The organism is Sphingomonas sp. PAMC 26605, assembly GCF_000241485.1.
Classification (GTDB): Bacteria; Pseudomonadota; Alphaproteobacteria; order Sphingomonadales; family Sphingomonadaceae; genus Sphingomonas.
Window position 1 is genome coordinate 168,746 of sequence record NZ_JH584241.1, and the last position, 49,899, is coordinate 218,644.

Consider the following 49,899-nt stretch of genomic DNA (forward strand, 5'->3'; position numbering starts at 1 on the left):
CCGCAAGCGGGAGGGGAGTAAGAAGGGGTGGGTCAGTCCGGCGTCCGCGCCGCCTTCTCGTCGATTCCCGACACGCCTTCGCGTTTTTGGATCTCCGCGCGGATGTCGTCGAGCGAGATATCGCACTCCGCCAGCAGCACGAGCAGATGGAACATCAGGTCGGTCGCCTCGCCGACGAGCGCGGCCTTGTCCTCGGTCAGCGCGGCGATGACGGTCTCGACCGCTTCCTCGCCGACCTTCTGCGCGATCTTGCTGCGCCCCTTCGCGAACAGCTTGGCAGTATAGGAGGTCGCGGGGTCGGCGCCGCGGCGTGCGCGGATCGTCGCCTCTAGCGTGTCGAGTGTATCTTCGGCCATGCGCCGGGGCTGGCCCAAGCGTGCGCTTGCGTCAATCCTTGGGCGTATCGCGCTTGGCAAAACGTGCCCGCATCGCGCGCCGGACGAGCCAGACGCCGAGCGCCGCGACGACGAACAGCACGATGTCGGACAGCTCGGGCCCGGTGCGGACCTTGACGACACCGCTATGCGGCGCGGCAAGCGCTGGAGTGGCGAGCAGGAAGGCGAGGAGGAAACGCATGACGGAAGGATACCCTCGGGCTCTTAAATTTCCGTCATGCCGGACGTGACAGGGATCACGCGACCGGCCGCCGCACCGGGATTCCCGCCGCACCCAGCGCGGCATGCGCTTCGGCAATGCTCACCTCGCCGAAATGGAAGATCGAGGCCGCCAGCACCGCGCTGGCATGTCCCTCGCTGATCCCGGCGACGAGATCGGCCAACCCGCCGACGCCGCCCGACGCCACCACCGGCACGCGCACCTGATCGGCGATCGTGCGGGTCAGCGCGAGGTCGAATCCGCTCTTGGTGCCGTCGCGGTCCATCGAAGTGACGAGCAACTCGCCCGCGCCGAGCTCGGCCAGCCGCAGCGCATGCGCGACCGCGTCGATCCCGGTCGCGCGCCGGCCGCCATGCGTAAACACTTCCCAGCCGTCGCCCACGCGGCGCGCATCGACCGAGGCGACGACGCATTGGCTGCCGAACTTGTCGGCGAGCTCGGCGACGAGCTCGGGCCGCGCGACCGCGGCGGAATTGACCGCGACCTTGTCGGCGCCTGCGAGCAGCAATGCGCGCGCATCCGCGACCGAGCGCACCCCGCCGCCGACGGTCAGCGGCATGAAACACACTTCGGCGGTGCGGCGCACGACGTCGAGGATCGTGCCGCGCGCCTCATGGCTCGCGCCGATGTCGAGGAAGCAGAGCTCGTCGGCGCCGGCGGCGTCATAGGCGCGCGCCTGCTCGACCGGATCGCCGGCATCCTTGAGATCGACGAAGTTGACGCCCTTGACGACGCGGCCGTTGGCAACGTCGAGACAGGGGATGACACGCGCGCGGACGGTCATAGAGAGAGGAGCACGAGAATTGCGTAGCCAACGATCATCCCGCAGATAAGCGCGATCCTTGCTGAAGTTGCTACCCAGAAAAGAACTGGCCGATCGACGCGTGTCGCTTCGATCCATTGCATACCCATAATGAAGCGCGTCTCACCACGATTCAAATCAGACCACACGCTGCCGACACCCACGAGACAGATTAGCACCGCTATGGCGGTGAAGACGGCAAGGTTCACGCCGCCGCCGCCACGGCGATCGCCGCCGCCAGATCGAGCCGGCCGTCATACAGCGCACGCCCGGTAATCACGCCTTCGATCCCGTCGCGCGCGTGCAGCGCCAGCACATGGATTTCCGCGATCCCCTTGACGCCACCGCTGGCGATCACCGGGATCTTCACCGCGCGCGCCAGGTCGACCGTCGCCTGGACGTTCGCGCCTTTCAGCATTCCATCGCGCCCGACGTCGGTGAACAACAGCGCCGCGACACCCGCATCCTCGAACTGCCGCGCCATGTCGGCGACCTCGACGGTCGAGACGTCGGCCCAGCCCTTGGTCGCGACGAAGCCATCCTTCGCATCGACCGCAACGACGATCCCGCCGGGGAAATCGCGCGCGGCCGCGCGCACCAGATCAGGGTTTTCCAGCGCCGCCGTGCCGATCACCACGCGCGACACGCCCATGTCGAACCAGCGTTCGATCCCCGCGCGGTCGCGGATACCGCCGCCCAGCTGGACATGGCCGGGGAAGCGCTTGACGATCTCCGCGACCGCCTCGCCATTGACCGAATGCCCCGCGAACGCGCCGTCGAGATCGACGACGTGCAGATATTCCGCCCCCTGCTCGGCGAACAGCATCGCTTGGCGCGCGGGATCGTCGCCATAGACGGTGGCGCGGTCCATATCGCCCTCGGCGAGGCGGACGACCTGGCCACCCTTGAGGTCGATCGCGGGGAAGATGATCAGCGTCATGAAATCCTCGTCGCCCAGGCGCAGGCCGGGGCCGTTAGATTGTGGTGTCCGTCGGATGCCCCAAACGCAGCGGCCCCGGCCTGCGCCGGCGCGACGATTACGGCTTCCACGTCAGGAACCTCTCGAGCAGTGCAAGACCGTAGCGCTGGCTCTTTTCGGGATGGAATTGCACGCCGAGCAGATTGTCGCGCCCGATCGCGGCGGTGACTGGGCCAGCATGCTCGGTCGTCGCGAGCGTGTCGGCGCCGTCGAAGGCGTAGCTGTGCAGGAAATAGGCCTCGCCCGGTACGATCAGCGCGTGCGGGGTGGTGGGCACGACGTCGTTCCAGCCCATGTGCGGGACCTTCGCGGTCGTATCGTCGGGCGTGAGGTGCCGCACCGTGCCGGCGATCCAGCCGAGCCCGGCATGGACGCCGTGCTCCTCGCCGGTATCGGCCATCAGCTGCATTCCGACGCAGATGCCGAGGAAGGGGACGCCATCGCGGCGGACGCGCTGCTCGAGCGCCTCGACCATGCCGGGGACGGCGCGGAGCGCCGCGGCGCAGGCGCCGAACGCACCGACGCCGGGGAGGACGATGCGATCGGCCTTGAGGACCGCGTCGGCATCGGCGGTGACGAGCACGTCGGCGCCGCCCGCGGCTTTCAGCGCGTTGGCGACCGAGTGGAGGTTGCCCGCGCCGTAATCGATGAGGGCGAGGGTCATGCCCCGCCCGTCACCCCAGCGAAAGCTGGGGTCTCCTTGTGGAGAGCGCGGCACTCGCCCCATGGAGATCCCAGCTTTCGCTGGGATGACGCGGTCCTGGGAAGGCTCACAACGTCCCCTTGGTGCTGGGGATCACCCCCGCTTTCCGCGGATCGAGCTCAACCGCTTCGCGCAAAGCGCGCGCGACGCCCTTGAATGCCGCCTCGGCGATGTGATGATTGTTCGACCCGTACAGCGTCTCGATGTGGAGCGTGATCCCCGCGGTCTGCGCGAACGAATGGAAGAAATGCTCGAACATCTCGGTATCCATCTCGCCCAGCCGCTTCTGTGAGAATTCGGTTTTCCACACGAGGTACGGCCGCCCGGAAATGTCGATCGCGACGCGGGTCAGCGTCTCGTCCATCGGCGAATGCGCATCGGCATAGCGGCGGATGCCGCGCTTTTCGCCCAATGCTTCGAGAATCGCCGCGCCGATCGCCAGCCCGGTGTCCTCGACGGTGTGATGCTGGTCGATATGGAGATCGCCGACGGTCTTGACGTCGAGGTCGATCAGCGAATGCCGGCTGAGCTGTTCGAGCATGTGATCGAAGAAGCCGATCCCCGTCGAAATGGTGAACGCTCCCGTTCCATCGAGGTTGACCGTTACGTCGATCGACGTTTCGCTGGTCCGGCGGCTGATCGTGGCGGTGCGCATTTGCTTCCCATAGCGCGCTGGGGGACGCATGCAATCTTGACCCGCGACCAAACCGCGCTACCCAAGGGGGCATGAGCGATGGCATGCCCGATAGCCTGATTCCCTACGATGACATCGTACAGGAAGCCCTGCGTGCCGTGGTCGGCCGCGTCCTCGGCTCGGTCGCGACCAATGGCGGTCTGCCCGGCGAGCATCATTTCTACATCACCTTCAAGACGCAGGCGCCCGGCGTCGACATCCCGCAGCGGCTGCTCGAGCGCTTCCCCGACGAGATGACGATCGTGATGCAGAACCGCTATTGGGATCTGGTCGTCGACGACGAGCGTTTCTCGGTGGGACTGAGCTTCAACCAGGTCGCCTCGAAACTGGTGATTCCCTATTCGGCGATCACCGGTTTCCATGATCCTGCGGTCAATTTCGAGCTGCGTTTCCAGGCGCAGGACGTCCCCGAAGGCCCCGAGCCGCATGATTCGGCCGAGAATGACGAGCCGGTCCACACGCCGGTCGAGGACGGTTCGAACGTCGTCGCGGTGGATTTTAAAAGAAAAAAGTAAGTCTCCCTCTCCCAGCGGGAGAGGGAAGGGGCCCGCTCGGCGCAGCCGAGTGGGAAGGGTGAGGGTAGTTCACGCCCCAACCCTGTCCTCACCCTTCCGCCGCTTTGCGGCTCCCTCCCTCTCCCAAAGGGAGAGGGAATGAGGAGGCTGAATGACCGACACCCGCACCGAAACCGATTCGCTTGGGGCGATCGAAGTCCCCGCCGCCGCCTATTGGGGCGCGCAGACGCAGCGCTCGATCGAGAATTTCCCCTTTCCCGCGACCGAGCGGATGCCGCTCGCGATCATCCACGCGCTCGCGCTCGTCAAACAGGCCGCCGCCCGCGTGAACCGCACGCACGGCCTCGCGCTCGAAATCGCCGACGCGATCGAATCGGCCGCTGGCGAGGTGGCCGCGGGCACGCTCGACGACCAGTTCCCGCTCGTCATCTGGCAGACCGGCAGCGGCACCCAGTCGAACATGAACGTCAACGAGGTGATCGCCGGCCGCGCCAACGAGGTGCTGACAGGCACGCGCGGCGGCAAGACGCCCGTCCACCCCAACGATCACGTCAACATGAGCCAGTCGTCGAACGACAGTTTCCCGACCGCGCTCCACGTCGCCGCCTCGCTCGCGGTGACCGAGCGCCTCTCGCCCGCGCATGGCCGGTTGAAGGGCGCGCTCGGCGCCAAGGCCGCAGCATGGGCGGACGTGGTCAAGATCGGCCGCACGCATCTCCAGGACGCGACCCCGCTGACGCTGGGCCAGGAATTTTCGGGTTATGAGCGGCAGCTCGCGATGGCCGGCTCGCGGATCTGGGCGGCGCAGGCCGAGCTGTTCGCGCTCGCGCAAGGCGGCACCGCGGTCGGAACCGGGCTCAACGCGCCCGACGGCTTCGGCGCGGCGTTCGCGCATGAGATCGCCGAGATCACCGGGCTGCCGTTCGTCACCGCCGAGAACAAGTTCGAGGCGCTCGCGTCGAACGATCCGATCGTCCAGCTGTCGGGTACGCTCAACACGCTGGCAGTTGCGCTGACCAAGATCGCCAACGACATCCGTTTGCTCGGCTCCGGGCCGCGCTCGGGTCTCGGCGAACTGCATCTGCCCGAGAACGAGCCCGGCAGCTCGATCATGCCGGGCAAGGTCAACCCGACCCAGTGTGAGATGCTGACGATGGTCGCCGCGCAGGTAATCGGCAATCATCAGGCGATCACGATCGGGGGTTTGCAGGGGCATCTCGAACTCAACGTGTTCAAGCCGATGCTCGGCGCGGCGCTGCTGCGCTCGATCGACCTGCTCAGCGTCGGGATGGCGAGCTTTGCCGAGCGCTGCGTCGAGGGAATCGAACCGAATCGCGACCGAATCACCGAGCTGGTCGATCGCTCGCTGATGCTCGTCACCGCGCTCGCACCCGAGATCGGCTACGACAATGCCGCCAGGATCGCCAAGCACGCGCACCACGAAGGGCTGACGCTGAAAGAGGCCGGTCTTGCGCTCGGGCTCGTCGATGCCGCGACGTTCGAACGATTGGTCCGCCCCGAAAGCATGGTCTAATCCATTCGGAACCATCGGCCGATTCGTGCGCTGAGCGTAACGAACGGGAGAAAGACGATGAGTTTCACGACGATGATCGGCGCCGCCATCGGCGCGGCAATCGATGGGTCGAGCGGCGACGACAGCAGTGTCGATGGCGCGATCGAAGGCGCGATCGTCGCCAATGTGGTGAAGGCGGTGATCCCGCTTGCTTTGACCTTCGCGACCGGCTGGCTCGTGCTGCGCGGTTTGGGCCAGCTCAAGGACCGCGCGTTCGGCGAAGACTCGGCGGCGCGCTGACCGCCATGCCTTGACGGGAGGGGCGAGCGCGCGCCACTAGCGCGCATGGTCGATCATCGCTCCTCCCAGCCCAAGAGTTTCAAGCGCCGCGGGCTGATGTTCGTTTTGTCCTCGCCATCGGGCGCGGGCAAGTCGACGATCGCCAACCGGCTGCTCAAGGAAGAACGCAACCGCATCAAGATGTCGGTGTCGTACACCACCCGCGCGCCGCGCAAGGGCGAGGTCGACGGCAAGGACTATCATTTCGTCGACAAGGAGACCTTCCGCGCGATGGCGGAGGACGACCAGTTCCTCGAATGGGCGCGCGTGTTCGACGAGCGCTACGGCACACCGCGCGACACCGTGTTCAAGGATCTTGAGCACGGGCAGGACATCCTGTTCGACATCGACTGGCAGGGCGCGCAGCAATTGTTCCAGCTCGCCGGCGGCGATGTCGTGCGCGTCTTCATCCTGCCGCCCGGTCTCAAGACGCTGCGCCAGCGACTCGAAAACCGCGCGACCGATACGCAGGAGGTCATCGACCGGCGCATGGACCGCGCCACCGCCGAGGTGAGCCATTGGGACGGCTATGACTATGTGCTGGTCAACGACGATCTCGACGATTGCTACGAGTGCGTCCAGACGATCCTCACCGCCGAACGGCTAAAGCGCTCGCGCCAGCGCGGGATGATCGGCTTTATCCGGCGGCTGCCCGAGAAATAAGCGCGCCTCAGTCGCGCAACAGCTCGAGCATCCGCACCCCGGCACCGTAATCGCGTCGGCGCGCGGCAATGCCCGCTTCGGCGAGCGGATCGCGGCCCCAGCGCTGGGCCTGATAGTCCTCGTCGAGCGTGACCGCGTCCCAAATCTGCTCGGGCGTCGCCGCCTGTTCGGTGAGCGCGAGCGCGGCGATCAGCGATCCGCCGATCGTCACCACCGGCGACAGCGCCGCGAGCTCATAGGCCCCGCGCGCGGCGATCGCGTCGCCGAGTCGCGCCAGCGTCAACGCCGGCTGCGCGCGGTGGAGGATGCCCGTCGCCACCTCGATATGCACGTCGTAACGCTGCCGCGCCCAGTCGAGTAGCGGATCCCACGCCAAGGCCTGGCGCGCTACCAGATCCTCGGGCGAGTCGGCGCGGTAGCAGAGCAGGTCGCTCTCGCCATACGCCGCCAGCCCTTGCGCGAAGAGCGCGGGGTCGGGCGAGATCCGGTCGATCGCGGCATTGGCGAGTCCGGTCAGCGGCATCGCACGCGGGTCGATCTCGCCCTCGACCGCGCGCCATTCGGCGGCGACCGCCTCGGCGAGCGCATCCGTCGGAAGGGCGAGCGGCGCGCGCCCGGGGGTGCGCACCGGCTTGCCGTCGAGAAAGACGGCGCGGGTTTCGTCGAGGGTGACGGTGGTCCAGAAACGCTTCATGGCTCCGGCTATAGCGCGACAGCCCCGCCCGTCACCCCCGTGATCGCGGCGCCTATTCCTCGGGCGGCGTCCGCCAGCGGCGCGCAAGCGCGCGCGGGACGATCGCGATCATCAGCAGCGCCGCCAGCACGAGCGCGGTGCCGATCGCCTTCGGGAGCGTCGCATGCGCCCGCGCGATCAGAACGAGCCCCAGGATCGCGCCCGCGGCGCCCGCCAGGCGCGTCGCCGCCAGCGCGAAATAGCGGTTGCGCGCGGTCGTGTCGGGATCGGTCATGCGCCGCGCTGCTCCATCAGGCGCGGCAGCGCCGCGACCGTATCGGCGATAGCGTGCGCGCCCGCCGCGCTGAGCTCGTCTACTGGGTGATAGCCCCACGCCACGCCGAGCGCATGTACGCCCGCGGCACGCGCCATCAGCATATCGAAGCTCGTATCGCCGATCATCACCGTGGTGCCAGGCACCGCGCGGGCATCGGCCATCGCGGTTTCGATCATCGAGGGATGCGGTTTCGACGGATGGCGGTCGGCGGTCTGCAGCGTGACGAAGCGCGCAGCGATGCCGTGATGCGCAAGGATATGCGCCAGGCCGCGGTCGGACTTGCCCGTCGCGACGCCGAGCACCCAGCCGTCGGCGGCCAGCGTATCGAGCACCTCGACGATGCCCTCGTACAGCGGCTCCTCGGTCATCGTGCCCGAGCTGCGCATGCGGAAGAAGGCGTCCTTGTAATCCTGCGCGAGGCTGCGATGCAGCGCATCTTCGGCGCCCGGCAGCAGCATCTGCATCGCTTCGACCAGGCTCAGCCCGACGATCCGGCGGATCGCGCTGCGCGGTGGCGCATCGATTCGTGCGATCGCAAAGGCTTGCTCGACCGAACGGCAAATATTGTCCTGGCTGTCGACCAGCGTGCCGTCGCAATCGAACAGCGCGAGGCGGGTGGGGAGGGGGGCTGGCATCGTCCTAGCCTTCCAGTCCGGCGTTGCGCATCCAATAGGCGATCCCGCGGCGGCCCGCAGTCTCGACGCCGTCCGCCGCCGACAGCCGGGCCGCCGCGGGCTTGTTCTGGCCGAGCTTGCGCGTGCCACGCCACGCCTGCACCTCGAGCGTGAAGCCAATGATCCCGCGCGTCATCTGCTCGAACAGCCCCGACGGCATATTCGCGCGGGTCCATTCCGGTTTGGGCGCGAGCCGCGCTTCCTGCTCGGCCGAAAGCTGGTCGAGCTGCGCGACGAGCCCGTCCTGGTCGAGCCGCCGCATCCGGCCCTCGAGCTCGACCGCGACGTAATTCCAGGTCGGCACCTGCGCGTCGCCCAGGCCGTACCAATCGGGGCTGACATAGCCGTCGGGCCCCTGTGCGACGAACAACGCGGTCGCGCCATCGAGATGCCGCGTGATGCCGTTGCCGCGCGCGACGTGCAGCGCGAGCGTCGTCTCGTCCCGCCACACCACCGGCAGATGGACGACGCGCGGCCCGTCGGGCGTGCCCGCGAACAGCGCGCCGAAGCCGAGCTCGCGCACCAGCGCACGCATCGCATCGCGATCTTCCCACCGGAAGGTCGAATCGGGATGCATCAGCCGCGCGCTCCTGCCATCACGTCGGCTCGCCGCGCCGCCGGCGTTCGCCCTTGCGGTCCTTGCGCACCGTCTTGGCGTGCTGGCGCGCCTGCTGTTTTTTGACGGCGCGGCTCGGGGGTGGGGGCTCCTCGAGCGGCATGGTGTTGCCGAGCATCTCGTCGAAGCCCAATTGCTTGAGGCTCTCGGCGAAATGCGTCGGCAGCTCGGCCTGGACGTCGATCTGCCCGCCATCGGGGTGATCGATCCGGATCCGCCGCGAATGCAGATGCATTTTACGGCTGATGTTGCCGGTGAGGAACGCGGCCTGCCCGCCATATTTCCCGTCGCCGACGATCGGATGGCCGATCGCGGCGAGATGGACGCGGAGCTGATGCGTGCGGCCGGTATAGGGGATCAGCTCGACCCAGGCGGTGGTCGTCCCCGCCATCTCGATCACGCGGTAGCGCGTGCGCGCCGGGCTGCCCTCCTTCTCGTCGACATGCATCTTCTCGCCGCCCGAGCCGGGCTGCTTGCCGATCGGCAGCTCGATCGTACCGTCCTCGATCGAGGGCACGCCGACGACGAGCGCCCAATAGGTTTTCCGCGCGGTGCGCGACGAGAAGGATTTCGACAGGAAGCCCGCCGCGCGCGCGGTGCGCGCGATGACGAGCGCGCCCGATGTGTCCTTGTCGAGCCGGTGGACGAGCTTGGGGCGCCCCTCGAGATCGTCCTGCAGCGCGTCGAGCAGGCCATCGACATGCTCGATCGTCTTGGTGCCGCCCTGCGTCGCGAGGCCGGGCGGCTTGTTGAGCACGATCACCTGCGCGTCGCGGTGGATGACCATTTCGCGCGCGAAGGCGATCTCGTCGTCGCTGAGCGGCGGGCGTTCGCGCTTGACGGGGGCATCGATGCGGACCGGCTCGGCCGGGGGGACGCGGATCGATTGCCCGGCGACGACATGGTCGCCCGGCTTGGCGCGCGCGCCGTCGATGCGCAGCTGCCCGGTTCGCGCCCATTTGGCGACGGTCGTGAAACTGGTGTCGGGCAGATGCCGCTTGAACCAGCGATCGAGCCGGATGCCGTCGTCATCGGCGCCGACGTTGAACTGGCGGACGTCTGAGGTCGCCTTGGTCGTGGCGGTGGTGGGGGGAGCCTTGCTCATGCCGCCACCCGCGTCAGCGAAAGGCCGAGGAACACCGCCAGGATCGCGCCGACCACCGAGAGCAGCGTATAGCCGAGCGCGGTCGCGAGATCGCCGCGTTCGACCAGCGTCACGACGTCGAGCGAGAAGGAGGAGAAGGTGGTGAAGCCGCCGAGGACGCCGACACCGAGCAGCACGCGCCAGGTCTCGCTGGCCGTGTGCCGGGCAAGGATCCCAACGAGCAGCCCCATCGCGAAACCGCCGACGAGATTCACCGTCAGCGTGCCATAGGGATAATCGGGACCGAAGCGGGCGAGCGTGGCGCGTCCGACGAGGAAACGCGCGGCGGAACCGAGCGCGCCGCCCGCCATGACTAAGATCAAGTGATACATGCTGCGTCCGTTAGCGTGAATCGCGCGCAATGAGAACCTCGCGTGCAAAAGCGCTGCGGAGAGCGCGCGCAATCCTCCCCCGCCTCGGCGGGGAGGGGGGCCGTGGGCATTCAGCGAACGGTGGAGGGGGCCGCTCCGCGAGCGCGGCGCGTGTGGCGGCCCCCTCCGTCAGCCTGCGGCTGCCACCTCCCCCGGTTCCCGGGGGAGGAATTTGCGCGGCTTCGAAACCGCGCCTAGCGTCCGCTGTTCGCCACCATGTCGACATCGGTCCCGCCGTCGCGGCGGCTCGTCAAAAACAGCACATACGCCCCGCCATCGCGCTGCCGCGTTCCGCCGAGCGTGTGCTCGGCGCCGTCCGACTGATGCTCGGCGGTGAAGCCGCTGTTGGTGACGCGCGTATAATACCAGTCGATCACCGTCTTGAGCGGTGCATTGGTGGCGAAGCTCACCGCGCGCAGGTTGCACGGCGGGCTCGCGACGCCCGCCGCCTCGACGACGCGTGCGCCGGGATAGAGCGGGACATCGACCGGCACGCGGTTGGCCCAGGCGGCGGAGTAGCGCAGCGCACCGGCGCATGCGCTGCTGCGCTTGTCGCCCTGGTTGGCCGCCAACGCGCCCAGCGTCAGCGAAGACCGCGCCGCCTCGCAATTCGGGCAATTCTTCGAGGTCGGGGCCGGCGCTTGCCGCGCGCGCTGGCTGGTCGCGGTGCCGGCGGTTCCATCCGCCCCCGGCGCAGCGCCCGCGCTCTGCGCGATCGTCACCGGCGGTACGCCGCCCGAATAGGGTTGCGCCGGCGGGCGGACGCTGTTCGCGTTCGAATGCTGCGCGAGCGCGGGATCGACCATGATCTGGTCGTGCAAAGCAGCGGTCATCGCCGGGTCGCTGCTGTTGGGCGCGCCCGCGCCCGCATCGACCAGTTCGTTGTCGAGCGTGTCGAGATCGCGCTCGCCGTCGCGCTTGCCGCACGCCAGCAAGGCCAGCGGAAGCACCACAACGCTCAGCAAGACACGCGCACGACCCATCGACTTGAAGCTCCAGACCCACGCCACGGCATGCACCAGCAGCGTTAAGATTCGATTGGGGATAGTATAGCCGCGCGGCGACCGCTTGCGCACGCGCGATATCTTGCGCATGGTCCGGATATGGGACTCATCGTCAATCTCATTTCGATCCTGGCCGGGCTCATCGCCTTGCCGGTGGCGCTGGTCGGGCTGATCCCGTTCTTCGGCCTCGCCAATTATCTGGCGATTCCGATCGCGGTGGTCGGCGCGGCGCTCGGAACGCTGTCCGGATACAAGTCCGGGCGCAACTTCAACCTGTTCGTGATCGTCGTCGCGGTCATCCGCCTGATCCTCGGCGGCGGCCTGCTCTGACGCCGAAAGGCCCGACGCTTTCGCGCCGGGCCCTGCGTTCAGACACGTGTCGCGCTTAGCGGCACTGCACCTGGCCACGGTCGATCGACTGACCGAGCAGCGCACCCGCACCACCGCCGATCAACGTCCCGAGCGTACGCGATCCGCCGCTGGCGAGCGAATTGCCAAGCAGGCCGCCCGCCAGACCGCCGATGATCAGCCCCGTCGTGCCGTCGCTGCGGCGGCAGTAATAGCGGTTGTCGCTGCCGCGATAGATGCGGTCGTTGCGACCCAGGCGGCGCGGCTGGTAATAGCTGCCGTCGCGATAGTAACGGTCGGCGAAATAGGTACGCTGGCCGGGCTCGTAGCGGTTGTAGTCATAGCTGCGATATTGCTGCCAGTTGCGCTGACGTGCGTCCTGCCGATAGTCGCGGCGATCGCCCGGGCCGCTGGGGCCGCGATGATCGCCGGGGCCTCCCGGACCGCCAGGGCCGCCCGGGCCGCGATTATGATCTCCGGGGCCGCGTTGCCCGTCAGGGCCGCCGCGTTGATCGCCGGGGCCATCGCGACGGTCGCCGCGCTGATCCTGCTGGTCGCCGCGATAATCCTGCGCCGTAGCGGGGAGGGCCGAAAGCGACGTCGCGGCCAGGGCGGCGACGAGAAAAAACGTGCGCATGTGAAATGCTCCTTGGGGTAATCCCTGCTGGATTACAGGTAGAACGGTGCGCACAGGCAGAGGTTGCGTGAACGGAAAACTACGGTCCGTTCACGCCCCCGCAAGCGATTAGCCGTTGAGACTGTGGGTAAGCGTCACTTCGGCGTTCAACACTTTCGACACCGGGCAATTTTCTTTTGCATCGAGCGCGATCGTCTCGAATTGCTCGGGCGAGATGCCGTCGATCGTCGCCTTGAGGTCGAGCGCGGACTTGGTGATGGTGAAACCGTCGCCGTCCTTTTCGATCGTGACCTTGGCGGTCGTCTCGAGCTTGCCGTCGCTGAACCCTGCGCCAGCGAGTGCGAAGCTCAGCGCCATCGTGAAGCAGCTCGCATGCGCGGCGGCGATCAGTTCCTCGGGGTTGGTGCCCGCGCCCTCTTCGAAGCGGCTGCTGAAGCCGTATTGCGTGTCGGACAGCACGCCCGATTGCGTCGAGACATGGCCTTTGCCGTCCTTGCCAAGGCCAACATAGCTGGCCGATCCGCTGCGAGTCGTCATGGGGTCTTCTCCAAAAGATGAGGCGCGGACCGTTGCCGATCCGCGCCCGCTCTATACGCCCTATGCGGCGGCTTAGTTGCAGCGGCGGTCCGCCGTGCTCGCGCGATCGATCGCGCGGCCGCCAAACGCGCCGGCGACGCCGCCGAGCACGGTGCCGAGCGTCTTGTCGCCGCGGCCCGCGATCGAATTGCCGAGCAGCGCGCCGCCGACGCCGCCGACGAGCAGGCCGGTCGTGCCGTCCGAATGGCGGCAATAGCGGCGCCCGTCGCGACCCTCATAGACGCGCGGCTGATAGTGATGGCGCTCGCGCGCTTCGGCGTGCGTCGCGGGGGCGACCATCGTCGCGGGGATGGTAACGGCGGCGGCGCTGAGCGCGAGGATCACGGTACGCATTGATAAAACTCCCGAATGGTGTGGTCTGCTATGAAGTACTTTCACAGCAGTAACATCCGGGCTTGTACGCATGTTGCATGAACCTGAAAACAACCTTGCGTTCAGGAAAGCAGCAGTTCCTTATATAGGTCGACTAGCCCCAATCTGTCCCCGATATCCACATTATTCACAGGGAGTCACACAATGTTTCGAGCTTGGTGCGACTCGCAAGTCGGGCGAGCATCACGACTGTAAGCAAGCGATGGCAAGACAGGAAACTGCCGAGACGTCAGCTGCTTATGTCGCGAAACCGATCATGGTGCCTTCGGGAAACCAGGTCGAGTCTGCGGCGGAAGCATGGCGATGGCGAACCAGCGGTCCCGCGCGCAAGCACGGCCCCAAGGAATGCCGGAGATGCGCTTCCAAGGCGTCGAGCAGCGGCCGTTCTCTGGAACGCCGCGACGCGACGCTGGTGTCGGACGGAGAGGCAGGCGCCTTCACGGGGGCGAGCGGCCGCGACGAAAGATGCCGAAAGCATTGCGATCGACTCACCTCAATCGCTGTGCTGGCCACCAGGAGGACGGGCACCACGGTTCGCGAGAACCGGCCCGCTCCTGGCGACCGAACGCAAAGCCTGGCGTCGCTCGCGGCGCAGGTGGCGCGAGCCGCCGAAACCGGATGGCGCGGGCGGGTTTCTCGGAACCCGCCGAGCGGATCGAGGTCCGGCGACAGGGGTCGGCAGCAATGCCGGCCCCTTTTGTTTGCGCTGGCTGCGCTGTGCCCGGCTGCCCGAACCGTCGATCTATCGCGGCTCGGCCGCCAGAATGGCACGCGCGCGCGTGCAATCCGCATCCATCTGTGCGGTCAGCGCCTCGAGCGAATCGAACTTTGCCTCGGGTCGCAGATACTCGATCAGTTCGACCTCGATCGGCTGGCCATACAGGTCTTCCGAGAAATCGAAGAAATAGGGTTCGAGCAACTCCTTGGGCGGGTTGAAGCTCGGGCGGATCCCGAGATTGGCGGCACCGTCGAGCACGCGCCCGTCGGCCAGCCGCCCGCGCACCGCATAGATGCCGTAGGCCGGGCGCAGATATTTTCCCATGTCGAGATTCGCGGTCGGATAGCCGATCGTGCGGCCGAGCTTGTCGCCATGCTGCACCGTGCCCGCCACGGTGAAAGGCCGCGTCAGCAACTGCGCCGCACCCCGCGGATCCCCGGCCTTGAGCAAGTCGCGGATCCGGCTCGAAGAGACCGCCACCCCGTCGAGCGCCACCGCGCCGACGGTCTCGACCGCAAAACCGTGCTCGATGCCGAGCGCCGCAAGCACCGCGACATTGCCGCTCTTGGCCTTGCCGAAGGTGAAATCGTCCCCCGTCACCACGCCGCCGACGCCGATCTTGTCGATCAGCCGATCGGCGACGAATTCGCGCGCGGTCAAGGCGGCGAGCGCTGCGTCGAACGGGAAGACGATCATCGCATCGGCGCCCGCTGCGGCGAACAGGCGCTCGCGCTGGTCGAGCGTGGTCAGGCGGAAGGGTTCGCTGCCGGGCTGGAAATGCCGCACCGGATGCGGATCGAAGGTCGCGACCAGCGCGGGCCGCCGCTCGGCGCGCGCGCGCGCAACGGCACGACCGACCACGGCCTGATGGCCCAGGTGAAATCCATCGAAATTGCCGAGCGCGACGATCCCGCCGCGCATCGCCGCCGGAACCGCCGAGCCGCCGTCGAGCCGCTGCATGGCATCGGCTATACGGTCGGGTTTGCGCGCGCGCTAGGGGGCGGGCGCGATCCCGGCGCGCAGCACGCGCAGCACGTTGCCGCCCATCACCTTGGCCACATCGGCATCGCTGAAGCCGCGATCGAGCAGCGCCTGCGTCACCGCGGCAAGCTGGCTCGCGTCGAATCCGGTCGTCACCGCGCCGTCGAAATCGGAGCCGAGCCCGACATGGTCGATTCCGGCCACATCGCGGACGTGGGCGATTGCGTTCGCCGCCGCCGCCGGGCTGGTCGAGCAGATCGCGGCATCCCAATAGCCGATGCCGATCACGCCGCCGGTCCGCGCGATGCCGCGGATCTCGTCGTCGGTCAGGTTGCGGTTGACCTTGCACGTCGCCTGCACGCCGCCATGGCTCGCGACGATCGGGCGGCGCGCCATCGCGATGACCTCGGCGATCGTCGCGTGGCTCGAATGCGCGACATCGACGATCATGCCGAGCGCCTCCATCCGCCGTATCACTTGCCGTCCGAGCGGGGTGAGGCCGCTTTTAGCCTCGCCGTGCATCGATCCAGCGACCTCGTTGTCGAAGAAATGCGCGAGGCCCGCCATGCGGAAGCCCGCGGCGTGGAGCGAGTCGAGATTGGCGAGCTTGCCTTCGAGATCCTGCAATCCCTCGATCGACAGCATGCCGCCGACGACCTTCGCGCCGCGCGCCCGGTCGGCGAGGAGGCGATCAAGATCGGCGGGGGAGCGGATCACACGGAGCTGCCCCTTCGAGGCGGCGGCATAGCGATCGAGCTTCTGCGCGTGCCAGAGCGAGCGTTGGAGCAGCGAGCCCCAGGTCCGCGGCGGCTGCAGGTCGGCTATCGCGAGCGCGGTGATATTGTCGCTGTCGGCGCCGTTGGCGTCGTAATTCTGGCCCTTCGGCGTCTTGGTCACCGACGAGAAGATCTGCAGCGCATAATTGCCCGCGAGCAGGCGCGGCAGGTCGATCTGCCCGCGGTCGGCGCGCTTGAGCAGGCTGCGCTGCCACAGCAAGGTGTCGGCATGCATGTCGGCGACCTGCAGCATCGCGTGCAGCGCGTGGGCGCGTGGCGTGATGCGGAGCGCGACGGGTTCGACCTTGTTCATCGACCGCTCGACGATCCCGGGCGCCAGCGCGAAGAAGGCGATCCCCGCCAAGAGGATCAGCACTGCAATGCCGGCAAGGACCCTGCGCATCATCGTTCTCCCATTTGCGCCGGACTGTCTCCGTCCGGTCAATCATGGGTATGCGGGATCGGCGATACGGCGACAAGCCGGGGTCGGTCAGCCGCGCACGAGCGTCACGAAGGCGTAGGCCGGGCGGTCGCCGTCGGCCGGATGCGGCTCGCGGGCTGATTCGCGCCAGCCGAGAAAAGGTGGGACCAGCGCGTCGCCAGCGGGGCTGAGATGCACCTCGGTCAGTTCGACCCGGTCGGCGAGCGGTAGCAACAGCGCGAAAATCTCGGCGCCGCCGATGACCGCCACGTCGCCATCGCCTGCCAGTGCGAGCGCCGCATCGACCGAATGCGCCACCTCGGCACCTTGCGCGGACCAGGCCGGATCGCGCGTCAGCACGATGTGACGGCGGCCGGGCAGCGGCGCCGGGAAGCTCTCGAAGGTCTTGCGCCCCATCACCATCGGCTTGCCCATCGTCAGCGCCTTGAAGCGCTTGAGATCGGCGGGGAGATGCCAGGGCAATTTGCCGTCGGCACCGATGACGCCGTTGTCGGCGCGCGCGAGATACAGCGTGATCATCCCGCCGTCATGCCCGCGCAGCGCCGCGATGGCGAGAGCCTCAGTCGGGCGCGTGGTCCTTGACCCACTTCTTCGGATCCTTGTCGACCGGCTTGACGCCGGTCAGATGCTCGGCCTCGAAGGTCGCGAACTTGACGCCGAGGTCGTGGCGTTCCTGCAGCGTTGCATTGAGCCGGAAATCGGTCAGGCCCTGGCGTTCCTCTTCCGCCATGTGATCGCTGTTTGCCTTGTTGCATTCGCCGAGCGCCTCGAACCACGCCTTGCTGCCGACCTCTTCCTTGTCGACGGCGGCGGCGGTGTCGCGGATGTCGTTATGGTCCTCAATTGCGTCTTCAGTTTCCTCGGCGGCCGAATCGGCGTCGTTGCCGCCTTCGCCGATCTGCATCAGGCGCGGATAAAAATAGCGTTCCTCGGCCTCGGCATGCGAATCGAGCAGCGCGTGGAGGCGGTTCCACAGGGCGGAGAGCGCGCCGGTATCCTTGGGATCGATCTGTTCGATCTGCGCGAACAGCGCGCGCTGCTGGCCGTGTTCGTCGAGGATGAGCTGCGTGATGTCCATGATCGGCCCCTGAGGTTGACGTCAGGGGCTAAGCGCGCGCGAGGCCGCACGGTTCCGTCGCTCGGCTAGGGGGCGTCAATGCCCTTGCCGAACATCGCCTGCCAGTCGGGCGTGTAGCGAAGGTCGTGGATCGTGATGCCGTGATACGGATTGGGCCCGTTGAACTGTCGCCCGGCCGGCAGATCGAGCGCGAAGACGCGGATATGGTCGCGCGGGATCTTCAGCGCGGCATAAGCGGCCCGGATCAGCGGCACGGTGTTTTCGCGCGTGTTATATTCGGCGTACCAGCGCTCGACCGGAGTCGCTCCGGTTGGATAGAGCCAGGGGGCAGGGCGTCGTTCGGGGCCGGTGAAATCCCATGGGCTGGAGAACAGGACGACGCGCCGAACGGCGTGCTGCTTGGCGATATAGGCGGCCATCCCCGCACCCTGCGACAGGCCGGAGACCAGGATCTCGCTCCAGCGCGGCTGATCGCTGTCGAGATAGCGCCCCCAGCCTTCGTCGGGCGCGACCTTCGCCAGCAGCCGCAGCGCGGCGACGAGGCGCGGGACGATCGCCTCGGCGGTCGGGTTGGCGACCGTGGTCGAGCGACCGCCGCCGGTCAGCCGCATCTCGCGAAAGTCGGCCGAACAGGCCGGGTCGGGATCGCGCGGGCAGACCTGCACCACGGCGGGGTCATCGTCATATTCGAGCCCGAGGACGCGATAGCCCTGCTGCGCGGCGACCCGCAGCGCGGGCAGCGCATTTTCGGGCTTACCCCCGGTGCCGGGCAGAAAGACGACCAGCGGCGCGTCGGCCGGCATCGCCTTGGCGGTGATCGCGACGCTCGGCTCGTCGAACTGGCGGACCGCCGGGTCGGCTAGCGATGGCCTGACCTGCCGCAGGACCAGCGCGCCCGGGTCGCCCCACGCCGGGGTCGCGAGCAGCGCCAGTCCGGCGAGGCTAGACCGCGACAGGCGCCTTGATGTGCGGCTGGGCGACATAGTCGTGGAGGGCGAAATCCTCATACGCATACCCGTCGATCGCCTCCGCCTTGCGCAGGATTTCCAGCCGGGGAAGCGCGCCGGGTGTTCTTGTCAGCTGTTCGCGCGCTTGATCCAGGTGGTTGGAATATAAATGGCAATCGCCGCCGGTCCAGATGAATTCACCGGGCTCGAGGCCGCATTGCTGCGCCAGCAGCATCGTCAGCAGCGCATAGCTCGCGATGTTGAACGGCACGCCGAGAAAGATGTCGGCGCTGCGCTGGTAGAGCTGGAGCGAGAGTTTGCCGTTGGCGACATGCGTCTGGAACAGGCAATGGCACGGCGCGAGCGCCATCGCGTGGAGATCGCCCGGGTTCCACGCGCTGACGATCTGGCGGCGCGAGGCGGGGTTGGTCCTGATCTGCTCGATCAGTTCGGCGATCTGGTCGATATGGCGGCCGTCGGCCGTCTCCCAGTCGCGCCATTGCTTGCCGTACACCGGGCCGAGATCGCCCTTCTCGTCGGCCCATTCGTCCCAGATGCTGACTTTCCGCTCGCGCAGCCACTCGACATTGGTGTCGCCGCGCAGGAACCACAGCAATTCGATCACGATCGAGCGCAGGTGCAGCTTCTTGGTGGTGAGCAGCGGGAAACCGTCGGCCAGGTCGAAGCGCATCTGGTGGCCGAACACCGAGAGCGTGCCGGTACCGGTGCGGTCCATCTGGGGGGTGCCGTGGTCGAGCACGCGGCGCATCAGGTCGAGATAGGCTTGCATGCGTGCGGTCTAGCGCGCGGCGGCGGCGACGCCAACCATTGCGCCGTTCCGGAGGCGCTTTGTCTGGCCGAGTGGGGAGCGATCGCACAGACGGGGCCATGCTATCCGGGGTTTCTCACGATCTTGGCGATCTGGCTGCTGCCGGGCCGCTTGACCTGCCCGAAGCCGTGCTAGCCCTGTTCCGCCCGATCGCGGCGGTCGCGCGCGAAGTGGCGATGGTGGGCTATTTCGATCCGAAATGGCGGCTTCTCGGGATGCGCGAGCTGAGCGCCGGATCGATCGACGCCGTAGCGATCCCGCTGCGCGCCATCGTCGCCGATGCGCTGGCGCTCGACTGCGCGCTGGCGGTGCTGGCGCACAACCATCCGAGCGGCGATCCGACCCCGAGCGACGCCGATTACCGGCTGACTCGCCGCGTGGCGCAGGCGCTCCAGTTCATCGACGTCGTTCTGTTCGACCATCTGGTGATCGCCGCGGACAGCTATTCGAGCTTTCGCGCGCGCGGACTGCTATGACGCGCCGTGCAGCCGGCACGCCTTGATCGCGCTCGGGTCGGGGCGTGGGCCGGTTGCCCGGAAGGCGGTGAGATAGCCGCCGGCCGAAGGCATGTCGTAGGTCGCGACCTCGCTATAGCCGACCGCGGCGAACTCGCATTTGAGCAGAGCGGGCGGGGTGCCGTGGTTCTGCGTCGGGCGGTTGGCGTCGACGACGATCGCGAGCCCGTCGGGCTTGAGCGAAGGGCGCATCCGCCACAGGAATTCGTAGGGCTGCGCGATCTCGTGGTACATGTGCACCATCAGGATGCGGTCGAAGCTCGCCGGCGGCAGCCGCGGATCCGACGGCGTGCCGAGCCGGACGCTGACCGTTTCGAGATGCTCGCGCGCGACGCGCAGCGCGAGCGCATCGCGCACCTCGGCGACGATGTCCTCGGCAAGCACACGTCCCTCCTTGCCAACGCGGTTGGCAAGGCGGATCGTGTAATAGCCCTCGCCCGCGCCGATATCGGCGACGGTCATGCCGGGCTTGATCCCGGCCTTGGCCATCACGTCACCCGCCTCGTTGAGCCGATCGCGATCCTCCTCGGTCGACCAGCGCGCCGAGACGATCGCCGCGACCGGCCGGTCGGCGGCGGGGAAGGGGCCGACCTTGTCGCTATGATCGGGAATGCGCGGCTGACCGCCATCGCACGCGCCCAGCAGAAGGAGCGCGAGCCCCGCCAGTGCGGCCTTACCCCTTCTCGCCGGGGTCAGGGAGAAGCGGGCGGCGCGCATTATTCGACGTCCTCGACCTCGACCGTCTCGCCGGTCACGCGCTGCGACAACGCGGCTGCCATGAACGCCTCGAGATCACCGTCGAGCACGTCGGACGGGCTCGACGAAGTGACGCCGGTGCGCAGGTCCTTCACCATCTGGTACGGCTGGAGCACGTAGGAGCGGATCTGGTGACCCCAGCCGATGTCGGTCTTGCCGGCATTTTCGGCATTGGCTGCTGCCTCGCGAATCGCGAGCTCGCGCTCGTACAGGCGCGCGCGGAGCTGATTATAGGCCTCGGCCTTGTTCTTGTGCTGGCTGCGCTGGTTCTGACACTGGACGACGATGCCGGTCGGGATGTGCGTGATGCGCACCGCCGAATCGGTCGTGTTGATGTGCTGACCGCCCGCACCCGACGCGCGATAGGTGTCGATGCGCAGGTCGCTCTCGTTATATTCGACCTCGATATTGTCGTCGACGACCGGATAGACCCAGACGCTCGCGAACGACGTGTGGCGGCGTGCGGCGCTGTCGTACGGGCTGATGCGCACCAGGCGGTGGACGCCGCTCTCGGTCTTGGCATAGCCATAGGCATTCTCGCCCTTGAGCAGCAGCGTGGCGGACTTGATCCCGGCCTGTTCGCCCGAATGCTGATCGATCAGCTCGACCTTGAGGCCGTGGCGCTCGCCCCAGCGCGAATACATCCGGCTGAGCATGCCCGCCCAATCCTGGCTCTCGGTCCCGCCGGCACCGGCATTAACCTCGATATAGGTGTCGTTGCCATCGGCCTCGCCGGCCAGCAGCGCCTTGATCTTGTCGCTCTCGGCACGGCGCGCGAGATCGGCGAGCGCGGCGACGCCTTCGCTCTCCATCGCCGTGTCGCCCTCGGCCTCGGCCATCTCGATCAGTTCGGCGGTGTCGTCGAGCTCGCTCTGGATCGCGCGCGTCGCGGTGATCGCCTCGTCGAGCCGGCGACGTTCGCGCATCACGACCTGGGCGGCCTTGGGATCGTTCCACAGCGCCTGATCCTCGACGCGCGCGTTGAGCTCGTCGAGCCGGCGCAGCGCGCGGTCCCAGTCGAGGAAGCGGCGGAGCAGCGCGAGCGAGTCCTTGATCGAATCGATATGAGCCTGCGCTTCAGCGCGCATGGGGTTACTCCAGACTTGAATTCGTCGCCCCGGCGAAGGCCGGGGCCGCTTGATAGATCGTGTGTCGGCCGTTGTCGCGCAACAACGTAGAGGCCCCGGCCTGCGCCGGGGCGACGGACATGGCTAGTAGATGCCGCCCTGCTTTTGCAAGAAGTCGCTGTCCTTGCGCGCCTCGCTCTGCGCCTGCGTCGCCGCTCGCGCGCGGGCCGCAGCGGCTGCCGCAGCAGTCGCCGCCGCCGCGGGATCGGGCACGATCGTACCGCGATGGATCACGCGGCGCGGCTCGCTCTCGGGCTTGAACGCTTCCCAGATCACCGAGGCCTTGGGGTCGTCGCTTGGCCAGGTGCCGAACACCGGCTTGCCGCCCTGGCGGTCGATCCGCACCATGCGGATCCCGGCGGGCGCGCGGAACGGAAGCTTGTCCATCCCCTCATAGGCTTTCACCGCGAACGCCTTGAAGATCGGCGCGGCGAGCGTGCCCCCCTGCGCGCCGCCGCCGAGCGAATGCGGCGTGTCGTAGCCGATATACAGCCCGCCGATCATCTGCGGCGTGCCACCGATGAACCATACGTCGGTCGGCCCGGTATTGGTGCCGGTCTTGCCGAACATCGGCCGGTCGAGATCGCGCAGCACCGTCGCCGTGCCGCGCTGGATCACGCCCTCGGCGATGTGGATCATCTGGTACGCGCTCATCGCATCGACGATCTGCTTGCCGCCGGCGACCGGGCGCGGCATCGGCTTGCCGTTCCAGTCGGGCGCGTTGCAGCGGTCGCAGGCGTGCCAATTCTCGGGCCAGACGACCTTGCCGTGGCGGTCCTGGACGAAGTCGATCAGCGAGGAGGGGTGCGAGCGCCCCTGGTTGGCGAGGATCGCATAGGCGTTGACCATCCGCGACACCGTCGTCTCGCCCGCGCCGAGCGCGAAGGAGAGGTAGGGCGGATATTTGCCGACGCCGATCCGGTCCATCAGCGACACGACGTGCGGCATGCCCGTGGTCGCCGCGGCGCGCACCGTCATCAAATTGCGCGACTGTTCGACGCCCCAGCGCATCGTGTGTGCGCCCGATCCGCCGACGCCGCCGAAATTCTTGAAGCATTTCTGCCCGAGCCGCGCGCCCTGGTAGACGCAGAACGGACCGTCGACGATGATCGAGGCGGGGGTCATCCCGCCCTCGAGCGCTGCGGCATAGACGATCGGCTTGATCGTCGACCCAGGTTGGCGCATCGCCTGCGTCGCGCGGTTGAACGCCTGGACGCGGAAGTCGAACCCGCCCTGCATAGCCAGCACACGGCCGGTCTGCGGCTGCTCGACGACGAACGCGCCCGAGATCTTGGGTACCGTGCGCAGCGCGAATTCGCTGCCGGCGGGCGCGACCGCGATGATGTCGCCGGGGACCATCTTGGCGAATGCCGTTCCGCCCCCGCCGCGCACCGGCATCTGCGCGGCATAGCGGGGGAGGGTGCCGGTGCTGCCGTCCGCGAAACCGAGCTGCGCCGCGCCCTCGTCGCGCGCGATGACGATCGCCGCGCGCCAATCGTCATAGTCGAGCCCGATATTGGTGTTGAGCAGCGCACTCTGCCAATTCTCGCCGGTGATCTCGGCATGGCCGATCGGCCCCGACCAGCCGCGCCCCTGGTCGAAGCGCAGCAGCCCCTGGCGCAAAGCGGTTTGCGCATAGTCCTGCATCTTCTCGTCGAGCGAGGTGCGCACCCAGAGGCCACCCGAATAGACGCTATATGGCCCGGCGCGCTCGTCCTCGCCGAACTTGTCGATCAGCTGGCGGCGAACTTCCTCGACGAAATAGCCTGAGCCTGCGGTCTCGGTCTTGGGCGTCTGGCGCGGGACTGTGCCGAGCGGCTCGGCGCTTGCCTGGTCGTGCTGCGCCTGGGTGATGAAGCCGTTCTTGAGCATCTCGCGCAGCACATAGGCGCGGCGGACGAGCGCGCGATCGGGATGGCGGACGGGGTCGTAGTTCGACGGGCCCTTGGGCAGGATCGCGAGATACGCCATCTGCGCGAGATCGAGCTGCGTCAGGTCCTTGCCGAAATAGGCATAGCTCGCCGCCTCGACGCCGAATGCGTTGCGGCCGAGCGCGATCTGGTTAAGGTAGAGTTCGAGGATCTGCGGCTTGGTCAGCGTGTCCTCGATCCGATAGGCGAGGATCGCCTCCTTGATTTTCCGCGCGTAGCTCGTCTCGTTGCCGATCAGCAGGTTCTTGGCGACCTGCTGCGTGATCGTCGAAGCGCCGGCCGGGCGCTTGTGGCTGGTCAGATTGTTGATCGCCGCGCTGGCGATGCCGAGATAGTCGACGCCGTGATGCTCGAAGAAGTTCTTGTCTTCGGCGGCGAGGAAGGCGCGCACCAGCAGCGGCGGATATTCGGCATAGCTGAGTTCGACGCGGCGCTCGCGCGCATAGGAATGGATCGGCATGCCGTCGACGTCGCGGACGTTGGTCGGCAGCGGCGGCTCATAGGTGCGCAACTTGTCGACCGACGGCAGCCCGGCGGCGAAGGCGAAGTAGAAGACCGTCGCGCCGACCAAGCCGAGCAGGCCGAGCGCGGCGAGCGTCTTGACCCACCAGCGGCCCCAGACACGCTGGACGGTGCCGGCGAACCCGTCGATCTCGCGACGGATACGGAAATTCACGCTGTTTTCGGGTTCGGCCATATCGGGGTGAGGCTCTAGCAAGATTCTCTAGGCTTGCCAGCCTTGTCCCTCGCCTGTCCGGGGAGGGGTTTCAGTCGCGCGACGCCATCCGCCGGGCGAAATGGACCTCGACCGCGCGCTCGATGCTCTGCGCGATCCGGTGGCGGCCGTCGGCGCTGTCGATGAAATCGGCGTCGTGCGGGTTCGAGATATAGCCCGTCTCGAACAGGATCGAGGGCATGTCGGGCGCCTTGAGCACCATCAATGATGCCATGCGGTGGAAGTTGGGCTTGAGCGGCATCAGCGGCTGCGCCTCGCGGCCAAGCAGGCGGGCGAAGCTTGCAGAGGCGTTCATCGTCTCGCGCTGCGTCAGGTCGATCAGGATCGACGAGATGTCGGCCGAGGTCGAGGCGAGGTTGACGCCGGCGATGATGTCGGCCTTGTTCTCGCGCGCCGCGAGCCGCGCCGATTCCTTGTCGGAGGCGACTTCGGACAGCGTGTAGACCGACGCGCCGCTGGCATTACCCGAACCGACGCTGTCGCAATGGATCGAGATGAACAGGTCGCCGCGCAGCCGCCGGGCGATGCCGAAGCGTTCCTGCAGGACCAGGAACCGGTCGTCGTCGCGCGTCAGCGCCACCCGCACGCGGCCAGACCGGAGCAGTTCGTCGCGGATCGCCTTGGCGATCTTGAGTGTCACGTCCTTCTCGCGCCGTCCGTCGATCGGCGAGATCGCACCGGGATCGACCCCGCCATGCCCGGCGTCGATCACCACCAAGGGACGGCTGTCGTCGTCGCCATAGATCCGCGGCAGCCCGGCGCTGCGCCGCGCGGGGGGGATCGGCACGGTGACTTGGTAGGCGCGCGTATCGACCGCCTGGACGGCGCCGATATTGAACGGCGGCAGGAAGCGCATTCGCCGCTCTCCCGCGGCACGGGCGAAGGCTGCATCGTCGACGGTGCGCAATTCGAGCGTCAACTCGCGCCCCTCGTGGCCGAACCGCCCCTCGGTGATCAGGGTCGGGCGCGTGAGATCGAACACGATCCGCACGCCGTTGGTGCCGCGCGGCGCGAGCCGCATCGCCGAGATCGCCCCGCCACTCGTCAATTCCCCGCCCGCGCGAGCGCCCTTTAGGTCGAGCGCGATCCGCTGCGGCTGTCCGAGAAGGAAGCTCGAGGCATCGCCGATCGGTTGATCGAAACGCAGCACGATCCGATCGTGCTTCACCTCGACGCGCTCGATCGACGCCGCCCAGCCGGGGGCGCCGGCGAACCAGCAGGCCAGCAATGCGAGGAGGAACGACACTGCCCTGTAATGCAGCCGGATCGCCGGAGCGGTAAAGCGAAAAGGCGTTAGCCGGCCGGCGGTGGCGTGGCGGTCGATGGGAGCGGGGGCTGCGGTCATGTCCTTGGCGTAGCGGGCGATGTCGCAAAGCCGCCTTGCCGGGCGCGGTTAATGCCGGGGTAGGCATAGTTTTGCCGGGGCGCGGCAAAAACCTGCCAGTTGCTGTGCGCGACGGGGAATGCTACGCACTAGACAGTACTCCGATCACTGCCTGGTTCAGGCAGCGTTCAGGGCCACTTGGCCGACCCAAATCCTTTGGCGCGGCCCATCCAGGTTGACGTTCGCATGCTGCATTTATCCCGTCCCTCGCTCCGCCCGGCTCTTGCCGGCGGGATTGCGGGCGCGCGGGGTGTTCCAGGCCGGAAGGCGGAGCGTGCAGTGCGAGCAGAGGCAGTTTTCGTACCCACCCAGGGCGGCGAACCAGGCGACCTTTTCGCCGGGACGAGCCCTTTCATACATCGCGCGCGACCAGCGCCACGGCGCTCAGCGCCCCTGGCCCCTGCGCCGCGCGACCGGAGAATATTACATGACCACGCGTATGCTGATCGACGCACGGCACCGGGAGGAAACCCGCGTTGCTGTCGTCAAGGGAAACCGAATCGAAGAGTTTGATTTCGAGAGTGCCGAGCGCAAGCAGCTCAAGGGAAATATCTATCTGGCCAAGGTGACGCGCGTCGAGCCGTCGCTGCAGGCCGCATTCATCGATTACGGCGGCAACCGCCATGGCTTCCTCGCCTTCAGCGAGATCCATCCCGATTATTACCAGATCCCCAAGGAAGATCGCGACGCGCTCCTGCGCGAAGAGGCCGAGCATGCCGCTGAAGAAGCTGCATTGCGCGCCCAGCAGGACGCCGAAGACGATCTCCATGACGACGAGCACGAAGACGACGGCTTCGAGCGCGATTCGGACGTGGACGAAGCCTCGATCGAGCGCTTTGACGATGACGGCGGGCACGAGCCCGACGTCGAAGTCGTCGCCGAGGGCGAAGCGCGCGGTGGCGAAGGCCGTGGCCGGCGCCGCAAGCGGTCTGCTTCGGACGATGCCGCCGACGATCTGCAGCAGCGCCGCACCTCGCTGCGCCATCGCTACAAGATCCAGGACGTCATCCGGCGCCGCCAGGTGCTGCTCGTCCAGGTCGTCAAGGAAGAGCGCGGCAACAAGGGCGCCGCGCTGACGACCTATTTGTCGCTTGCCGGCCGTTACTGCGTGCTGATGCCCAACACGTCGCATGGCGGCGGGATCAGCCGCAAGATTTCGAACGCGGGCGATCGCAAGCGTCTGAAGTCGATCATGGCCGACATGAAGTTGCCGCCCTCGATGGGCTGCATCGTGCGCACTGCAGGCCTCCAGCGCACGCGCCAGGAAATCAAGCGCGACTTCGATTATCTCGCCCGGCTGTGGGACGGGATCCGCGAGACCACGCTCACCTCGTCGGCGCCGGCGCTCGTCTATGGCGACAGCGACCTGATGAAGCGCGCGATCCGCGACATCTATAATAAGGAGATCGACGAGGTCATCGTCGAGGGCACCGAGGGCTATCAGCACGCCCGTGAGTTCATGAAGCTCCTGATGCCGAGCCACGCCCGCAAGGTGAAGCATTACAGCGACCCCGTGCCGCTGTTCCAACGCGCCGGCGTCGAAGAGCAGCTTTCGGCGATGTACCACCCGGTGGTGCAGCTCAAGTCTGGCGGGTACCTCGTCATCAACCCGACCGAAGCGCTGGTGTCGATCGACATCAACTCGGGCCGTTCGACGCGCGAGCATTCGATCGAGCAGACCGCGACCGCGACCAACCTCGAGGCTGCCGCCGAGATCGCCCGCCAGCTGCGGCTGCGCGACATGGCCGGGCTCGTCGTCATCGACTTCATCGACATGGACAACGGCTCGAACGTCCGCAAGGTCGAGAAGGCGATGAAGGAAGCGCTCAAGAACGATCGCGCGCGCATCCAGATCGGCCGCATCTCGTCGTTCGGGCTGATGGAAATGAGCCGCCAGCGCCTGCGCACCGGCGTGCTCGAAGCCTCGACCCGGCCGTGCCCGCATTGCGAAGGGACGGGCTTCGTCCGCACCGCGTCGTCGTCGGGCATCGCCGCATTGCGCATGCTCGAGGATGAAGCCGCGCAGGGTCGCGGGTCGCAGCTGCTGCTGCGCGCCAGCCAGGAAGCGGCGTTCTACCTGCTCAACCGCAAGCGCGGCGAGCTGGCCGAGATCGAGGAGCGCTACGGCGTGATGATCGAGATCGCGCCCGACGGCGAGCAGGAGGGCGCGCGCGTCTCGGTCGAGGTCTCGGGACCGCCGCCGGCGTACACGCCGCGCTTCGATGCGCCGATCGAGGAGATCGAGGAAGATTTCGTCGAGGACGAGATCGAAGACGAGATCGAGGAAGAGGAAGAGGAGCAGCCCAAGGCCGCCCGCGAGCCGCGTGCTCCGCGTGAGCGCAGCGAGGCTGTGGCTGGCGAGGACGAGGCCGGTTCGCGCCGTCGCCGTCGCCGTCGCGGGCGTCGCGGTCGCGCGCGTCCCGAGGGTGAGGGTGCCGAGGGCGAGGCGCTGGGTGAGGGCGAGGCTTTCGAAGCCGGCGAGACCGACGCGAGCGATCTCGAGCTCGACAGTGCCGATGCCGAGGACGAGGGTGCAGCCACGGCCGAGTTCGCAGCCGACGGCAGCGACGCTGGCGCCGCTGAAGGGGGTCGTCGCCGGCGTGGTCGTCGCGGTCGTCGCGGCGGTCGTCGCAACGATGGCGAGCAGGTCGCCGGTGAGCAGGACGCCGGTGTGTCCGACGCGGAAGCGGTTTCGACAGAGGCTGCCGTGACTGTGTCCGCCGACGATGCGGCGCCCGCCGTCGCACCGGCCGAGTCGCCCGAAGCCGAGCCCGAAGCGGAGGCGCCCAAAAAGGGTCGTCGTCGCCCCAAGGCTCGCGAGGCCGAGCCCAAGGCCAAGCCCGCCAAGGCCAAGGCTGCAGCGGCCGTGGTAGCGGAAGATGCGGCCGAACCGGCGGAAGCAACCGCGCTCGAAGCCGATGCGGCCGTCGTCGCCGATGCCAAGCCCAAGCGCACGCGTCGCAAGAAGGCGTCCGAGCCGATCGCGGCCGAGGTCGCGCCCGCCGACGAGACCAGCGCGACGATGGATGTGCCGGTGTCGGAAACGCCGCCCGTCAAGCCCAAGCGGACCCGCAAGCCCAAGGCCGCGATAGCCGAGGCCGCCGCCGTCGAGCCCGACGTCGGCAGCGCCCCGGTTCCTGGCGCAGCGCCGTCCGCCAGCGAGTCTCCGACGGCGGTGGTGGCCCCGCCCGAGGTCAGCGACGCTGCGACCGAGACCGACGACGCCCGGCCGCAGACGGGGGCGATCGACCCAGACCCGGGCGAGGCCGGCAGCCCGCGTCGCGGCTGGTGGCAGCGCACTTTCGGCGCCTAACCGCTTTGAGATCGCAGTCCCGCTTCGGCGGGGCTGCGATCTCGCGCTTGCGGTTCCGATCGGCTCCGCTCGAAATCCGCGGCCGTGCCTACCCCGCGTTACGTCCAGCCAGCATCAGCGATAGGTCGCGCCCAGGTTGGTCTGCATTCCGCCGGCCAAGCGTGCTGAAGCGGTTTCGGCCTCATTTGATAACCGTAGACCCTACGGCCTTGGCCGCTCGTAGGAATTATGGCTGCACGATCCGGCGGTGACGCGGACACGCTTGCCCTTACCTACGCCCCCCTTTTCAAGATGAACCGAAAATGAATGGAGCCGTTTAGGCTCGATCTTGCCGGCTGCGCTAACGCTTCGTCGATCCAAGTTCCGGGCCGGGCGGCGTCCGGTTCGCAAGAGATGGGACCGACGATGACGACTATCGCAGGCGAGGGGAGGCAGGACACGCCGACCGATGAGCAACGCCAGGGCAAGCGCGGACTGCAGGCGCTCAATTTTTTCATGGCCGACATGCAGGCTGGGATCGGGCCGTTCCTCGGTGTCTTCCTTCAGCAGCGCGGCTGGACGGCTGGGCCGATCGGCACGGTGATGACCGCGGGCGGGATCGCGGGCATGCTGATGACGGCACCGGCGGGCGCGTTCATCGATCATACCGAGAAAAAGCGGCTCGTCGTGATCGTCACCGGCATCGCGACGGTGGTGGCGTCGCTCCTGATCCTGCTGTCGCAATCGGCGTGGGTCGTCACTGTCAGCCAGGTCGCGACCGCGATCGCCGGCGCGGCGATCGGTCCCGCCGTCGCGGGGATGACGCTCGGCATCGTCCGGCAAAAAGGCTTCAATGCGCAGAACGGGCGCAACCAGGCGTGGAACCATGCCGGTAACATGATCGGCGCGGGGCTGTCGGGCTATCTCGGCTATCGCTTCGGCATGCCTGCGATCTTCTATCTCGCCGCAGTGTTCGGCGTCCTGGCGATCATCACGGTCCTGACGATCCCCGAATCGGCGATCGATCATCGCGCGGCGCGCGGTCTCGAGGGGAAGGGCGACGGAGAGGAGGACGGCGGCGGCAAGGCCGAGGGGCTTCGCGCCTTGCTCAGCAACAAGCCCATGCTGATCCTGGCGGCGGCGCTGGCGTGCTTCCACCTCGGCAATGGCGCGATGCTGCCGCTGTATGGCCTGGCGGTGGTCGGCGCGGGAAAGGGCAACGCTGCGCTGTTCGTCGCGCAGACCGTCGTCGTCGCGCAGGCGGTGATGATCGTCGCCTCGCTCGCGGCGATGCGGATGGCGTCGGGCAAGGGCTATTGGCTGGTAATGCTGATCTCGTTCGCCGCGCTGCCGCTGCGCGGCGCATTGGCGGGCACGTTCATCGAACAGTGGGGCGTGTGGCCGGTCCAGGCGCTCGACGGGATCGGCGCGGGGCTGCAGAGCGTCGCGGTGCCGGGACTTGTCGCCTGCCTGCTCAACGGGACTGGTCGGGTCAATGTCGGGCAGGGCGCGGTGATGACAGTGCAAGGCGTCGGCGCCTCGCTCAGCCCGGCGATCGGAGGGTGGCTGGCGCAGGCGCTCGGCTATCACGTCGCCTTCTACGTCCTCGGCAGCTTCGCGTTGATCAGCATAGCGCTGTGGATCGGCTTTGCCGGAACGTTGCGTCCGGCCTGCGCGGGCGCGCGCGACAGCGAGGGAGACGACGCGCAATGACCCCGATGATCAGCTGGATCCATATCGGCGATCTCCACATGGACGAGGCCGATGGCTGGCAGAGCCGCGACCGACTTGCCGCGGTCGTCGCAGAACTGAACGCGCAGGTCGGGAGGGCGGCGGACTTCGTGTTCCTGCCGGGCGACAACGCCAACCACGCCACGCTCGAGCAATATCGCGTAATCGCCGAGACGCTGGCGCCGCTGCAGCTGCCATGGCGCGCGATCGCGGGCGATCTCGCCGCCGATGGCGAAGCGATCGCGCGCAGTTTCGCCGATGCGCGCGTCGCCTTCGTCGACACCGGTCACACACATTACAACGAACTGCTCAACGACGGCCGCGTGATCTATGGCGCGACGCGCTCGACCGGGCAGATTGAGGAGGATGGCGGCAGGCCGGGCTATGCATTGGTCTCGATCCACGACCGCGTACCGAGCTGGCGCTTCAAACGGCTCGGCAGCGACTGGCCGTTCGTCCAGATCGTCGCGCCCGCGGACATCCGGATGGTGACCCGCCCCGCCGATCCGCGCCAGGTGCCGCGTCCGGGACCGGTCGAGATCGTCGCCAAATGCTTTGGTAGAGCGGCCGAGCCGCTCGTGCTGATGATCGACGACGCGCAGAGTATCGCGATGGAGCCGATCCCCGACACGGCGCTATGGCGCGCGGACCTAGCGCTCGACGCCGGCCTGCACCACGTGAGCGTGGCGAGCGGCGGAGATCGCGACACGATCCAGATCCTGGTGCGCGCGAGCGACTCGGTTCCGAAGCGCGGAACGCCCGATGCGCCGGGTCGCGATTTCCACACGCTGGGCGCATGGCCCGAACACGGGATCGAGGGCACGCAACTCGGCCCCAACAAGAATGGCAGGCGCTGGTGATGCTCGCGACAGGGGCGACGTGGGGCATCTGTGCCGCCGCGACGGCTGGAGTGATCGCGCGGCCGTTCCGCCTGCCCGAGGCGATCTGGGCGGTGCTGGGCGCTGGGCTGCTCATCGTCTTCGGGCTGATGCCGTTCCCGGCGGCGCTCGGCGCGGTCGCGAAGGGGCTCGACGTCTATCTGTTCCTGATCGGCATGATGGTGCTGAGTGAGGCGGCGCGCGAGCAGGGGCTGTTCGACTGGATCGCCTCGACCGCCGCGATCAACGCGCGGGGATCGTCGGCGCGGCTGTTCGTGCTGGTCTACGCGACCGGCATCGTCACGACGACCTTCCTTTCGAACGATGCGACAGCGGTCGTGCTGACCCCTGCCGTCTACGCCGCGGCGAAAAAGGCCAAGGCCGAGCCGTTGCCGCTGCTGTTCGCCTGCGCGCTGATCGCCAATGCGGCGAGCTTCGTCCTGCCGATCTCCAATCCCGCCAATCTGGTGCTGTACGGCGGCAAGATGCCACCGCTCGGCACCTGGTTCGGTGCGTTCGCGCTGCCGTCGGTCGCGGCGATCGCGGTGACGTTCGCTTTGCTACGCTGGGTCGAACGCGAGCGTCTCGCCGGGGCGTGCAACAGCGATGTCGCGCGCGATCCGCTGTCTCCTGCAGGCAAGGCCGCGCTGACCGGCATCGTTGCCACCGCGGGGCTGCTGATCGTCATGTCGGCGCTCGACCAGCCGCTCGGCCTGCCGACCTGCCTCGCGGGGCTCGCGACCATGCTCGGCGTGTGCGCGCTGGCCAAGCACTCGCCGCTCGCGCTGGCGCGCTCGGTGTCGTGGAGCGTGCTGCCGCTGGTCGCGGGATTGTTCGTGCTCGTCGAGGCGCTCGACCGGACCGGGGTGATCCGGCACATCGCCGGGGCGTTGCAGGCCGCTGCGGCGAACCCGGCGCAGGGCGCGGCCGTGTCCGGAACGGTACTCGCCTTTGCCAGCAACCTGATGAACAACCTGCCCGCCGGGCTCGTCGCGAGCACCGCGGTCGCGCAGGTCCATCCGCCGCGGTTGATCGTCGACGCCTTGCTGATCGGGGTCGATCTCGGGCCGAACCTGTCGGTCACCGGGTCGCTGGCGACGATCCTGTGGCTGCAGGCGATCCGCCGCGAGGGCGAGGACGTCGGCTTCTGGCGTTTTCTCAAGGTCGGCGCGGCGACGATGGTCCCGGCGCTCGCCGCGGCGCTCGGGGCGCGTTTGCTGATCGGCTGAGCCGCTCGGTCTATATCTCTCCCAATTCGCACGATAAGACCGGGGCTGACACCCGTAGCATGCGCTACCGCATGATACGGACGCGACCCCGGGGGGCGCGCGAAACGCAAGGGGATGGCGATGAACGATTGGCTGAGCGAGGCGTGGCAGGCGCTGAGCGGCGTGCTTGGGGCACACGGGCCCGCCGTCAATGCGGTAAAGAGCTATACGCCGGGCGATTTCAGCGTCCATTTCTTCCTGCAGCTCGCGGTGATCATCCTCGTCTGCCGCGTGGTCGGCTGGCTTGGTCAGAAATTCCTGCGCCAGCCGCAGGTGGTCGGCGAGATGATCGCCGGCGTCGTGCTCGGGCCGTCGCTGCTCGGCCTGCTGCTGCCCGATCTGCAGCTCGCGATCTTCCCCAAGGAGACGCGCAACGTGCTCTACGTCGGCGCGCAACTCGGCGTCGGGCTCTACATGTTCATCGTCGGGCTGACGCTCCAGCTCGATCATTTCAAGTCGAAGGCGCGCAGCGCGGCGATGGTGTCGGCGGCGGGGATCGCCGCGCCGTTCCTGCTCGCGGTCGTCGTCACGCCGTTCCTGCTGACCGTTCCGGGCCTGTTCGCGGCGGGGATCGGCCGTGCGAGCGCGACGCTGTTCATGGGCGCGTGCATCGCGCTGACGGCGTTCCCGATGCTCGCGCGGATCATCAACGAGCGTGGCCTCGCCAATTCGGCGCTCGGCACGCTGTCGCTGACCGCGGGGGCGTTCGACGATGCGGCGTCGTGGTGCGTGCTCGCAATCGTGCTCGCGACCTTCGGGGCGGGGGCGGGCGTCGCGGTGCTCGCGATCGGCGGGGCGCTGCTCTACACCGCCTTCATGCTGTTGCTCGGGCGGCGGCTGCTCGCGCCGCTCGGCCGGATCGTCGACCAGCGTGGCGAGATGAGCAACGGCGTCTTGGCGGTTGCCTTGCTGCTCTTCTGTCTCTCGGCGTTCGTGATGGACGCGATCGGCATCCATGCGATCTTCGGCGGCTTTCTGATGGGGGTGTGCATGCCGCGCGGGCTGTTCGTCGCCGAATTGAAGCGCAAGGTCGAGCCGCTCGCAGTCGTGCTGCTGCTGCCGATGTTCTTCACCTATTCGGGGCTCAACACGCGGATGGACATGGTCGCGACCGGCCCGTTGCTGCTGATCGCGCTCGGCATCCTGTTCGTCTCGATCCTTGCTAAATTCGGCGCCTGCTATGCCGCCGCGCGGCTGGCGGGCGAGGACAATCGCACCGCGCTCGGCATCGGCGCGCTGATGAATTCGCGCGGGCTGATGGAGCTGATCATCATCAACATCGGGCTGCAGAAGGGGATCATCGGGCCGACGCTGTTCGCCATGCTCGTGCTGATGGCGATCGTCACCACCGTTATGGCGACGCCGCTGTTCGAGGCGGTCTATGGCCGCGCGGCGCGCGCGCGCGGCGATCTGGCGGCGGTCGATGCCGAGCTGGCGACGGTCTAGCCGCGCTTGCGCTCGCGGCGCTGCACCGAGCGGATCGTGCCGACGAGGCGCGAGAGGATCAGCTCCTCGATCCCGGCATAGCCCATGCCGAGATGATCGGGGCGCACGCCGGTCGCGTCGCCGAGCGTGAGCCCGCCGGTGCGCAAGCCCGCGCGCCCGATCCGCCCCCAGCGCCGCGCGGTTTCCCAGCGGATCAGCGCGAGGCTCTCGGCGTCGGGCTTGTGCTGGGTCAGAAACGCGTCCTGCAGCCGTACCAGTGTCTCGCCGACGCGTTTGAAGGTCGCGCGATCGGGGACAGGTTCATGCGCCATCACGTAGCGGCCGATCAACGCCGCGGTTTCCGCCGCGGCGTCGCCGAATACGGGCACATAGGCATCGGCGAGCACTTCGGTTGCCCGTTCGCGCATGGCGGTCGCTTGGAGCTGCGATGCGCCGCCGCCATGGCGGCGATAGGTCAACAACGCATCGTCGATCCGCGCCACCCCGCCATAGGCCGATATGCGGTGGTAGAGATCGAAATCCTCGGCATAGACGCGGTCGGGGCGCTGGAACGGGTCGAGCTTGCGCGCGGCATCGGCGCGCATCATCACCGACGACCAGACCAGCGGGTTCTCGATCCGCATCAGCCACGCGATCAGCGCCGGGGTCGATAGCGGCGCGAGCGCCGGGGGCAGGATCGCGCCGTCGCACAGGATATTGGCGGCGCTGCCGACCAGCACGATCTCGGGATGCGCCTCGAGATAGGCCACTTGCCGCGCGAGGCGGGTCGGGTGGGACAAATCGTCATGGTCGAGCGCGGCGATATAGCGCCCGCGCGCTTCGGCGAAGGCGGCGTTGCGCGTCAGCACGACGCGGCGGTTGACCGGCGCCGCGATCACGCGGATGCGCGGATCGGCGACGCTGCGCGCGACCGACACGGTGGCGTCGGTCGAGCAGTCGTCGACGATGATCAGCTCGAAATCGCCGAGCGTCTGCGCCTGCAGCGACGCGATCGTCTCGCCGATCAGGTCCGCCCCGTTATAGGTCGGCATGATCACGCTGACGATCGGTGCGATCATGCCACCGCCCGCGCGCCGTCGCCGAGCACCTGATCGACGATCATCGCGCCGACATCGTTCTGCCATTGCCACAGACCGTTGGCCTGCCCCGAAAAGCTCGCCTCGCCGCCGAGCCGGCCCCACGGCACGAAGCCTGCGGCAAGCCCGATCCCGTACAGGCCCGGGATCGCCGCGCCGCTCGCATCGACGACGCGGCAATGCCGATCGACCATCGCGCGGCCGTCGTGCGCGGCGAGCGCGATCGCGCGGCCGTCCTGATCGTGCACCGGCAGCGCGCGCGGTCGATAGCCGAGCGCGGCGATGACGAGATCGGCCTCGGCGAGATGTGCGCGCGCCACAGCGTCGTCATCGTTGCGGACTTGATGGACCGTCAGCCGCGGATCGGGCACGCGGCCGTCGACGCGCAGCTCGCGCAACACCAGCTCGCGGGCCTCGAGCCGGAAGCCCGCCAAGCGATAGACGAAGCCGCTGACCGGGCAGATATCGTCGGGCCCGAAATCGGTGAAGCCCTCGGCCTCGGCCTCGGCGGGGGTGCGGTAGAAGGGGCGCAGTCGGCGGCGGTGCAGCAGCGTGATCGCGCCCGCGCCGAGCGGAATGGCGGCGGTTTTGAGCAGCAGGACGATCGTCGCGATCGCGCTGGTCGATCCGCCGATCACGACGATCCTGGGGTTGCGCTTGGTCGAGAGCAGATCGACGATCTTTTCCGGCCCACCAAGCGCAAGTGCCTCGTCCGACTGCATCAGCCGGTCGCCGACCTCGCTGACCAGCGATACCCCGCCGATGCGCTGCGCAGCGAGCCGGTCGAGCGGCTGATGGCCACCGGTCGCGATCGCGACGGCGCTGGAAAGCTGATCGAACTCCTGCCCGTCGCTCCGCCGTCGCAAACGGCTCGACCACAGTCCGCCCGCGACGCGCGCCGTGCCGAGCACCTCGTGCCCGGCGAGCACCGTTCCACCATGCTGCGTCACCAGCGCGTGGAGCCGCTGTCCGGTCGCCTGGACGAACGCGCCCGCCTCAACCAGCGGCACGCCGAGCGCGCCGATATAGCGGCCGACCGCCCGCCCGGTCGGATGATCGAGGAGGGCGGCGAGTTCGGGATGCGGGTTGTCCTTGACCGCGCTGAGGAACGTCTCGGCGGTACTGTCCGATGTGATCGCATAGCGGCCGATCCGCCCTTCGCCGAGCGTCGCCTCGCGCTCGGCGACGATCAGCCCCGAGCCGGCGAGCTCGGCCAAACGACCATACTTGCTCGCCGCCGTCAGCAATGCGGTCCCGGCGGGGCCGCCGCCGACCACCAGCAGCGAAGCGACCGACTGTTGGCGCGCGCGTGCGGGGGTACGGGCTTCGTGCGCCAGGATGCGGTTGAACGCCTCGGCGATGACCACGACATCGGCGACGCTCATCGCGTCGGTGACGGGGAGCGAGAGCGATCGCGCCGCAACCGCATCAGCGACCGGGGTCGGCAAGATCGTCGCGTTGCGCTGGAACAGCGGCTGCTCGCCGAGATGCGGGCTGAAATACTGGCCCGATCCGATCCCGTCCGCGGCAAGCGCGGCCGCGATCTCGCCGCGCCGGTGGGCGATCGCCGCGGGGAGCAGCACCGGCATGAACTGGCTCGCCCGCCGCTGGCCTTCCGCCTGCTGGAAATCGACACCCTTGAGATGCGTGCGATACGCCTCCTCGAGCGCGGCGCGATGGTCGCACACCGTGTCGATCTCGGCGAGCTTGGCACGCGCCATCACCCCGAGCACCTCAGGCAGCTTGGCGTTGAGGCCGAACAGCGTCGCGCTGCGATTGGCTTCGAAGCCGAAATTGGTCATGGCGCGCAGCCGGGCGATCAACGCGGCATCGCCAGAATGGATCAGCCCGCCCTCGCCGACGGCGAAGGTCTTGGTCGCATGCATCGAATGCACCACCGCGAAGGGCGCCTCCGCGCCGAAACCCGTCCCGGCCGCATCGCGCGTGCCGAGCGAGGCGGCGGCGTCGATCACCACGCCGACACCGTGGTCGCGCTGCAACCGGGCATAGCGGTCGAGGTCGATCGCGGTGCCGAAGGTGGCGTAGGGCAGCAGCACCGCGATGCGATCGCCATAGTCGTCGAGCAGGCGCTCCTCGGCGTCGGCGTTCGCGGTCCAGTCGGCGGGGTCGATGTCGCAGATCAGCGGCGTCAGCCCGGCCCACAGGGCGGCCTGCGCGGTCGCCGCGAAGGTCAGCGCGGGCATCACCGCATAGCGGCTGGCGGTGCGCTCGCCGGCAGCCTCGCGCAGCGCGATCATCAGCCCGAGGGTCGCATTGTTGACGGCGAGGCTCGCGCCGTGTCCGCCGAACAACCGCGCGGTGGCCTCGGCTTCGAACGCCCGGACCTCGGGGCCGTTGTTGCTGAAATGGCCCGACGCCTCGACCCGCCGCAGCGCCTCGAGCTGATCACTGAGCCGGGGCGGGTTGGGGGCGATGAGCGGATAGCGCATGCGGGGCGGGCCTGTCTGGACGATGGACCCGCGCCTTGTGGCGTACAGCCCCCTAAAATCCCGTTACGCGTGGGATAGGGGAGTATGGCGCGTGCGCCGCGTAACGCAAGTTACCCTTGACGCGCCACCGCGAAGCCCGCGAACGACTGGTTGACCGGCATCAGTTCGAGCGTGTTGATGTTGAGATGCGGCGGCAGCTCGGCGACCCACAGTAGCGTCGCGGCGATATCGTCGCCCGTCATCGGGTTGGCACCGGCGTAGAGCGTGTCGGACGCCGCCTGGTTGCCGCCGGTGCGCACCACGGTGAATTCGGTCTCGACCATGCCCGGCTCGATCGAGGTGACGCGCACGCCGGTGCCGTGGAGATCGGCGCGCAGGCCCAGGCTGAACTGGCGGACGAACGCCTTGGTCCCGCCATAGACGTTGCCGCCGGCGTAAGGGTAGGTCGCCGCGACCGACGACAGGTTGAGGATCGCGCCCTTGCGCGCGACGAGGCCGGGCAGCAGCGTCCGCGTCACCGCGACCAGCGCCGAGACGTTGGTGTCGATCATCGTCTGCCAGTCGTCGAGCTGCGCGTCCTGCGCAGGCGCGGTGCCGAGCGCGAGGCCGGCGTTGTTGATCAGCGCGTCGATTGCGGCGAATTCGGCCGGCAGGCCGGCGATCGCGGCTTCCATCGCGGCGCGGTCGCGAATGTCGAAGGCGAGCGTGTGGAGCGCGTCCCCGAGCGAATCGGCCAGCGCCTTCAGGCGATCGGCACGACGCCCGGTGGTGACGACGCGCCAGCCGGCGGCGGCGAACGCACGGACCGCGGCCTCGCCGATGCCCGAGGTTCCGCCCGTGATGAAGACCGTACGCATCGTCATCACCAGTTCTCCGACGCTGTCAGGATAATGGTGCCCGAGGGCGGATTCGAACCACCGACACTGCGATTTTCAGTCGCATGCTCTACCAACTGAGCTACTCGGGCACATCCGGATCGCTCCGGGGAAGCGGCCTCTTAGTCGCGGTCTTGGGGCGTGTCTAGCCCGTCTTCGTCATCTTCGCCCGGCGAACCGCGCACGGGGATCGCATACCCCTCGCCGAGCCACTGCAGCAGGTCGCGGTCGCGGCAGCCTTGCGAGCAGAAGGGCGAGAAGGCCGCGACGGGCGGTTTGCCGCAGAGCGGACAGGGTTTGGAACGCGCCATCATGCCACCTCGAAGACCGGGGTGACGCCGGTACGCCGGGCAAGCTCGGCGATCCAGTGCGGATTGGCGGCGAGCACCTTTTGTACGCGCGCCGAGACCCGATGCTGCGTCGGGACCGGCGGCGGGGTGCGCTCGATTCGGCGGAGCAGCGCGCGTGCCTCGGCAGCGGCGGGGTCGGCGCGGAGCAGCTCGGGGAGCGACACGCGGGCACGGCGGCGGACGATCTGGACGAAGCCGAAGCCGTTCATCGCGGTGCGTTCGAACGGTTGCGGCAGGCCGGCGTCGAGCATGGCGTCGACCGCGCCGCGCGCGGCCTTGCCGGTAAGCGTCGGGAAGTCGACGCCGATCGATCCGCCGATGTCGAAGCGTATGATCGCGGCGGCGACGGCGCGGGCGGCGGCGAGCGCGAGCGGCTCGAGCGGGGGATGGCCGTCAACGTCGAACAGCGTCATCGCAGGCGTCGGGCTCATCCGCAACGCGCCGCCGGTGGGGCCGGCAAAGACGATGTCGCCGGTCTGCGCTTCCTCCAGCACTTCCGACCAGCCGGCGGCCTCGAAATGGTCGGGCTCGTGCGCATGGCAGGTCCGCACGCCCACGCCGCTCGCCTCGATCCGCTCGTACAGGCTCGGCCCGGCGCGTTCCGGCCCCTCGGCGGGGGCGCAGCGCGGCAGCTTGGTGCGCCGGCCCTCGGGGATCGCCTCGCGCACCAGCTCGACCAGCAGCGCCGACCCTTGCGTGATGCCGGGCGGGAGCGGCGCGAGCATCGCCTCGCCGCCGGCGAAGCTCACGCGGCCTTCGCGGCCCTTGACCGTGATCTCGACCAGCCGGGCGGGCAGCACCGCGCCGATCCGCGGGCCAGCTTGCTCAAGCTCGATCCGCGCCTCGATGATCGCGCCGCCCTCGACCAGAATCGCGCGCGCCTCGCCGATCCCGCCCTCATAGAGCCATTCAGCCAAGCGCCAGCCCCGATGCCAGCAACAGCGCGCGCGTCTCGAACAGCGGCAGCCCGACGACGCCCGAATGCGACCCCGACAGGAAGCGCACGAACGCCTCGGCGCGGCCCTGGATGGCATAGCCGCCGGCCTTGCCGAGCCCCTCGCCGCTCGCGACATAGCCAGCGATCTCGGCGGCGGAGAGCGGCTTGAACGCGACGATCGTGTCCGACAGCCGGCTACGCAGCGTGCCGTCGGCGGCGATCACGCACACCGCGCTCAGGCAATGGTGCCGCCGGCCCGAGAGCAGGCCGAGCATCGTGCCGACGCTCGCCGCGTCCTCCGCCTTGCCGAGGATGCGGCGGCCGAGCGCGATCGTCGTGTCGCCGGCGAGCACGATCTCGCCGGGGGCACGCTCGACCGCGAGCGCCTTGGCGCGCGCGATGCGCTCGACATAGCGGCGCGGCGGCTCGGCCGGGAGCGGCGATTCGTCGATATCGGGCGCGGCGATTCGCGCCGGCGTCACGCCGAGCCGCGCGAGCAGATCGGCGCGGCGCGGCGAGGAGGAGGCCAATATGAGCGGCGGCGTCACCGCCGCAGCGACGAGCGCTGCGCTCATCGCCGGACCCGGCTCACTTGAAGCGATAGGTGATCCGCCCCTTGGTCAGATCGTACGGCGTCAGCTCGACCAGCACCTCGTCGCCGACGAGCACGCGGATGCGGTTCTTGCGCATCTTGCCGGCGGTGTGACCGAGGATTTCGTGATCGTTCTCAAGCTTCACGCGGAACATGGCGTTGGGCAGAAGCTCCACCACCTGGCCGCGCATTTCGAGCAGTTCTTCTTTTGCCAAACAAACCTCTGAGGATGTGGGTGATCTTGTGCGGAGTTCGCGAAGCGCGGCGCATAGCCGAACACGCCCGAAAAGGAAAGCCGTGCGACGAACCGTGCAGTGGTTGACTCGATTGACCCCTGGAGCTGGTGTTATCGGGGTCGATCGTTTCCGTTTGTGTGATGATCGCGCGCGGGCGCGCGGCCGGGGGATGCGGTTGGCGGGCTGACCTTGAGAAAGAGCGGCGCTTTGGGGCGCGAGTCGGGTGGGAGGATGACAAAAAAGGCGCGTGTAGGACAGCGGTTTTTGCGGGGGCGATCAGGCCGCGCGGCGCAGCGTATAGGGATCGCGATCGCCGGCATGACGAATTAAAGTGGTGGGCGTAGCGGCCATGCGCCGCTCTGCGTTAAGACCCTGCCCATAGGTCATCGCGACCTGAGACTTGGTCACCTCGGCGACGCCGCGCGGATGTTCGAGCGGAGCGGCGAATTCAGTCGTACGGCTTCTTTTCCAAGCAATGCTGATATGAGATATCAATCCGGCTGCCGTCCTCCCGTGTGATCCAGAAGCACCGCTGACCCGAGTAGGGTTCTGGCGCGCTGTCTACGGAAAAATAAGCGACCCCGGTCCCTCGCTTTTTATCTGCTTCGTCATGCCTTTTTAAGAGGGCGTGCAGGTGCATCTCATCTTCGTCTGAGACCCGATCTCCAAGCTTGTAGCGCTGAAGCAGGCCACTAAAAAATAGGGTTGCGTCCCCGGCTTTTGCAAAGGTTTGCGTATCAAGAGCGATCGATCGTGCCTTGCCCATCTTATGTGTCCTAGCTTTTCGGTCCGCCAATTTGCGGCGGAACTAAGGTGGAGATTGCTAATTGGGCTACAGACGGCGGAAGCTCGCCCTTTTTAACTTTGGTATTGAGATATCCAGAAAATTTCCCGCCCTCAAGATAAACGTCCTGCAGCCATTGGCGAAAGTAGCCGAGGGAGGCTAGAGGGTAGCACCATGACTCGTGCGGATTTGCCTTTGATTGCGGATGACTGTCTGGATAGTCATGCCAGTCCTTTTTTCGTTCGAATTCCGTGCAGAGGCCGCTGCTCTCCCAGTATGTGGACCAGTGCGACCCAATAGATATATCGACTACGAACTTTTCGCCGATATCTGCGCCAGATATTATCAACTCATATATGATCGTATGAGCTTCATTGAAGACATGGAAAAAACCCTTGGGTGCTGCCTTTGAGTTGAGCGCGATACGGTCATGCCATTTCTTAAACCGATCCATCCCGGAAGGGTCGTACCCGACCTGACTATAGATCATGTCGCGAAGCTTTGAACCAGCGAGCAGCCGATAATTTGCACGAGCCTGCTCTTGAATATTTGGGCCCGCGTCGAAAGCATAATATTCGAGGACCGCTAAGCTTATCTCGGCAGGGTAGCAAAAATGCGTTCTTCCGGCATGGAAGATTTCGACATGGGCTTGCACGGCCGTGTAGCCAGCCTGCTCAAGAATACCTTTGATCTTCTTGACCCGAGGCTTCGGATCGATGTCGTTCCATTGCGAACTGATGGTGCCGATATGCGCGTTCTCAACCCCACACAAAACCGCAAGCCCACGTTGGTTCAGATATGGCGTGCCATCTGACAGCACTCCCATTCCAACCTCGCCGAAATCACCACTTTTGGTAATTTCTAAACCCAGATCCCCCTGTGACGGGCTGATTTCCATTTTGCCGGACTTTGGAGCTAAGATGCTGATCCTGCTAGCATTTGTACTGATTTCCTTGGGAGGATTCACCACGCACTATCGCCTAAATATTTAGCGGGTAAGGCTAACAGATTGTTTAACCGTGTCGAGCGTAATTAAAAATATGATATTCTTATAATATATCATGCAGGTACTTTAGGTTGTTCCAGATTTCGCCAATAGCTTATGGGCGCATCTAGGCCGAGACTTTCAGCGAAATGTTCGAAGGATGTTGCTCACGCGCCCCGCAGAAACGGCAGCACGCGCTCGTAATCCGCGCGCGCGCCGCGGCCGTGTTGGGCGTGGTAGCCGTTGCTGGTCAGCACGTAATCGCCGACGATCGCCGCCTGCTGCTCGATGTTGAAGCGCGTGAACGGGCGGTTGGTGTCGGCGAGGTCGCCGTAATTGTAGCGGCCGGCGGCGAGCGTGCCGCGCAGGCGGACCCACATGCCGCTCTGATGCTGCCAGACATGCGTCAGCTCGTGGAGGATCCAGGCGAGATCGGGGACGGTGGTCGAGAAGTCGGGTTTGAAGCTCGGTCGCGGGAAATAGATGTGGCCGTTGGGGGCCATCGCGACGTTCCGCGGCTGGAAGGGGAGGTAGCGGCGGGCGTGGACCTTGATGCCGTCATAGGCGATCGCCGGGCCGAACAGGGCTTGCGCGTGGTCGAGCTCGCCGGGGGATAGGGGGCGGTGGGGCATTTGAGGTGGGTAGCGGGTTTTGGGGTGCGGGGGAAATCTGGGGGCGCTTCGCCCCCCCCAACCGTCACCCCGGCCTTGTGCCGGGGTCTACCGCGGTGCGCACGCAACGCGCGTTGCTCGCGTGGGACGTTGGGCCCCGGCACAAGGCCGGGGTGACGAAGGGGGAAGAAGGGGCGTCGTGGCGAAGCCACGCCGTCGGTCGGGGGCGTCGGGCGCCCCCGCCGGCCGGTCGCGCTTGCTGAGCTTTGCTCAGCCTGTGCTCGCAGCCAAGGCTGCGAGCAGCAGCAGCGCGACAATGTTGGTAATCTTAATCATCGGATTAACCGCCGGCCCCGCCGTATCCTTGTACGGATCCCCCACGGTATCCCCCGTCACCGCCGCCTTGTGCGCCTCCGAGCCCTTGCCGCCATAATGCCCGTCCTCGATATATTTCTTGGCATTGTCCCACGCGCCGCCGCCCGATGTCATCGAGATCGCGACGAACAGCCCCGAGACGATCACCCCGAGCAGCATCGCGCCGAGCGCCGCGAAGCCCTCGGCCTGGCCCGCGACGGCGCGGATCACGAAGAAGACGAGGATCGGCGAGAGCACCGGGAGCAGCGACGGCACGATCATCTCCTTGATCGCCGCCTTGGTGACGAGATCGACCGTGCGCGCATAGTTCGGTCGGCTGGTGCCCGCCATGATCCCGGGATTCTCGCGGAACTGGTGGCGCACTTCCTCGACGACCGCGCCCGCCGCGCGGCCGACCGCGGTCATTCCCATCGCGCCGAACAGATAGGGGAGCAGCGCGCCGAGCAGCAGCCCGACGATCACGTACGGGTTCGACAGCGCGAAATTGACCGTGAGATCGGGGAAATCGCGCGCCAGGTCCGAGGTGTAGGCGTTGAACAGCACGAGCGCGGCAAGCGCCGCCGAGCCGATCGCATAGCCCTTGGTCACCGCCTTGGTGGTGTTGCCAACCGCGTCGAGCGCATCGGTGCGGTGGCGGACGTCGTCGGGCAGCCCCGCCATCTCGGCGATCCCACCGGCATTGTCGGTCACCGGCCCGTAGGCGTCCAGAGCGACGACCATCCCGGCCTGGGCAAGCATCGCGGTCGCGGCAAAGGCGATGCCGATCACGCCCGCCAGCTGATACGCCGCGATCACCGCGACGACGATGACGAGCGTCGGCAGCGCAGTCGATTCGAGGCTGATCGCGAGGCCCTGGATGACGTTGGTGCCGTGGCCGGTCTGCGACGCCTTGGCGATGCTGCGGACGGGTCTGAAGTTGGTGCCGGTGTAATATTCGGTGATCCACACCAGCAGCCCGGTGACCGCGAGCCCGACCATCATCGACCAGAACAGCTCCCAGCCGGTGAAGGTCGCCGCCGCGACGCCGGATGCTGCGACCTGCGTGCCGCCGTCGAGAAAGGCGTTGCCGCCGATCACCGCGCTCATGTCGCCGAGCACATAGCGCGTGACGAGGTAGATCGCGGGAATGGAGAGCAGGATGCTGACCCAGAACCCCTTGTAGAGCGCGCCCATGATCGACTGGCCGCGCCCGAGCCGGACGAAATAGGTGCCGATGATCGAGGTCAGGATGCACACCCCGCCGACGATCAGCGGGAGCGTCATCACCTGGAGCAGCGCATCGGCCTGGCGCAGCGCGAGCGCGACCGAGATCATCGTCACGCCGATCGTGACGACATAGGTCTCGAACAGATCGGCCGCCATGCCGGCGCAATCGCCGACATTGTCGCCGACGTTATCGGCGATGGTGGCGGGGTTGCGCGGGTCGTCCTCGGGGATACCGGCCTCGACCTTGCCGACGAGATCGGCGCCGACATCGGCCGCCTTGGTGAAGATCCCACCGCCGAGGCGCGCGAAGATCGAGATGAGCGAGGCGCCGAACGCGAGCGCGGTGAGCGCCTTCACTACGACCGGCGCGCCGGCATCGGCGCCGTTCGGGCCGGCAAGGAACCAGAAGGTGCCCGAGATCGCGAGCAGGCCGAGCCCTGCCACGAGCAGGCCGGTGACCGCGCCCGAGCGGAACGCCATCGTCAGGCCGCCTTGCAGCGAGGTCCGCGCGGCTTCGGCGGTGCGGACGTTGGCGCGCACCGAGATGTTCATCCCGACATAGCCCGCGACGCCCGACAGCACCGCGCCGAGCGCGAAGCTCACCGCCGAGACGGGGGTGCGCATCCCGTCGAGGAAGACCCACACCAAAGCGAGGACGATCACCCCGACGATCGCGATCGTGCGGTATTGCCGGCCGAGATAGGCCTTGGCGCCTTCCTGGATCGCGGCGGCGATGTCCTGCATCTTGGCGTTGCCCGCGGGCGCTCGGAGGACCTGGGCGGAGGTGAGGAGGCCGTAGGCTACGGCAATCACGCCACAGATGATGGCGGCATAGACGATCGTCATGCGTGTCCTTTCCCATGGATGTACGGTGGGACGGTACGCGACGGCGGCCCCCACGCTTGGCCGGCAGACTAGCGCGGCGGCGGGGCTTGGCAAGCGGTGTGGTTCGAGGGGGTTAGCCCGCGTGCTGATAGCCGAGCGCGGCGGGAAGCGGCAGCGGCGCGCCGGCGTCGTGCAGCGTGAGGCCCACGCCCGACGCGAACACGCCGATCCGCGTCGCGGGGGCGGCGGGGGTGTCGTCCGGGGGGAGCGCGAAGAGCAATTGATAATCGTCGCCCGCGGTCGCGGCAGCCAGGCGCGCGGTGCGGGTGTCGCCGGCGTGGTTCCGGTACGCCTCCGACAGCGGAACGCGCGCAAGGTCGATCGCCACCGCAAGGCCGCTTGCCGCCGCCATGCGCTGCGCGTCGATCAGCAGGCCGTCGGACACGTCCATCATCGCATGGACCTGGCGGGCGAGCGCCTGGCCCGCGGCGAGTTGCGGCTGCGGGCGGCGATAGGCGGCGAGCAGGTCGGCCGGGCCGGGCTGACCCTGCGCGATCGCGAGGCCGGCGCCGGCATCGCCGATCGTGCCGGTGACCCAGAGCGCATCGCCGGCCTGCGCGCCGCTGCGAGTCGGCGCGTGCGCGCTGTCGCCGAGCGCGGTGAGGCTGATAACGCGGGGGGCGTGCGGGGGGAGCGAAACGGTATCGCCGCCGAGGATCGGCGCGGCGAAGGTGGCGAGCGCTTCGGCGAGGCCGGCGAGGAAGGCGGTGTCCCAGTCTTCGGCGCTCCCCGGCGAAGGCCGGGGCCCAGAGGCGCTGGCGTTGCTGGTCGGGCGTTGTCCTTCGCCGTCCGCCGCGCACGACTGGGCCCCGGCGTTCGCCGGGGTGGTGGTGGCGGTGGAAGAGGGCGCCGGCCGCAGCGGATAGTTGAGCATCACCCCGACCGGCACCGCGCCCTTCGCCGCCAGATCCGACAGATTGGTCGCGACCAGTTTCCAGGCGACATCCCCCGCAGGGTCGCTGGCGAGATAATGCACGCCTTCGACCAGCGTATCGCTGGTCAGCACGAGCCGCCCGAGCCGCGCCGCATCGTCGCGCAAGCCCAGCGCGCCGGGATGCAGCGGCAGCGCGCGCAACGCGGCGAGGAAGTCGGCTTCGGTCATCGGGTGGGTCTAGCAAGGCGCACCGCCCGTGTCTGCCGCGCGGGCATATTGTTAATCTAAGTTAGTTATGTAGACTTGCCATAACGGGAGAGGGCGATCGATGGCGGATGACGAGAGCGGACCCGGCGACGCCTTCTGCCGCGCCGCCTGGGCGGCGGTGTGCGGATCGCAGGCGGTCATCGAGTTCGATCCCGCAGGCGTCGTCACCTGGGCGAACGCCGAGTTCCTGCGCCTCGTCGGCTATGAGGCTGCCCAGCTGATCGGCCAGCATCATCGCATGCTGTGCTCGCCCGACTATGTCGCGACGCCCGAATATGCCGATTTCTGGCACCGGCTGCGCGCGGGGGCGTTCGACCGCGGCGTCTATCCGCGGCGCCGCGGCGACGGCTCGAAGATCTGGCTGCAGGCGACCTACAGCCCGTTGTTCTTCGAAGGCGCGGTCCATCGCATCCTCAAGATCGCCACCGACGTGACCCCCAAGGTGCGGCTCGAACGCGCGCTCGCGCAGCGCGAGGCGGCGTTGCGATCGACCGTCACCGATCTCAGCGATATCGTCCAGACGATCTCGACGATCGCCGGGCAGACCAATCTGCTCGCGCTCAACGCGACGATCGAGGCGGCACGCGCGGGCGATGCCGGACGCGGCTTCGCGGTCGTCGCGGGCGAGGTCAAGCGACTGGCGAGCGACACGCGCGCCGCGACCGACCGCGCATCGCGGATGGTCGAGCAGAATGCGATCCTGCGCGACGCCGACTGAGCGGGGATCGCGTCGGCACCATTCCGGGCTCAGTCCTCGCGCTTCGCCCCGTCGAGCGTCCGCGCGTGGCGCGCCGACTCGATGGCGGCGGCGTCGCGCTCGTCCTTGCTGCGGCCAAACGCGGCGCGGTTGGCGGCAGCGGTCGTCTCGGCCGCGTCCCGCGCGCGCGCCTTGCGTGCGCGGCGGAGGTTGACGACCTCGCCCATGGTCAGGCGCGGACGTCTTTGGCGATGCCGTCGAGCAGGCCGTTGACGAAACCCGCCTCGCGCTTGTCGAAAAAGGCGTGCGCGACGTCGACATATTCGCTGATGACGGTGCCGACGGGCACGTCGGCGCGCGCGAGCAGCTCGTAGGTGCCGGCGCGGAGGATCGCGCGCATCGCCTTGTCGAGCCGCGCGAGGTTCCAGCCCTTGGCAAGCTTGGCGGCGATCGTCGTGTCGATCTCGGCGAGGCGGGCTTCGGTGCCCTTCACCACGTCGTCGAAGAAATCGACCTCGGGTTCGGCATATTCGGCGTCCTCGATCGTCGCGCCGAGGCGGTGATTGTGGAACTCGTTGAGCAGCTGCGCGACCGGCGTTGCTTCCATGTCGTGCTGGTAGAGCGCCTGGACGGCGGCGAGACGGGCGGCGGCGCGCGCTTTGGAGCGGGCGGCGGTGCGGGGTGTGGCGTGGGAGGACATGCGGCGCGCCTTAGGGGAAAAAGCGCGGAACGGGAAGATTGGTGTGTGGGGGGCGTCGGACCAAGCGCGCCCCTCCCCTTCAGGGGAGGGGATGGGGGTGGGGGGTGTCTCGCAGAGACTGGCGCGCGCGTTCGCGGCACGGCCCCACCCCAACCCATTGTCGGGTGAAGGATGCCCCGCATCCTTCAGGCCATGCCGGGGGCATGGCCGACCCGACAATCCTGAAGGGGAGGGGCTTTGTGCCTCAATCCAGCCGCAGCGCCACCGATCTGGCGTGGGCGGGGAGGCCTTCGGCTTCGGCGAGCGCTACCGCTGCCGGGCCGATGGCGGCGAGGCCTTGCGGACCGAGTTGAAGGAAGCTCGTCCGCTTCATGAAATCGAGCACCGACAACCCGCTGGCGAAGCGCGCGCGTCGCCCCGTCGGCAGCACGTGGTTCGGCCCGGCGACATAATCGCCGATCGCCTCGGGCGTGTGGCGACCCAGGAACACCGAACCCGCATGGCGGACCTTGTCGAACAGCGCCTGCGGATCGTCGCATGCCAGTTCGAGATGCTCGGCGGCGAGGCGATCGACCAGCGGCAGGGCCTCCTCGAGCGTGCGCACGACGATGATCGCGCCGTTCGCGTCCCACGCCGCACGCGCGACCTTCGACGTGGCGAGTGTCTCGATCTGGGCGTCCACCTCGGCGGCGACGGCGTCGGCGAATTCAGCCGAGTCGGTGAACAGGATCGACTGGCTGGTCGGGTCGTGCTCGGACTGCGAGAGCAGGTCGGCGGCGATCCAGTCGGCGCGGTTCTCGCCGTCGGCGACGACGACGATCTCCGAGGGACCCGCCACCATGTCGATGCCGACGACGCCGTAGAGCTGGCGCTTGGCCTCGGCGACCCAGGCGTTGCCGGGGCCGGTGATGACGTCGACCGGGCGGAGGCGGTCGGTGCCATAGGCAAGCGCGGCGATCGCCTGCGCGCCGCCGATCCGCCACAGCTCGTCGACGCCGACGATGTGCGCGGCGGCGAGGACGAGCGGGTTGACCTCGCCGTCGGGGGTCGGGGTGACCATGACGATGCGATCGACGCCGGCGACCTTGGCGGGGATCGCGTTCATCAGCACCGAGGACGGGTACGCCGCGCGGCCGCCGGGGATGTAGATGCCGGCATGCTCGATCGCGTTCCAGCGCGCGCCGGTGCGGATGCCGTTGGCGTCGGTGCTGTCGGTGCCCTGCGGCTTCTGCTTCTCGTGATAGGTGGCGATGCGTTCTGCCGCGAGTTCGAGCGCGGCGCGGAGATCGGGGGCTAGGCCGTCGTACGCGGCGCGCCATTCGCTGGGGTCGATCTGCCAGCCGGTGGTGTCGAGATCGTGGCGGTCGAAGCTCTTGGTGTAGGCGTGGACGGCGGCGTCGCCTTCGTCACGGACGCGCGCGATGATCGCGCGGACGTCGCGCGCGACGTCGGCATCGGCTTCGCGGCGGGCGTTGACGAGCGCGGTGAAGTCGGCGGCGAAGGTGGGGGCGGTGGTGGTGAGGCGGATCATGACGCGCTCCCCTCCCGCTTGCGGGAGGGGCTGGGGG

General features: G+C 67.8%; 54 protein-coding genes and 1 tRNA gene. 12 read left to right on the top strand and 43 right to left on the bottom strand.

Translation table 11 applies throughout. From position 1 onward, the window contains the following. Positions 1–32: 32 nt before the first annotated feature. The 7 genes from RH90_RS00780 to hisB form a co-directional block, all read right to left on the bottom strand. On the bottom strand, positions 33–356 hold the full coding sequence (locus RH90_RS00780) for a phosphoribosyl-ATP diphosphatase (RefSeq protein WP_010183278.1): 324 nt from the start codon (positions 354–356) through the stop codon (positions 33–35). 31 nt (positions 357–387) lie between these two features. Continuing rightward, the gene (locus RH90_RS00785) at positions 388–576 is read right to left on the bottom strand and encodes a hypothetical protein (protein WP_010183279.1); all 189 of its coding nucleotides are present in this window, start codon (positions 574–576) and stop codon (positions 388–390) included. Positions 577–631: 55 nt separating this feature from the next. Further along, on the bottom strand, positions 632–1,399 hold the full coding sequence (gene hisF, locus RH90_RS00790) for an imidazole glycerol phosphate synthase subunit HisF (protein ID WP_010183280.1): 768 nt from the start codon (positions 1,397–1,399) through the stop codon (positions 632–634). Beyond that, complete coding sequence (locus tag RH90_RS00795; protein ID WP_029624923.1) at positions 1,396–1,626, bottom strand: hypothetical protein; 231 nt, start codon at positions 1,624–1,626, stop codon at positions 1,396–1,398. Before RH90_RS00795 ends, hisF begins: the two co-directional genes overlap by 4 nt. Next, complete coding sequence (gene hisA / locus RH90_RS00800) at positions 1,623–2,357, bottom strand: 1-(5-phosphoribosyl)-5-[(5-phosphoribosylamino)methylideneamino]imidazole-4-carboxamide isomerase (RefSeq protein WP_010183281.1); 735 nt, start codon at positions 2,355–2,357, stop codon at positions 1,623–1,625. Before hisA ends, RH90_RS00795 begins: the two co-directional genes overlap by 4 nt. 97 nt (positions 2,358–2,454) lie before the next feature. Continuing rightward, complete coding sequence (gene hisH / locus RH90_RS00805) at positions 2,455–3,060, bottom strand: imidazole glycerol phosphate synthase subunit HisH (protein ID WP_010183282.1); 606 nt, start codon at positions 3,058–3,060, stop codon at positions 2,455–2,457. Between the two features lie 106 nt (positions 3,061–3,166). Further along, complete coding sequence (gene hisB / locus RH90_RS00810) at positions 3,167–3,754, bottom strand: imidazoleglycerol-phosphate dehydratase HisB (RefSeq protein WP_010183283.1); 588 nt, start codon at positions 3,752–3,754, stop codon at positions 3,167–3,169. A 71-nt stretch (positions 3,755–3,825) separates the two neighbouring features. On the opposite strand from hisB, the gene RH90_RS00815 reads away from it, so the two are divergent. From RH90_RS00815 to gmk, 4 genes are all read left to right on the top strand, one after another. After that, complete coding sequence (locus RH90_RS00815; protein WP_010183284.1) at positions 3,826–4,308, top strand: SspB family protein; 483 nt, start codon at positions 3,826–3,828, stop codon at positions 4,306–4,308. Between the two features lie 151 nt (positions 4,309–4,459). Continuing rightward, a complete protein-coding gene (gene fumC / locus RH90_RS00820) occupies positions 4,460–5,842 on the top strand; it encodes a class II fumarate hydratase (protein ID WP_010183285.1) in 1,383 nt (460 codons plus the stop codon). A 57-nt stretch (positions 5,843–5,899) separates the two neighbouring features. Beyond that, positions 5,900–6,121 carry a hypothetical protein gene (locus tag RH90_RS00825; RefSeq protein ID WP_010183286.1) on the top strand — a complete coding sequence of 74 codons (222 nt, stop codon included), beginning with the start codon at positions 5,900–5,902 and terminating at the stop codon, positions 6,119–6,121. 45 nt (positions 6,122–6,166) lie between these two features. Next, positions 6,167–6,823, top strand: a complete 657-nt coding sequence (gmk, locus tag RH90_RS00830) for a guanylate kinase (protein ID WP_010183287.1) — start codon at positions 6,167–6,169, stop codon at positions 6,821–6,823. A 7-nt stretch (positions 6,824–6,830) separates the two neighbouring features. On the opposite strand, the gene RH90_RS00835 is transcribed toward gmk, so the two are convergent. The 7 genes from RH90_RS00835 to RH90_RS00865 all read right to left on the bottom strand — a co-directional run bounded on the left by RH90_RS00835 (position 6,831) and on the right by RH90_RS00865 (position 11,714). Continuing rightward, positions 6,831–7,517: an ATP12 family chaperone protein gene (locus RH90_RS00835; protein WP_010183288.1), complete on the bottom strand. Its 687-nt coding sequence runs from the start codon at positions 7,515–7,517 to the stop codon at positions 6,831–6,833. A gap of 52 nt (positions 7,518–7,569) precedes the next feature. Continuing rightward, positions 7,570–7,791 carry a hypothetical protein gene (locus RH90_RS00840; RefSeq protein ID WP_010183289.1) on the bottom strand — a complete coding sequence of 74 codons (222 nt, stop codon included), beginning with the start codon at positions 7,789–7,791 and terminating at the stop codon, positions 7,570–7,572. Next, the gene (locus RH90_RS00845; RefSeq protein WP_010183290.1) at positions 7,788–8,468 is read right to left on the bottom strand and encodes an HAD-IA family hydrolase; all 681 of its coding nucleotides are present in this window, start codon (positions 8,466–8,468) and stop codon (positions 7,788–7,790) included. The genes RH90_RS00840 and RH90_RS00845 overlap by 4 nt, the downstream gene beginning before the upstream one ends. A gap of 4 nt (positions 8,469–8,472) precedes the next feature. Continuing rightward, a complete protein-coding gene (locus RH90_RS00850) occupies positions 8,473–9,084 on the bottom strand; it encodes an FMN-binding negative transcriptional regulator (RefSeq protein WP_010183291.1) in 612 nt (203 codons plus the stop codon). A gap of 19 nt (positions 9,085–9,103) precedes the next feature. Next, positions 9,104–10,228, bottom strand: a complete 1,125-nt coding sequence (locus tag RH90_RS00855; RefSeq protein WP_010183292.1) for an RluA family pseudouridine synthase — start codon at positions 10,226–10,228, stop codon at positions 9,104–9,106. Then, positions 10,225–10,599: a fluoride efflux transporter CrcB gene (gene crcB / locus RH90_RS00860; RefSeq protein ID WP_029624924.1), complete on the bottom strand. Its 375-nt coding sequence runs from the start codon at positions 10,597–10,599 to the stop codon at positions 10,225–10,227. Before crcB ends, RH90_RS00855 begins: the two co-directional genes overlap by 4 nt. A gap of 233 nt (positions 10,600–10,832) precedes the next feature. Then, the gene (locus RH90_RS00865) at positions 10,833–11,714 is read right to left on the bottom strand and encodes a hypothetical protein (protein ID WP_232280275.1); all 882 of its coding nucleotides are present in this window, start codon (positions 11,712–11,714) and stop codon (positions 10,833–10,835) included. A 27-nt stretch (positions 11,715–11,741) separates the two neighbouring features. Between RH90_RS00865 and RH90_RS00870 the strand changes: the two genes are divergently transcribed. Continuing rightward, positions 11,742–11,972 (top strand): hypothetical protein, encoded by a 231-nt coding sequence (locus RH90_RS00870; protein ID WP_010183297.1) that lies wholly within the window; start codon positions 11,742–11,744, stop codon positions 11,970–11,972. 55 nt (positions 11,973–12,027) lie between these two features. Here RH90_RS00870 and RH90_RS00875 read toward each other — a convergent pair whose 3' ends face one another. The 9 genes from RH90_RS00875 to RH90_RS00915 form a co-directional block, all read right to left on the bottom strand. Then, positions 12,028–12,627 carry a glycine zipper 2TM domain-containing protein gene (locus RH90_RS00875; RefSeq protein ID WP_010183298.1) on the bottom strand — a complete coding sequence of 200 codons (600 nt, stop codon included), beginning with the start codon at positions 12,625–12,627 and terminating at the stop codon, positions 12,028–12,030. A 108-nt stretch (positions 12,628–12,735) separates the two neighbouring features. Next, positions 12,736–13,164 (bottom strand): OsmC family protein, encoded by a 429-nt coding sequence (locus RH90_RS00880; protein WP_010183299.1) that lies wholly within the window; start codon positions 13,162–13,164, stop codon positions 12,736–12,738. A gap of 72 nt (positions 13,165–13,236) precedes the next feature. Further along, entirely contained in the window at positions 13,237–13,557 is a 321-nt protein-coding gene (locus RH90_RS00885) for a glycine zipper 2TM domain-containing protein (RefSeq protein ID WP_010183300.1), read from the bottom strand. Between the two features lie 781 nt (positions 13,558–14,338). Next, entirely contained in the window at positions 14,339–15,274 is a 936-nt protein-coding gene (locus tag RH90_RS00890; RefSeq protein WP_010183301.1) for a bifunctional riboflavin kinase/FAD synthetase, read from the bottom strand. 33 nt (positions 15,275–15,307) lie between these two features. Then, positions 15,308–16,474 carry a dipeptidase gene (locus RH90_RS00895; RefSeq protein WP_029624926.1) on the bottom strand — a complete coding sequence of 389 codons (1,167 nt, stop codon included), beginning with the start codon at positions 16,472–16,474 and terminating at the stop codon, positions 15,308–15,310. Between the two features lie 87 nt (positions 16,475–16,561). Continuing rightward, positions 16,562–17,032, bottom strand: coding sequence for a dihydrofolate reductase (locus RH90_RS00900; protein ID WP_010183303.1), 471 nt, complete (start codon positions 17,030–17,032; stop codon positions 16,562–16,564). 40 nt (positions 17,033–17,072) lie between these two features. Beyond that, positions 17,073–17,591, bottom strand: coding sequence for a hemerythrin domain-containing protein (locus RH90_RS00905; protein ID WP_010183304.1), 519 nt, complete (start codon positions 17,589–17,591; stop codon positions 17,073–17,075). A 65-nt stretch (positions 17,592–17,656) separates the two neighbouring features. Continuing rightward, a complete protein-coding gene (locus RH90_RS00910; RefSeq protein WP_232280276.1) occupies positions 17,657–18,598 on the bottom strand; it encodes a BPSS1187 family protein in 942 nt (313 codons plus the stop codon). Continuing rightward, the gene (locus RH90_RS00915; RefSeq protein ID WP_010183306.1) at positions 18,534–19,328 is read right to left on the bottom strand and encodes a thymidylate synthase; all 795 of its coding nucleotides are present in this window, start codon (positions 19,326–19,328) and stop codon (positions 18,534–18,536) included. Before RH90_RS00915 ends, RH90_RS00910 begins: the two co-directional genes overlap by 65 nt. A gap of 98 nt (positions 19,329–19,426) precedes the next feature. Here RH90_RS00915 and RH90_RS00920 point away from each other — a divergent pair, with 98 nt between their 5' ends. After that, a complete protein-coding gene (locus RH90_RS00920; RefSeq protein WP_010183307.1) occupies positions 19,427–19,843 on the top strand; it encodes a JAB domain-containing protein in 417 nt (138 codons plus the stop codon). On the opposite strand, the gene RH90_RS00925 is transcribed toward RH90_RS00920, so the two are convergent. The 4 genes from RH90_RS00925 to RH90_RS00940 form a co-directional block, all read right to left on the bottom strand. Continuing rightward, positions 19,838–20,599, bottom strand: coding sequence for a class I SAM-dependent methyltransferase (locus RH90_RS00925; protein WP_010183308.1), 762 nt, complete (start codon positions 20,597–20,599; stop codon positions 19,838–19,840). The genes RH90_RS00920 and RH90_RS00925 overlap by 6 nt on opposite strands. Next, a complete protein-coding gene (prfB, locus tag RH90_RS00930; protein WP_029624929.1) occupies positions 20,599–21,726 on the bottom strand; it encodes a peptide chain release factor 2 in 1,128 nt (375 codons plus the stop codon). The genes RH90_RS00925 and prfB overlap by 1 nt, the downstream gene beginning before the upstream one ends. Positions 21,727–21,849: 123 nt before the next feature. Next, positions 21,850–24,393, bottom strand: coding sequence for a penicillin-binding protein 1A (locus RH90_RS00935; RefSeq protein ID WP_010183310.1), 2,544 nt, complete (start codon positions 24,391–24,393; stop codon positions 21,850–21,852). 70 nt (positions 24,394–24,463) lie between these two features. Continuing rightward, entirely contained in the window at positions 24,464–25,678 is a 1,215-nt protein-coding gene (locus tag RH90_RS00940) for an N-acetylmuramoyl-L-alanine amidase (RefSeq protein WP_010183311.1), read from the bottom strand. 565 nt (positions 25,679–26,243) lie between these two features. Here RH90_RS00940 and RH90_RS00945 point away from each other — a divergent pair. From RH90_RS00945 to RH90_RS00965, 5 genes are all read left to right on the top strand, one after another. Next, positions 26,244–29,129 carry an Rne/Rng family ribonuclease gene (locus tag RH90_RS00945; RefSeq protein ID WP_029624931.1) on the top strand — a complete coding sequence of 962 codons (2,886 nt, stop codon included), beginning with the start codon at positions 26,244–26,246 and terminating at the stop codon, positions 29,127–29,129. Between the two features lie 405 nt (positions 29,130–29,534). After that, positions 29,535–30,821: an MFS transporter gene (locus tag RH90_RS00950; protein ID WP_010183313.1), complete on the top strand. Its 1,287-nt coding sequence runs from the start codon at positions 29,535–29,537 to the stop codon at positions 30,819–30,821. Then, positions 30,818–31,699 carry a metallophosphoesterase family protein gene (locus RH90_RS00955; protein ID WP_010183314.1) on the top strand — a complete coding sequence of 294 codons (882 nt, stop codon included), beginning with the start codon at positions 30,818–30,820 and terminating at the stop codon, positions 31,697–31,699. Before RH90_RS00950 ends, RH90_RS00955 begins: the two co-directional genes overlap by 4 nt. Next, entirely contained in the window at positions 31,696–32,946 is a 1,251-nt protein-coding gene (locus RH90_RS00960) for an arsenic transporter (protein ID WP_029624933.1), read from the top strand. Before RH90_RS00955 ends, RH90_RS00960 begins: the two co-directional genes overlap by 4 nt. Positions 32,947–33,066: 120 nt before the next feature. Then, positions 33,067–34,431, top strand: coding sequence for a cation:proton antiporter (locus tag RH90_RS00965; RefSeq protein ID WP_037492588.1), 1,365 nt, complete (start codon positions 33,067–33,069; stop codon positions 34,429–34,431). Here RH90_RS00965 and RH90_RS00970 read toward each other — a convergent pair. The 13 genes from RH90_RS00970 to RH90_RS01030 form a co-directional block, all read right to left on the bottom strand. Beyond that, complete coding sequence (locus RH90_RS00970) at positions 34,428–35,489, bottom strand: glycosyltransferase family 2 protein (protein ID WP_010183317.1); 1,062 nt, start codon at positions 35,487–35,489, stop codon at positions 34,428–34,430. The genes RH90_RS00965 and RH90_RS00970 overlap by 4 nt on opposite strands. Then, positions 35,486–37,957, bottom strand: a complete 2,472-nt coding sequence (locus RH90_RS00975) for a DegT/DnrJ/EryC1/StrS family aminotransferase (protein WP_010183318.1) — start codon at positions 37,955–37,957, stop codon at positions 35,486–35,488. Before RH90_RS00975 ends, RH90_RS00970 begins: the two co-directional genes overlap by 4 nt. Before the next feature lie 110 nt (positions 37,958–38,067). Next, positions 38,068–38,814, bottom strand: coding sequence for an SDR family NAD(P)-dependent oxidoreductase (locus RH90_RS00980; RefSeq protein ID WP_442852466.1), 747 nt, complete (start codon positions 38,812–38,814; stop codon positions 38,068–38,070). Positions 38,815–38,848: 34 nt separating this feature from the next. Then, positions 38,849–38,924 (bottom strand) — tRNA-Phe (locus RH90_RS00985). A gap of 30 nt (positions 38,925–38,954) precedes the next feature. After that, entirely contained in the window at positions 38,955–39,143 is a 189-nt protein-coding gene (locus RH90_RS00990; RefSeq protein ID WP_010183320.1) for a DNA gyrase inhibitor YacG, read from the bottom strand. Next, a complete protein-coding gene (locus tag RH90_RS00995) occupies positions 39,143–40,099 on the bottom strand; it encodes a hypothetical protein (protein ID WP_010183321.1) in 957 nt (318 codons plus the stop codon). Before RH90_RS00995 ends, RH90_RS00990 begins: the two co-directional genes overlap by 1 nt. Beyond that, positions 40,092–40,694: a Maf family protein gene (locus RH90_RS01000; protein ID WP_010183322.1), complete on the bottom strand. Its 603-nt coding sequence runs from the start codon at positions 40,692–40,694 to the stop codon at positions 40,092–40,094. Before RH90_RS01000 ends, RH90_RS00995 begins: the two co-directional genes overlap by 8 nt. 13 nt (positions 40,695–40,707) lie before the next feature. Beyond that, positions 40,708–40,926, bottom strand: a complete 219-nt coding sequence (gene infA / locus RH90_RS01005; RefSeq protein WP_010162480.1) for a translation initiation factor IF-1 — start codon at positions 40,924–40,926, stop codon at positions 40,708–40,710. Between the two features lie 469 nt (positions 40,927–41,395). Next, complete coding sequence (locus RH90_RS01010) at positions 41,396–41,713, bottom strand: DCL family protein (protein ID WP_010183323.1); 318 nt, start codon at positions 41,711–41,713, stop codon at positions 41,396–41,398. A 10-nt stretch (positions 41,714–41,723) separates the two neighbouring features. Further along, entirely contained in the window at positions 41,724–42,701 is a 978-nt protein-coding gene (locus RH90_RS23245) for a hypothetical protein (protein ID WP_157134491.1), read from the bottom strand. Between the two features lie 182 nt (positions 42,702–42,883). Beyond that, entirely contained in the window at positions 42,884–43,348 is a 465-nt protein-coding gene (locus RH90_RS01020) for a hypothetical protein (RefSeq protein WP_010183325.1), read from the bottom strand. Positions 43,349–43,597: 249 nt separating this feature from the next. Further along, positions 43,598–45,754, bottom strand: coding sequence for a sodium-translocating pyrophosphatase (locus RH90_RS01025; protein ID WP_010183326.1), 2,157 nt, complete (start codon positions 45,752–45,754; stop codon positions 43,598–43,600). A gap of 112 nt (positions 45,755–45,866) precedes the next feature. Next, a complete protein-coding gene (locus RH90_RS01030) occupies positions 45,867–46,895 on the bottom strand; it encodes a thiamine-phosphate kinase (protein ID WP_010183328.1) in 1,029 nt (342 codons plus the stop codon). Between the two features lie 100 nt (positions 46,896–46,995). Between RH90_RS01030 and RH90_RS24565 the strand changes: the two genes are divergently transcribed. Then, entirely contained in the window at positions 46,996–47,652 is a 657-nt protein-coding gene (locus RH90_RS24565; RefSeq protein WP_010183329.1) for a methyl-accepting chemotaxis protein, read from the top strand. Positions 47,653–47,681: 29 nt separating this feature from the next. Here RH90_RS24565 and RH90_RS22385 read toward each other — a convergent pair whose 3' ends face one another. From RH90_RS22385 to hisD, 3 genes are all read right to left on the bottom strand, one after another. After that, the gene (locus tag RH90_RS22385) at positions 47,682–47,858 is read right to left on the bottom strand and encodes a DUF4169 family protein (RefSeq protein ID WP_010183330.1); all 177 of its coding nucleotides are present in this window, start codon (positions 47,856–47,858) and stop codon (positions 47,682–47,684) included. 2 nt (positions 47,859–47,860) lie between these two features. Then, the gene (gene nusB, locus RH90_RS01040) at positions 47,861–48,331 is read right to left on the bottom strand and encodes a transcription antitermination factor NusB (protein WP_029624935.1); all 471 of its coding nucleotides are present in this window, start codon (positions 48,329–48,331) and stop codon (positions 47,861–47,863) included. Positions 48,332–48,575: 244 nt separating this feature from the next. Continuing rightward, positions 48,576–49,862 carry a histidinol dehydrogenase gene (hisD, locus tag RH90_RS01045; RefSeq protein WP_010183334.1) on the bottom strand — a complete coding sequence of 429 codons (1,287 nt, stop codon included), beginning with the start codon at positions 49,860–49,862 and terminating at the stop codon, positions 48,576–48,578. Positions 49,863–49,899 lie beyond the last annotated feature (37 nt).

What these genes read in the sequence shown, in the direction of transcription:
- RH90_RS00980 (WP_442852466.1), bottom strand. Translation starts at nt 38,814, where the DNA reads ATGCGTACGGTCTTCATCACGGGCGGAACCTCGGGCATCGGCGAGGCC.
- RH90_RS00905 (WP_010183304.1), bottom strand. Translation starts at nt 17,591, where the DNA reads ATGGACATCACGCAGCTCATCCTCGACGAACACGGCCAGCAGCGCGCG.
- nusB (WP_029624935.1), bottom strand. Translation starts at nt 48,331, where the DNA reads ATGTCCTCCCACGCCACACCCCGCACCGCCGCCCGCTCCAAAGCGCGC.
- RH90_RS00925 (WP_010183308.1), bottom strand. Translation starts at nt 20,599, where the DNA reads ATGCGCGCCGCCCGCTTCTCCCTGACCCCGGCGAGAAGGGGTAAGGCC.
- RH90_RS00825 (WP_010183286.1), top strand. Translation starts at nt 5,900, where the DNA reads ATGAGTTTCACGACGATGATCGGCGCCGCCATCGGCGCGGCAATCGAT.
- prfB (WP_029624929.1), bottom strand. Translation starts at nt 21,726, where the DNA reads ATGCGCGCTGAAGCGCAGGCTCATATCGATTCGATCAAGGACTCGCTC.
- RH90_RS00910 (WP_232280276.1), bottom strand. Translation starts at nt 18,598, where the DNA reads ATGAGGATTTCGCCCTCCACGACTATGTCGCCCAGCCGCACATCAAGG.
- RH90_RS00780 (WP_010183278.1), bottom strand. Translation starts at nt 356, where the DNA reads ATGGCCGAAGATACACTCGACACGCTAGAGGCGACGATCCGCGCACGC.
- hisF (WP_010183280.1), bottom strand. Translation starts at nt 1,399, where the DNA reads ATGACCGTCCGCGCGCGTGTCATCCCCTGTCTCGACGTTGCCAACGGC.
- RH90_RS00935 (WP_010183310.1), bottom strand. Translation starts at nt 24,393, where the DNA reads ATGGCCGAACCCGAAAACAGCGTGAATTTCCGTATCCGTCGCGAGATC.
- hisB (WP_010183283.1), bottom strand. Translation starts at nt 3,754, where the DNA reads ATGCGCACCGCCACGATCAGCCGCCGGACCAGCGAAACGTCGATCGAC.
- RH90_RS00915 (WP_010183306.1), bottom strand. Translation starts at nt 19,328, where the DNA reads ATGCAAGCCTATCTCGACCTGATGCGCCGCGTGCTCGACCACGGCACC.
- RH90_RS01030 (WP_010183328.1), bottom strand. Translation starts at nt 46,895, where the DNA reads ATGACCGAAGCCGACTTCCTCGCCGCGTTGCGCGCGCTGCCGCTGCAT.
- RH90_RS00895 (WP_029624926.1), bottom strand. Translation starts at nt 16,474, where the DNA reads ATGCGCAGGGTCCTTGCCGGCATTGCAGTGCTGATCCTCTTGGCGGGG.
- RH90_RS00845 (WP_010183290.1), bottom strand. Translation starts at nt 8,468, where the DNA reads ATGCCAGCCCCCCTCCCCACCCGCCTCGCGCTGTTCGATTGCGACGGC.
- RH90_RS01000 (WP_010183322.1), bottom strand. Translation starts at nt 40,694, where the DNA reads ATGAGCGCAGCGCTCGTCGCTGCGGCGGTGACGCCGCCGCTCATATTG.
- RH90_RS00900 (WP_010183303.1), bottom strand. Translation starts at nt 17,032, where the DNA reads ATGATCACGCTGTATCTCGCGCGCGCCGACAACGGCGTCATCGGTGCC.
- RH90_RS00970 (WP_010183317.1), bottom strand. Translation starts at nt 35,489, where the DNA reads ATGATCGCACCGATCGTCAGCGTGATCATGCCGACCTATAACGGGGCG.
- RH90_RS00950 (WP_010183313.1), top strand. Translation starts at nt 29,535, where the DNA reads ATGACGACTATCGCAGGCGAGGGGAGGCAGGACACGCCGACCGATGAG.
- RH90_RS00785 (WP_010183279.1), bottom strand. Translation starts at nt 576, where the DNA reads ATGCGTTTCCTCCTCGCCTTCCTGCTCGCCACTCCAGCGCTTGCCGCG.
- RH90_RS00835 (WP_010183288.1), bottom strand. Translation starts at nt 7,517, where the DNA reads ATGAAGCGTTTCTGGACCACCGTCACCCTCGACGAAACCCGCGCCGTC.
- RH90_RS01025 (WP_010183326.1), bottom strand. Translation starts at nt 45,754, where the DNA reads ATGACGATCGTCTATGCCGCCATCATCTGTGGCGTGATTGCCGTAGCC.
- RH90_RS22385 (WP_010183330.1), bottom strand. Translation starts at nt 47,858, where the DNA reads ATGGGCGAGGTCGTCAACCTCCGCCGCGCACGCAAGGCGCGCGCGCGG.
- RH90_RS00885 (WP_010183300.1), bottom strand. Translation starts at nt 13,557, where the DNA reads ATGCGTACCGTGATCCTCGCGCTCAGCGCCGCCGCCGTTACCATCCCC.
- RH90_RS00945 (WP_029624931.1), top strand. Translation starts at nt 26,244, where the DNA reads ATGACCACGCGTATGCTGATCGACGCACGGCACCGGGAGGAAACCCGC.
- RH90_RS00875 (WP_010183298.1), bottom strand. Translation starts at nt 12,627, where the DNA reads ATGCGCACGTTTTTTCTCGTCGCCGCCCTGGCCGCGACGTCGCTTTCG.
- RH90_RS00855 (WP_010183292.1), bottom strand. Translation starts at nt 10,228, where the DNA reads ATGAGCAAGGCTCCCCCCACCACCGCCACGACCAAGGCGACCTCAGAC.
- RH90_RS00850 (WP_010183291.1), bottom strand. Translation starts at nt 9,084, where the DNA reads ATGCATCCCGATTCGACCTTCCGGTGGGAAGATCGCGATGCGATGCGT.
- hisD (WP_010183334.1), bottom strand. Translation starts at nt 49,862, where the DNA reads ATGATCCGCCTCACCACCACCGCCCCCACCTTCGCCGCCGACTTCACC.
- RH90_RS00920 (WP_010183307.1), top strand. Translation starts at nt 19,427, where the DNA reads ATGCTATCCGGGGTTTCTCACGATCTTGGCGATCTGGCTGCTGCCGGG.
- fumC (WP_010183285.1), top strand. Translation starts at nt 4,460, where the DNA reads ATGACCGACACCCGCACCGAAACCGATTCGCTTGGGGCGATCGAAGTC.
- hisH (WP_010183282.1), bottom strand. Translation starts at nt 3,060, where the DNA reads ATGACCCTCGCCCTCATCGATTACGGCGCGGGCAACCTCCACTCGGTC.
- gmk (WP_010183287.1), top strand. Translation starts at nt 6,167, where the DNA reads ATGGTCGATCATCGCTCCTCCCAGCCCAAGAGTTTCAAGCGCCGCGGG.
- RH90_RS24565 (WP_010183329.1), top strand. Translation starts at nt 46,996, where the DNA reads ATGGCGGATGACGAGAGCGGACCCGGCGACGCCTTCTGCCGCGCCGCC.
- RH90_RS01010 (WP_010183323.1), bottom strand. Translation starts at nt 41,713, where the DNA reads ATGGGCAAGGCACGATCGATCGCTCTTGATACGCAAACCTTTGCAAAA.
- crcB (WP_029624924.1), bottom strand. Translation starts at nt 10,599, where the DNA reads ATGTATCACTTGATCTTAGTCATGGCGGGCGGCGCGCTCGGTTCCGCC.
- RH90_RS01020 (WP_010183325.1), bottom strand. Translation starts at nt 43,348, where the DNA reads ATGCCCCACCGCCCCCTATCCCCCGGCGAGCTCGACCACGCGCAAGCC.
- RH90_RS00890 (WP_010183301.1), bottom strand. Translation starts at nt 15,274, where the DNA reads ATGCAGCGGCTCGACGGCGGCTCGGCGGTTCCGGCGGCGATGCGCGGC.
- RH90_RS00815 (WP_010183284.1), top strand. Translation starts at nt 3,826, where the DNA reads ATGAGCGATGGCATGCCCGATAGCCTGATTCCCTACGATGACATCGTA.
- RH90_RS00880 (WP_010183299.1), bottom strand. Translation starts at nt 13,164, where the DNA reads ATGACGACTCGCAGCGGATCGGCCAGCTATGTTGGCCTTGGCAAGGAC.
- RH90_RS00955 (WP_010183314.1), top strand. Translation starts at nt 30,818, where the DNA reads ATGACCCCGATGATCAGCTGGATCCATATCGGCGATCTCCACATGGAC.
- RH90_RS00990 (WP_010183320.1), bottom strand. Translation starts at nt 39,143, where the DNA reads ATGGCGCGTTCCAAACCCTGTCCGCTCTGCGGCAAACCGCCCGTCGCG.
- hisA (WP_010183281.1), bottom strand. Translation starts at nt 2,357, where the DNA reads ATGACGCTGATCATCTTCCCCGCGATCGACCTCAAGGGTGGCCAGGTC.
- RH90_RS00965 (WP_037492588.1), top strand. Translation starts at nt 33,067, where the DNA reads ATGAACGATTGGCTGAGCGAGGCGTGGCAGGCGCTGAGCGGCGTGCTT.
- RH90_RS00840 (WP_010183289.1), bottom strand. Translation starts at nt 7,791, where the DNA reads ATGACCGATCCCGACACGACCGCGCGCAACCGCTATTTCGCGCTGGCG.
- RH90_RS00975 (WP_010183318.1), bottom strand. Translation starts at nt 37,957, where the DNA reads ATGCGCTATCCGCTCATCGCCCCCAACCCGCCCCGGCTCAGTGATCAG.
- RH90_RS00870 (WP_010183297.1), top strand. Translation starts at nt 11,742, where the DNA reads ATGGGACTCATCGTCAATCTCATTTCGATCCTGGCCGGGCTCATCGCC.